Source organism: Blastococcus sp. SYSU D01042, from assembly GCF_054050515.1.
The window spans coordinates 1-57,671 of sequence record NZ_JBJGZM010000011.1 but is presented as its reverse complement, the minus strand read 5'-3'; the positions used below and the strand labels follow the sequence as shown (position 1 = coordinate 57,671).

Below are 57,671 nucleotides of genomic sequence, written 5' to 3'. Positions count from 1 at the left end.
ACCGGCGCGCGCAGCCGGCGGGCCAGCGGGGCGGCGGCGCGGACCTCGTGGGCCACCGGCGCGGTGCCGACGACGACCCGGGTGCGCATGCCCCGAATAGCACCACAGCCGCCGACGGGGGACGTCGGCGGCTGGGTGGGGTGCTGGATCCGGCCCGCTCACGGGTTCCGGCCGGGCGTGCGAGGCTCGGGGAGGAGGGGTCCTCCGTCAGACGGCGCGGCGGCGGAGGCGGCGGCGCTCACGCTCGGAGAGCCCGCCCCAGATGCCGAAGCGCTCGTCGTTGGACAGCGCGTACTCGAGGCACTCGGCCTTGACCTCGCAGCCGGTGCAGATCTTCTTGGCCTCGCGGGTGGAGCCGCCCTTCTCGGGGAAGAACGCCTCCGGGTCGGTCTCGGCGCACAGGGCGCGCTCCTGCCAGGACTGCCCCTCGGACTCCAGACCGATGCCCAGCAGCCCGCTGATGCCCGGACCGGCCGGAGCCCCGGGCGCCTGCCCGATGCCGGCGGTGAACCGGTCGGTCCCGTTGACGTAGTCGCTCAACCACGACACCTCAGCCATGACGATGCGTCCCCTCTCGCTCTCGTCCCGGTGCGCGGCTGTCGAGAGGATCCCGGACCGCTCAGCACTCGATGACAACGTCGGAATTACACGCGTGTCGTTGCCCAGCCGTCAACTTCGCCCGGTGTAAGCGACACGCCACACCGGCCACACCCGTCACAGCCCCTTCGTCACATCTCGTCTGCTACCCCGACACGCCCGTGGAACAGTGCACAACTGCCTATCGGGCACGATGTGTTTCGTGCAGATCGTGGTGCTGGCAGGTGGGACCGGAGGGGCTCGATTCCTCAGGGGGGTGCGGGCGGCCGCGCCCGACGCGGAGATCACCGCCGTGGTGAACACCGGCGACGACGTGACGCTGCACGGGCTGCGGATCTGCCCGGACCTCGACACCGTCGTCTACACCCTCGGCGGGGGCATCGACGAGGAGCGCGGCTGGGGCCGGGCCGGCGAGAGCTGGACGGTCAAGGAGGAGCTGGCCGCCTACGGGGCCGACCCCGACTGGTTCGGTCTCGGCGACCGCGACCTCGCCACCCACCTGATCCGCACCCGGATGCTGGACGCCGGCTACCCGCTCTCCGCCGTCACCGCCGCGCTGACCGACCGCTGGCAGCCCGGCGTCACCGTCCTGCCGATGAGCGACCAGCGGGTGGAGACCCACGTCGTCGTGACCGATCCGGAGACCGCCCGGCCGCGCGCCATCCACTTCCAGGAGTGGTGGGTGCGGCACCGCGCCGGGCTCGACCCGTCGGCCTTCGTGCAGGTCGGCGTGGACGCCGCCCGCCCCGCCCCCGGCGTGGCCGAGGCGTTCGCCACCGCAGACGCGGTCCTGCTGGCACCGTCCAACCCCGTGGTGTCCATCGGCACGATCCTCGGCGTCCCGGGGCTACGCGAGGCGCTGCTGGCCACCCCGGCCCGGATCGCCGGTGTCTCGCCGATCGTCGGCGGCGCGGTGGTGCGGGGCATGGCCGACCGCTGCCTGCCGGTGCTGGGCATCGAGGTGAGCGCCGAGGGCGTGGGCCGCCACTACGGCGCCCGGTCCGACGGCGGTCTGCTCGACGCCTGGCTGGTCCAGCCCGACGACACCGCCGACGTCCCCGGCGTCGACGTCCGGCAGGTGCCGCTGCTCATGTCCGACCCCGACGCCACGACGGCCCTGGCCCGCGCAGCCCTGGACGCCGCCGGTGCCTGACGTCCCGGAAGGGATCTCGGTCATCCCCGTCGCGGGGCTGCCGGAGTTCGCGCCCGGTGACGACCTGGCCGGGGCGATCGCCGCGCGGGCGCCCTGGCTGGCCGACGGCGACGTCGTCGTCGTGACCTCCAAGGTGGTCTCCAAGGTCGAGGGCGCGCTGGTCCGCGTGCCGCCCGGCGCCGACCGCGAGGCGGCCCGGCAGGCCGCGATCGACGGGCAGACCGTGCGCGTCGTCGCGCGCCGGGGCCCGCTGAAGATCGTGCAGACGCCGCATGGCTGGGTGGTGGCGGCCGCGGGCATCGACGCCTCGAACGTCGACCAGGGCTCACTGGTGCTGCTCCCCGAGGACGCCGACGCCTCGGCCCGCGCGCTCCGGGTGCGGCTGGCCGAGCTGCTGGGCGTGGACGTCGCGGTGGTGGTGAGCGACACCTTCGGCCGCACCTGGCGCGAGGGGCTCACCGACGTCGCCGTCGGCTCCGCGGGGATCACCGCGCTGGTCGACCACCGTGGCGCCGTCGACGCGCACGGCAACCGGCTGGAGACGACCCGCATCGCGGTGGTCGACGAGCTGGCCTCGGCCGCCGACCTGGTCAAGGGCAAGCTCGACGGCGTCCCGGTCGCGGTCGTCCGCGGGCTGCCGGTCGACCGCCCGGCGGCCGACGAGGGCACCCGCCCGCTGGTGCGGCTGCCGGCCGAGGACCTGTTCCCCTACGGTTCGCGCGACGTCGTCGCCTCCCGGCGGCCGGGCACCGACCTGGTGCCGCGGGCCGGTGAGCTGGACGCCGTGGCAGCCGCCTTCCGGACCGCCAGTGCCGCCCTCCCGGAGTTCCCGGTGGTGCTGCGCTACGGCGGCGAGGGGGACGGTGTGGTCGACGTCCACCTCACCGACGCGCTCACCACCACGACCGCCGTCAACCTCGGCGCGCTGCTGGGCGCGGCGGTCGTGCAGCTCCACGCGGAGGGCTGGGCCACCCGCTGGGAGCCGGTGGCGACGGCCGGGGGCACCTCACTCGTCGGGAGGCTGTGGCTGGGCACCCAGCCCGTCCGAGCCGCCTCCGGTCGGTAACGTGCCCGCCCATGCGCGGGATCATCCTGGCCGGTGGCACGGGGAGCAGGCTCTTCCCCATCACCCAGGCGGTGAGCAAGCAGCTCATGCCGGTCTACGACAAGCCGATGATCTACTACCCGCTCTCGACGCTCATGATGGCCGGCGTCCGCGAGGTGCTGGTCATCACCACCCCCGGTGACTCCGACGCGTTCCGGGCCCTGCTGGGCGACGGCACCCGGCTGGGCATGCGCATCGAGTACGCGGTGCAGCCTCGGCCCGAGGGGCTGGCGCAGGCGTTCCTCATCGGGGCGGAGTTCCTCGGCGGCGAGGCCGCGGCCCTGGTCCTGGGCGACAACATCTTCTACGGCGCGGGGCTGGGCACCGCGTTGGCGCGGCTGCCCGAGCCCGCCGGCGGGCACGTCTTCGCCTATCACGTCGCCAACCCGCAGGAGTACGGCGTCGTGGAGTTCGACGCCGCCGGCCGGGTGCTGTCCATCGAGGAGAAGCCGGCCCGGCCGAAGAGCTCCTACGCCGTGCCCGGCCTCTACTTCTACGCCGGGGACGTCGTCGAGGTGGCGCGCGGCATCACCCCCAGCGCGCGCGGCGAGCTGGAGATCACCGCGGTGAACGAGCACTACCTGCGCGAGGACCGGCTCACCGTCACCGCCCTGGACCGCGGCACCGCCTGGCTGGACACCGGCACCTTCGCCTCGCTGCGCCAGGCCACCGAGTTCGTCTCGGTGGTCGAGGAGCGGCAGGGCCTGAAGATCGGCTGCATCGAGGAGGTCGCCTGGCGCAACGGCTGGCTGGACGACGACGGCCTGGTCGCCGCCGCCGGCCCGCTCGGCAAGAGCGGCTACGGCGACTACCTGCTGGGGCTGCTCGAGGAGGCCGGGCCTCAGATCCGGCGGTAGTCGGTCGGGGCGAAGCGCGGCCCGCGCCGCGGGCGGCGGGGGCCGCCGGCCAGCAGCAGGCGCACCACCCGCTGGCGGTGCCCGCGCCACGGCTCGAGCAGCGCGAGCATGCCCTCGTCGTCGGTGGTGCGGCGCCCGGTCAGCGCGAACCCCACCTGGTTCTTCAGGTGGTAGTCGCCGACGCTGACGGTGTCCGGGCACCCCAGCGCCCGCTGCACCACCTCGGCCGCCGTCCAGACGCCGATGCCGGGCACCGAGCACAACCGGCGCCGCAGCTCCGCGGAGTCCCACGGCTCGCCGGGCTCCAGCCGGTCGGCGACGGTCGCGACGGCGCGCAGTGCCCGCCGCCGGGCGCCGTCGAGCCCGCACGCGTGCCACTGCCAGTCGGTGATCTCCAGGAGCCGCCGGGCCGAGGGCAGAACGCGCATGCCCTCGGGGGCGGGGCCGGGGGCCGGCTCACCGGCGAGCCGCAGCAGCTCCCGCCACACGCGGTTGGCCTCGACGGTGGTCACCTTCTGCTCCAGGACGGCCGGGACGAGCGCGTCCCACGTTCGCCCGGTGCCGCCCAGCCGCAGCCACGGCGTGCGGCGGTGCAGGTCGGCGACCAGCGCGTGGTCGCCGGGGTCGAAGTCGTCGACCGGGTCCTCGGCGCCCAGCGCGCGGGGCACGGCCGCGCCGGCCCGCTCCGCCCCGGGGCCCCACGCGGACACCGTCACCCGGCCGGCGGAGCAGCGGATGCGCACGGTGGCCGGCCCGTCGGGGGTGCTGGTGGTGCGCCAGATGCCCTCGGGCGTCACCCGCTGCGCCGGGTCGGCGGTGCCGCGGCCGTGCGGGGCCAGCGCGCGGCGGAGGTCCAGCGGCCAGTCCGGCTCCCACTGCGCCTCGTAGGCGGCGACGGCGATCGCGGCGCTCACCGGGTCTCGCCCACCGGGGCCGGCGCGGCCGGCTCGGGCGCCGTGTCGCCCCCGCCGTCCCGATCCCCGGCGGGCGCGGCGCGGCGCCGGCGGACCGCGGCGAGGGCAGCGCGGGCCCCCGCCTCGAGCAGGACCGCGAGCAGCAGTCCGGTGGCGAAGGCGGCGTGGACGTTGTGCTTGGCCAGCTCGTAGTAGCCGTCGCTGAGCGCCACCAGCGACTGGCTCACGGCGTAGCCGGTCAGCAGCACCAGCAGGACGCCGCGGGCGGCCCGTCCCGCCTCGCGCGACCGCGCCCAGCGGACGCCGAGGACGGCTGCGCCGAGCCAGAGGAACGCGATCGAGGGCACCGGCCACCCCGTGGGCAGCAGACCCAGCACCCAGAAGACCGGGCTCGGGCGCTCGGCGAGCTGCGGGTCCCCACCCGCCTCGCCGGGCAGGTTGGCCAGGTAGTCGACCCGCGCCTCGGTCACGGCGTCGAAGGAGCGCGGGACGAGCTCGAGGAACCGGTCGGGGTGGCCGGCGAAGAACTCGAGGTAGGTCTTCCAGGAGAAGACGGTCCAGGCGTTGTCCTCGATGCCCTGGTCGCCCCAGGGGGTGTCCTCCTGCCAGGCGTTCGTGCCGGCGTACTTGGCCAGCTCGGGCGGCAGCCCCATCTCGCGGAGGTCCGCGCGCGGGTCGTCGGACTCCGCGAGGATGGTGTGGAAGAGCAGGTTGTACTTGTTGCCGTTGCTGAACCCCTCGCCCTGGCCGCCGGCCACCAGCGCGCCGGCCACCCCAGCGACGGCGAGCACGAGCAGCACCGCGATGCCCGGCCGGGGCACCGCCCGGCGGGCGGGCGCCGGCCGGCGGGCCCAGTGCCGCCGGCTGAGCAGCAGCGCCAGCGCCACGGCGGGGACGACGGTGAGCAACGACGTCTTGGCCGTGGCCGTGAACACCACGGCCACCGCCAGCAGGAGGAGCCACGGCCAGGTCCGGTGGACGACGAGCCCTACGACGGCGGCGCACACCCAGAGCAGCCCGATGAAGCCGGCCTGGTCGGTGTAGCCCGAGTTGAGGTAGGTGACGAAGCCGATGTCGCTGACCGCCACCACGACCAGCGCGGTCAGCGGCCAGCGGGACCCCGCGCCGCCCGGCAGCGCCAGGAACAGCGCGGCCGCGCCGAGGCCCAGGAGCACCGCTCCGACGACGGCCAGGACCGCCACGTCGAAGGAGTCGGAGCCGGTCACGAGCCGCGTGGCCCAGTACGTGAGCCGCAGCACGGGTCGCCAGGAGGTGGCGTACCGCCAGTTGTCCTCCGTGCAGCGCTCGGCCGGCCGGTAGTCGCCCTCGAAGCCCTGCTGCGAGGAGTCCGGCCCGATGCCCAGGCCCAGGCGGCAGACCAGCCGGTCGGCGTCGCCGTTGTCCGCGAGCCCCACCGTCCCGCTCACGAAGAGCTGGGCGAGGACCACCGCCGTCGTGAGGGCGAGGACCGCCGCGGCCGCGGCGGCGCGCGCCCGCCCGGTCAGCCCTCCCGGCGACTGCTCGCCCGCCGGTCCACCGGTCGGGCGCCGGTCACGGAGAAGACGCACGGCCACCATCTTGCGCGAAGTCGTCCATCCGTGTCGGAGCGTCACCCCGGTGCTTCGTCACACGGCCCCCGCGGGGATGGCCCGGGCTCAGCTGAAGCGGGCGCCGTGCCGCGACTCGACCTCGGCGAGCAGCGCCTTGACCCGCTCGGCGTCGGCCACCGGGCAGACCACGGTCACGTCCGCGGTGTGCACGACGACGCTGTCGCGCACGCCGAGCAGCGCCACCAGGTGGTCGGGGTCGTCGGAGAGCACGACGTTGCCCGAGCTGTCGAGCAGCACCCGCAGCCCGCGGCCGGCGTTGCCCTGGTCGTCGGTCTCTAGGGTGTGGGCCAGCGCCGGCCAGGAGCCGATGTCGAGCCACTCGACGTCGAGGTCCACGACGGCGACCCGTCCGGGCTCGGCGGCCGCGGGCTCCAGGACGGCGTAGTCGACGCTGATCTTCGGCAGGGTCGGGAACACCTCCGCGAGGACGGCGTCCCGCTCGGGACCCGCGGGCGCGGCCACGATGCGGGCCAGGCCCTCGGCGGACTCCGGGAGGTGGTCGGCGAGGGCGTCGAGCACCGTCTGCGCCCGCCACACGAACATGCCGGAGTTCCAGACGTACTCCCCCGACGCCAGGTAGGCCTCCGCGGTCGCGCGGTCGGGCTTCTCCCGGAACGACGCCGCCTCCGCCGCACCGGGCACCTCGGTCGGCGCGCCCTTCTGCACGTACCCGAAGCCGGTCGCCGGGGAGGTCGGGGTGACGCCGAGGGTGACCAGCGCCGAGGGGCGGACGCCGAGCAGGTCGTAGGCGGTCGTCAGCGCGGTCACGAAGCGCTCGACCGGCCGGATCACGTGGTCGGCGCTGACGACGGCCAGCTCGGCGTCCGGGTCGACGTCGGCCACCAGCGCGGCGGTGAGCCCGACCGCGTTCGCGGTGTCCCGCGCGGTCGGCTCCAGGACCAGGCGGTCGGCGCGCAGCCGGGGCAGCGCCGCCCGCACCATGTCGGCGTAGCGGGCGGCCGTGCACACCCAGATCTGCTCGGCCGGCAGCACGGCCTCGAGGCGGGTGAACGCCTCCTCCAGCAGGCTGTGCGCGCCGCCGTCCTCGTCGGCCACGACGTCGAGCAGCTGCTTGGGGCGCTGGGCGCGGGACAGCGGCCACAGCCTCGTGCCGGAGCCGCCCGCCATGATCACGGCGTGTCGCATCGTCGTCCCTCTCGTCGGTCGGTCGTCCGGCCGGCTCAGGGGTGGCCGGTGGTGGGGTGGTCCGGGTGGTCGTGCGGCAGCTGGTCCACGGTCTGCTGCGGCTGGGCGCCGGCGTCGACCCGGCTGCTCACGTAGGAGACCAGCATCCGGGCGCCCAGGCCGGCGCGGAGGGCCGCCCGCAGCGGGGCGTGCCGGCGCCGGGGCCAGTCCGCGGAGAGGTACCGCAGGGCGCTGGTGTGGTGCACCCGCTGCATGCGGCGGGCCGAGCGCCGGGTGGCGTGCCCGCCCTCGTGGGTGACCACCGCCGTCGGGACGTAGACGTGCAGCCAGCCGCGCTGCCCGAGGCGGCGGGCGAGGTCGACGTCCTCGAAGTACATGAAGTAGCCGGGGTCGAAGCCGCCCACCGACGAGTAGGCGGCGAGGTCGACCAGCAGGCAGCTGCCCGACAGCCACCCGGCGGGGCGCTCGGTGATCTCGTCGCGCTCGCGGCGGTAGCGCGCCGTCCACGGGTTGGCCGGCCACACCCAGCCCAGCAGCGCGTGCCCGATCCCGGTCGACAGCGACGGGAGGTCGCGGGCGGAGGGGTAGATCGTGCCCTCGGGCGTGCGGATGGCCGGGCCCAGCGTCGCGGCCCGCGGCCAGCGCGCCACGGCGTCGAGCAGCTCGTCGACCGCGCCCGGCTCGAAGCGGACGTCGGGGTTGGCGACGATCGCGTACCCGGTGGTCGCACCGGCCAGCGCCGCGTTCGCGGCGGCCCCGTAGCCGACGTTGCCCCCGGTGGGCAGCAGCCGGACCTCGGCCCGCTCCCGCGCCGCCCGCTCCGGGACGCCGTCGGTGGACCCGTTGTCGGCGAGGACGACCTCGTAGGGCCGGCTGGTGGCCAGCGCGAGGGAGTCCAGGAAACCCTCCAGCGTGCCGCCCGGCGAGAAGGTCACCACCACCACCCGCAGCGGCGCGTCGACCGAGGCGCTTCCCACGGCGGTCACCCTACGGGGGGCCCGGACCGCCCCGAGGGGGGTCTCACGAGCCGGCGGCCGCGGCGGCGTAGGCGTGCAGGTGCCGCTCCGCGCAGGCAGTCCAGGTGAAGCCCGCCGCCCGCGTCACGGCCGCGGCGGACAGCCGGGACCGCTCGGCGGGTGCGTCGAGCAGGTGCCGGAGCCGGCCGGCGATCGCCGCGGCCTCGGTCTCGGTGTAGGCCACGGCGTCGCCGCCCACCTCGGGCAGCGCGAGCGACCGGGTGGTGAGCACCGGCGCCCCGCAGGCCATGGCCTCGAGCACCGGCAGGCCGAACCCCTCGGCCAGACTGGGGTAGGCGAGCACCTCCGCGCCGCCCAGGAACCCGGCTAGCAGCTCCAGCGGCAGGTAACCGGGGCGGAGCACCTCGAGGTGGTCCGGGACGCGGGCCAGCACCTCGTCGACCCGCTCGTCCCAGCCGCGGCCACCGGCGAGCACCAGCGCCGGGGGGTCGGCCAGCCCGGTCACCGCCTGCTGCCAGCCCTCGACGAGCGCGGGCACGTTCTTGCGCGGCTCGATGGTGCCGAGGAACCCGACGTACCGCGCCGACCGGAGCCCGAGGTGCGCGCGGACGGCCTCCACCTCGTCCGCGGCCGGCACGTGGAAGCGGGCGGCGTCCACCCCGTGGTGGGCGACCTCGACCTGGCCGTGCACGCCGCGCGTCACGCGGGCCAGCTCGTCCAGCGTGGCCTGCGAGGGCACCACGCAGCGGCGTGCGCGGCGCAGCGAGAGCGTCGTCCAGGCCCGGAAGAAGGTGCGCTTGACCCGCTGGTGGACCTCGGGGTGGGTGAAGAAGGTCGCGTCGTGCAGCGTGGTGACGACGGGCAGGCCCCCCGCCAGCGGCATCGTGTAGTGCGGGCAGTGCAGGACGTCGGCGCCCACCTGACGCGCCACCCGGGGCAGCCCGACCTGCTCCCAGGCCAGCCGGGCGGGCCGGCGCGCGATCCCCTCGGGCGCCGCCACCACACGCGCTCCCGGCACCAGCTCGCGGTAGAACGGCTCGTCGCGCCGCTGGCAGACGACCGCCAGGTCGGCGCCGAGCCCGGCGAGCGCCGGGAGCAGCTGGTCCACGTAGCGGCCGACACCGCCCCTGTCGGCGGGCACCGCGGTGGCGTCCACCAGGACGCGGGGCGGGACCGGTGACAAGCGAGGCCTTCCTCGAGCTCGGCGCAGCGGCTGGACGACCGGCCGAGGGTAGCGCGCGGCCGGGCCGCCCCCCGTGAGGTCGCTGCACCGGAAGTGACGGACGAGTCCTACGCCACGCCGGGAACACGCCGTGGCGCCCGAGCACACCCCGGCGTGCTGTCACGATGGGGTCACAGTCGGTTCGGACCCACCCGCGCGACGCTCCGGCGGAGCCGCGCACCCTCGGAGGACACGCGCATGCTGCAAGGGATGACCGGGGTCGAGCGGGCGCACGACGCGCTCGAGGACGCCGCACCGGCCACCGTCCCGCCCCCGGTCCACGACTCCACGGTGACCAGCAAGGGCCGGCTGGAGTTCCTGGACGCGCTCCGCGGCATCGCCGCCCTGGTCGTGGCGGTCCAGCACATCGGCGAGGGCTTCTGGGTCGAGCTGCTGGGCTGGTCCCACTACTGGTTCCGGTGGGGCGAGTTCGGCGTCCTGGTCTTCTTCCTCTGCAGCGGCTTCATCATCCCGGCGTCCATGGAGCGCCGGAACGACCTCGTCGAGTTCTGGATCGGCCGGTTCTTCCGGCTGTGGCCGCTGTACCTGTTCGTGATGGCGTCCATCCTGGCCGCCTGGTCGCTCACCGCCCGCCTGGCCCCGCCGGCCGGCTACCGCGTCGTCGAGGACTCGCTGCTCAACCTCACGATGCTGCAGGTCTTCTCCACCCGGCCCCTGGTCATCGGCGCCTCCTGGACGCTGGGGTACGAGCTCGTCTTCTACCTGCTCGTGTCCGTGCTGTTCCTGCTGAACCTGCACCGCAGCTCGGCCACGACGGCGGTGCTCCTGCTCGTGTCGGCCCTCGGGCTCGGGGGGACGACCACCCTGCTGATGGTCCAGCGCCAGCCGGACACGCACTGGTGGGCGGTCCCGGTCGCCGGTCTCCTGCTGCTCGTGGTCGCGGCCGGCCGGCTGCCCGACCTCCGCCGCCGGGCGGCGCTGGTCGCCATGGGCTCCGTGGTCGTCGTGGCGATGGCCAACCGCCCCCACGACATGTACTTCTCGCTCCTCCTGCTCGGGTCGATGTTCGTGGGCACCGTGCTCTACCGCTGGACGGCCGGCCAGACCAGCGGCCGGACCGCCGCGGCGGTCTACGCCCTCGGGCTCGTGGTCATCGTGCTGGCCCACCGCACCTGGCACATCGGCTACACGGAGCCGATCAGCGGGGAGACGCCGCAGTGGTGGACCGAGGTGGTGACCTTCCTCGGCGCCTACCTCGTCTTCGGTGCGGCGCTGCTGCTGCGCGGGCGCCGCTGGCCCCGGGCGCTGACCTACCTGGGCACCATCAGCTACTCGGTGTACCTGCTGCACGCGCTCGTGCTGGTGGTCTTCCCGGCGGTCCCCGGCGGGCCCTGGGTCGGCTTCACGGTGATGCTGGCGACGACCCTGGTGGGCGCGGCCCTCACGTACCGGTTCGTCGAGAAGCCCGCCATCGCGCTCGGCCGCCGCGTGGTCGAGGCGCGGCGGGCCCGGCTCGAGGCCCGGGCCACGGCAGCGGCCGGCGCCTGACGGGCTAGGGGCGCAGCTCCCGGTAGAGCTCCCACAGCCGGGCGGCGGCCCCGGTCCAGGTGAACTCGGCGGCCCTCGCCCGCCCTCGTCGCACCAGGTCGCGGCGCACGTCCTCCTCGGCCACCACGCGCGCCAGGGCGGTGGCCAGCGCCGCGGTGTCGCCGACCGGCGCCACCGCGGTCGCGCCGCCCCCGACCTCCACGAGCGCCGGGTCGTCGGAGGTGACCACCGGCACGCCCGCGGCCATGCCCTCGAGGGCGGGCAGCCCGAAGCCCTCCGCCCGGCTCGGCACGACCACCGCGGCCGCACCGTGCAGCAGCGCGGCCAGGTCCGCGTCGGGGACCCGCCCGAGCGCGCGCACCCGCCCGTCGGCCAGGCCCGCGCGGGCCGCCAGGGCCGCGAGGTCGACGCTCCCCCACCCGGGCTGGCCGGCCACCAGCAGCGGGAGGTCGGGTGCACCGGGCCGGCCCAGCGCCTCGACCAGGACGTCGAGGCCCTTGCGCGGCTCGAGGGTCGCCGTCGTCATGACGTAGCCACCCGGGACGGCGCCGAGCGCGGCGAGCCGGTCGGCGGAGTCGGCCGGCAGCGCCAGCCGCCCGGAGACGCCCTCCCCCACCACGACCACCGGGCAGCGGAGGTGGAGGTGCTCCGCCAGTGCGTGGGCGACCGCCTCCGTGGGGACGACAACCGCGGCCGCGGCCCGTGCCGCCCGCTCGCCCGTGCGGCGGTGCCAGTGCGCGCCGCGGGCGGTGAGGGTCTCCGGATGGGTCCACGGCACCGCGTCGTGCACGGTCACCACCACCGGCAGCCGGCTGCCCAGCGGGGCGAGCAGCGTGGGGGCGTGCAGCAGGTCGACCGCCCGGGGCCGCGGGCGCGCGGACCGCTCCCAGGCCGCGACCAGCGCCCGGCGCGGCAGCGGCAGGCGCGCCGGGCCCGCCACCCCGGGCACCCGGGCGGGTGCGGTGTCCCGGTGCCAGGCCGTCCAGCCGGCGACCGAGTCCCCGCTGCCCGCGGTCGCCGCCAGCGCCTCCGCGATCTCGCCGGCGTACCGGCCGGTCCCGCCCGGCACGGGGGCCAGCAGCTGCTCCACGACCACTCCGACCCGCACGCCCCGACCCTAGGTGCGGGACGATGCGGCCGTGCGCATAGGACTGGACGCGACCCCGCTGCTCGGCCCCCGCACCGGCGTCGGCCGGTACACCGGGGAGCTCGTGCGCGAGCTGGCCGGCGACGACGACGTCGTCGCCACCGCCTTCACCTTCCGCGGGACCGACCGGCTGCGGGACGCCGTCCCCGCGTCGGTCGAGGTGCGGGCGCGCCGGATGCCCGCCCGCCTGCTGCGCGAGCTGTGGCGGCGGACCGACGTCCCACCCGTGTCCTGGTCGACGGGCCGGGTCGACCTCTTCCACGCCACCAACTTCGTGCTGCCCCCGGTCGGCCGGGCGGCCGGGGTCGTGACCGTGCACGACCTCTCCTTCCTGCGGACCCGGGACGCGGTCGACGCCGCCTCGCGGGCCTACCGCGAGCTGGTGCCGCGCAGCATCGGGCGCGCCGCGGTGGTGCTGACCCCGAGCCAGGCGGTCGCCGACGAGGTGGTCGCCGAGTACGGGACCGACCCGGCGCGGGTCCTGGCCACCCCGCTCGGCGTCGGCGCGCACTGGCTCGGCGCGCGGCGACCGGACGACGCGTGGCTGACCGCACGGGGCCTGCCGGACGACTACGTCGTCGCCGTCGGCACGCTCGAGCCGCGCAAGGGGCTGCAGACCCTCGTCGACGCGTTCGACCGCCTGCTGCGCAGCGATCCCGCGGCGCCGCACCTCGTCCTCGTCGGTCCGCAGGGGTGGGGCACGGCGCTGGACCTCAGCCGGCTCCCCGAGGGGAAGGTGCACCTGACCGGCTTCCTCGACGACGAGGAGCTCCCCCAGGTGGTCGCCGGCAGCCGGGGCCTGGCCTTCCCGTCGCTGTACGAGGGGTTCGGCCTGCCGCCCCTGGAGGCGCTGGCCTGCGGGCGGCCCGTGGTGGTGAGCGACCTCCCGGTGATGCACGAGGTGCTCGGCGAGCACGGCCGCTTCGTGCCCGTCGGCGACGTGGACGCCCTCGCCGACGCGCTCGGCCGGCTGCCCCGCCACGAGGCCGGGGAGGCGGGCGACGCCCGCCGCCGCCACGCGTCGTCCTTCACCTGGACGAGGTGCGCCGAGCGCACCCGGGCCGCCTACGCGCTGGCGCTCCCTCCCGGGTGAGGTCCCGGACAGCGGTCGCCCGCGTGGCTAACCTCTGCGTGCTGCGGCTTCCCGCCGCAGGGGAGGAAGACGAGGGACACGCATGCCGACGGCCTTGATCACCGGCGTCACCGGCCAGGACGGGCTCTACCTGAGCGAACTGCTGCTCAGCAAGGGCTACGACGTCTACGGCCTGGTGCGCGGGCAGAACAACCCGAAGGTCGACATCGCCGAGCGGATCCCCGGGCTGCGGCTGCTCTTCGGCGACCTGACCGACCTGCCGAGCCTGCTGCGCGCCATGCGCACCGCGCAGCCCGACGAGATCTACAACCTCGGCGCGATCTCCTACGTCGCCTACTCCTGGGAGAACGCCCACCTGACCTCCGACGTCACCGGCATGGGCGTGCTCAACATGCTCGAGGCGACCCGCCTGTACTGCGGCGACGACCCCACCCGGGTGCGCTTCTACCAGGCGTCGAGCTCGGAGATGTTCGGCAAGGTGCAGCAGGTCCCGCAGACCGAGGCGACCCTGCTGTGGCCGCGCTCCCCCTACGGCGTGGCCAAGGTCTTCGGCCACTACATGACCATCAACTTCCGCGAGTCCTACGGGATGCACGCGTCCTCGGGGATCCTGTTCAACCACGAGTCGCCGCGCCGCGGGCCGGAGTTCGTCACCCGCAAGGTGACCCGGGCCGTGGCCCGCATCCACCTGGGGCTGCAGGAGACCGTGGAGCTGGGCAACCTCGACGCCCGCCGCGACTGGGGCTTCGCCGGCGACTACGTCGAGGCGATGTGGCTGATGCTCCAGCAGGACACGGCCGACGACTACGTCATCGCCACCGGGGAGACGCACTCCATCCGCGAGCTGCTCGACGTCGCCTTCCGGCACGTCGGCATCGAGGACTGGTCGGCCCACGTCGTGCAGAACCCGGCCTTCATCCGGCCGGCCGAGGTCGACCTGCTCATCGGGGACGCCGCCAAGGCGCGCACCACGCTCGGCTGGGAGCCGAAGGTCGGCTTCGAGCAGCTGGTCACCATGATGGTGGACGCCGACCTCGCAGAGCAGCGCAGTCTGGCCGCCTGACGTGGGGACGGCACTGGTGACCGGCCTGACCGGTCAGGACGGCGGCTACCTGGCCGAGCAGCTGGTCGCGGCCGGCGACGTCGTGCACGGCGTCGTCTCCCCCGCGCACGACCCCGACGGCGTGCCGGACCACCTGCGCGCGTTGGGCGACGCGCTGGTCGTCCACGAGGCCGACCTGCACGACCTGGACGCGCTCACCGCGCTGGTGGACGACGTCGAGCCCGATCGCCTGTTCAACCTCGCCGGCATGTCCAGCGTCGCCGCCAGCTGGGAGGACCCGGTCGGCGCCCTCGACGTCAACGCCCGCCCGGTCCTCGGGCTGCTCGAGCACCTCTTCCGGCGCAGCGAGCGGGGGGCGCCGCCGACCCGGTTCGTGCAGGCCTCCAGCGCCGAGGTCTTCGCCGGCTGCGGCCGGACGCCGATCGACGAGGCGTGCGCGGTGAGCCCGCTGAACCCCTACGGGGCGGCCAAGGCGCTGGCGCACCTGTCGGTCGGGATGTACCGGGCGCGTGGCCTGCACGCCAGCTCGCTGGTGCTGTTCAACCACGAGTCGCCCCGACGCCCGGCCCGGTTCGTCACGCGGAAGATCACCGCCGGCGTCGCCGCCATCGCGGCGGGCCGGGCCGACCGGCTCACGCTGGGCAACCTCGCGGTGCACCGGGACTGGGGCTGGGCGCCGGACTACACGCGGGCGATGGCGCTCGCCGCGGCGGCCGACGTCCCGGACGACTACGTCGTGGCGACCGGCGAGGCGCACAGCCTGTCCGACCTGGTGGCGACCGCCTTCGCCGAGGTCGGCATCCCGGACTGGGAGCCCTACGTCGTCTCGGACGCCGGGCTGGCCCGGCCCGCCGACGCGGCGGTGCTGGTGGGCGACCCCACCCGGTTGCGGACGCGGCTGGGCTGGACCCCGACGGTGGACTTCGCCGGCATGGTCGCGGCCATGGTGGCCGCCGACGTCGCGGCGCTCGACGGGGACTCCCCCACCTGACACCGCACGGTCCGGCCGTCTCCCGCGGGGGACGGCCGGACCGTGCGCGGCAGGGTCAGCCGCCGCTCGGGGGACGCCCGGCCGCCGAGCCGTCCTCCTGCGACGTGGTGCCGGCCCTCGTCCCCGCGGCCCGCGCCTCCAGCTCGAGCGCGACCACGGTCGCGTCCTGCAGCTCGTTGAGCCGGTGCAGGATCGGGTCCACCTGGAAGGCCGTCGCCTTGCGCAGCAGCCGCTTCACCACGCGCACCGACCGCCGGCCGTGGTTGGTGTCCGGCGGGCCGACGTGCGGCAGCCGGCGCAGGGGGGCCGACCGGCGGCTGATGTCCTCCACGGAAGCCGCCGTGCCCGCGCCCCGGGTCCCCGCCCCGCGGGCGGCCCGGGTGAGCGAGGAACGGCTCGAGGCCCGCTGGCGCACGCGCTCCTGGAGGCCGGCGCGCAGGTCGCCGTCCTCGGGCAGCTCGTCCTCCGACCAGCTGGTCGCGGGGGTGAGCGCGTGGGCAGGCAGGCGCTCGATCATCGCCTGCCGCAGCTCGTCGTCGTCCTCGACCAGCCGGACGTCGGCACGGGAGGCGGCCTGCTCGGCCAGCCCGCCGACCCGGGTGGCGATGACCGGCCGGTCGAACAGCGCGGCGCGCTCCATCACCCCGGAGGACCAGATGTTCCGGTAGGGCAGCACGACCACGTCCGCGGCGACGATCCACCGGTCGAAGAGCTCGTCGCTGACGTAGCCCAGGTGGACGGTGGCGCCGTCGACGGTCTCGGCGAGGTCGACCAGATCGCCGGCGTGCCGCACCGTGTCCGGGTCGTCGGTCCGGACCGAACCCACCACGTCGAGCCGGGCGCCCGCGACGGAGAGCCCGGCGAAGGCCTGCAGGGCGCGGTCGAAGCCCTTGGACGGCTGGACGAACCCGATGGCCAGGAAGACGAAGGCGTCCGGCTCGATGTCGAGGGACTTCCGGGCCGCCTCGCGGTCCATCTGGGTGTGCGGCCGGAAGTCCGCGCCGTGGGCGATGAGCTCGACGCGGGCCGGGTCCACCCCGAAGTCGGCGATGAACGCCGCCCGCTCGGACGCCGTGTGCACCTTGATCGACTCGGGCAGGTGCCACAACCGGCGCGCCACCTGGCCGTCGGGCCGTCGCGGGTTCCCGTGCCGGCCGTCGATCTCGTGGACGACGACCTCCAGCCGGCGGGCCAGGGCGAAGGGCAGTGCCAGCGCCGCGCTCTCGATCATCCGCGACCGCGGGTCCCCCGGGTCGGGGTAGAAGAAGTCGGGGTGGAACTGGACGATGACCCGGTCGTAGTCGCGGATCCGCTTGGCCAGCGCCAGCGCGCCCCGAGGCCCCCGGAGGTCCAGGTGGTGGTGGGCCGCGCTCGGCCCCGGCGAGAGCACCTCGACGTCGAGGCCCTCCCGGCGCAGCGCCCGGACCGTCTGCAGCGCGTAGGAGGCGATGCCGTCCCGGACCGGCGGGTACGGCGAGATCATCAGCACCCGCTCGCGGCGGTCGTCGGTCACGGCGTCGTCCACGTGGTCAGCCCCTTCTCCACCCCGTCCAGGACCCGGTCCCAGGTGTAGTTCTCGAGCACGTAGTCGCGCCCGCCCTCGGCCAGCCGGCGGGCGACGTCCGGCGCCTCGGCGACCAGGCGCAGGCACTCCACGAACTCGGCTTCGTCGTCGTAGACCAGGCCGGCACCGGAGCGCTCGCAGTGCCAGCGCACGACGTCGCTGCCGCCGTTCGCGATGACCGGGGTGCCGGCCAGCCAGGCCTCCATGACCGTGCGGGAGAAGGCCTCGTACCGGCTGGACTGGATGTAGGCCTCCGCGGCGGCGAACGCGTTGTCGCGCTCCTCGTCGGGGAGGAAGCCGAGGTCGAGCACCCGGCCCTCGAGGGACGGAGGCGGGTTCACCTCACCCGAGCCGAAGGTCACCAGCGACAGCGGCAGACCGCCCTCGACCGCCCGGCCGAACGCGGCCAGCATGTCCTCCCAGCCCTTGGCCCCCTCCCGGCGCCCGGCGTACAGCACGAACCGCTCGGGCAGGTCGTACCGCTCGCGGAAGCCCTGGGGGTCGTACTTCTCCGGGATCTCGACGCCGCAGCCGACGACGTCGTGCGGCGCGAGCTTGGGTGACACCCGGTGCGCGAGCTCGTGCTCGGGCTCGGTCTGGAAGAAGAGCCCCGCGATGCCGGAGAGCACCGGCCGGAAGACGTCGAGGTAGGCGGCCGGCTCGTCGTGCAGGCACGTCCACAGCACGCTCTTCTCGGGCAGCAGCTGGCTGCCGGCGTACGCGGGCCAGAAGACGTAGGGCCCGTAGATCAGCGCCCGGTAGTCCTCGGCGTGGTCGAGGAGGTGGTGGTACATCTCCGGGCTGCGCATGCCCGCGTTGATCCAGCGCTGCTGCTGCACCAGGCCCAGCGGCTGACCGGTGGCGACGGCGTGGTTGAGCCAGCCGCGCTCCGGGTCGTCCTCGAAGACGGCCGGGAAGCGGCGCACCCTGAGCCCCTGCTCCACCGACTCGCCGGCCGGCAGGACGTTCTCCCAGCCGAAGTGGTCCAGGGCGGCGGTGGTCAGGACCTCGACGTCCCAGCCGCGCGCGCTCAGCCGCCGGCCCATCTCGGCCAGCACGATCTCCGCGCCCCCGACCATGCCCTCACCGAACCGTGCGGGCACCACACCGATCCGGCCACGGCGGTCCGCCGGCCCGATCGAGCTCATCTCGTCTCCCTCTGTCGGTCGCCTGCAGCAGGCACGTCAGCGCTCACCGGCCGCGCTCTCGAGCGGCACGCCGCCCCGCGGCACTGCCAGGTCGGCGACCCGGTACCCGGGCCGCAGGTGCACCGCACCGTCCTCGTAGGCGTCGGTGACCACCCGGAACGTCGCCAGCCGGTTGACCCGGTGGTAGACGGTCCGGTTCCCCGTCGAGGCGACGGCGATGCTCACCTGGTAGACGCCCTCGGCCAGCGGGACCTCCGGGAACTCGACCGTGACCTGCTCCGGTGCACCGCCGAGCCCGGGGAGGGCGTAGCCCTGCATGTCGCTGTTGGAGCCCCAGACCACCTGGCCGCCGCTGTCCTCGATCGCGACGCCCACGATCCAGTCGTCCAGCGGGCTGCCCGGGTCGACCCGGAAGCGCACCTGCAGGCCGGCGCCGGAGGGCAGCGTGCGCACCGGCCGGCCGTCGGCGTCGGCCACGGAGACGTCGGAGATCGTCACCCGGCGGGTGCCCTGGGCGGCGAGGTCGACGTTCTTCTCCTCCTCCGCCTCCTCCGCGGCCTGGTTGAGGTCGCGGAACGCGCGGACCGCCTCGGTGGGCGTGCCGTCGACGAGCTGCCGCCCGTGGTCGAGGAGGACGGCGCGGTCGCACAGCTGCCGCACCTGGTCCAGCCCGTGGCTGACGAAGACGATGGTGCGGCCCTCGCGCTGGAAGCGCCGGATCCGGTCGAGGCACTTGCGCTGGAACGGCTCGTCACCGACCGAGAGCACCTCGTCGACCAGCAGGATCTCCGGGTCGACGTGCACCGCGACCGCGAAGGCCAGGCGCACGTACATGCCGCTGGAGTAGAACTTCACCTGGGTGTCGATGAAGCTCTCGATGCCCGAGAAGTCGACGATCTCGTCGAAGTACGCGTCGGTCTGCTTCCGCGTCAACCCCAGGATCGCGGCGTTGAGGTAGACGTTCTCGCGGCCGGTGAGGTCGCCGTGGAACCCGGCGCCGAGCTCGAGGAGCGCAGCCAGCCGGCCCCGCCGCTCGACGTACCCGCTGGTCGGCGTCAGGATGCCGCCGATGATCTTCAGCAGGGTGCTCTTGCCGGAGCCGTTGTGGCCGATCAGGCCGGTGGTGCTGCCGGAGGCGAAGGTGAGGTCGATGTCGCGCAGCGCCCAGAACGCCTCGGCGTTCTCGCGCGAGCGGCGGGCGTTGACCAGCCGCTCCTTGAGCGACTTGTCCTTGCGCAGCGCGAACTGCTTGGAGACGTCGCGGACGCGGATGACGTCGGTCATGGCGGTCAGAGCTCCTGGGCGAAGTTGCCCTGGGACCGGGCGAAGACCCGCTGGGCGAACCAGACGAAGACCGCACCGAAGGCGATGAGCACACCGAGGCGGAGGTACAGGTTCCCGTCGTAGTAGAACGCCGCGCCGGCCTCGGTCTGGCCGCCGGGCCACAGCGCCCGCTGGAAGGCGAGCACGATGTTGGCCATCGGGTTGGCGAGGTAGACCTGGAACAGCCACGCCAGGTCGTTGTCCACGGTGAGGGTCGTGCGGACCTTCGTCCAGTCGTAGACGATCGGCGTCATCCAGAACCAGAGCAGCAGGCCGACCTCGACGAGGTGCGTGACGTCGCGGAGGAAGACGTTGCTGGCCGCGAGGATCAGGCCCAGCCCGACGGCGAAGAGCACCAGGGCCACGACGGCCAGCGGCACCAGCGGCAGGTTCTCCGGCGAGGGGAAGCTCCAGGTCACCACGTAGGCGAGGACGAGGATGACCGCCTGGAGGAACACGTTCACCAGGGCTGCGCCGACGACCGACAGCGGGAACAGCTCGCGCGGGAAGTAGACCTTCTTCACCAGGCCGGCGTTGCCGACGATCGAACCCGTGCAGCCGCCGATGATGTCGGTGAACAGCGTCCACGCCAGCAGCCCGGTGAACAGGTAGATGCCGAACTCGGGGATGACCCTCCCCGACCCCAGGAAGACGCCGATCGCCACCGCGTAGACCAGCAGGTAGAGCAGCGGGCGCAGCAGGGTCCAGAGGAAGCCCAGGACGCTGTCCTTGTACTTGACCTTCAGCTCTTTGCGGATCAGCTGACCGAGGAGCTCGCGGTAGGCCCAGACGTCGCGGACGGTCGGCCCGAAGCCCCGCCAGAACGAGACGGGCTGGTTCACGCGCTCCAGCGGCTGGTCCTCGAGGGGCACCTCGCCGGCTCCGGCTGCGGGCCCCGCGGTCCGCGTCACCGTGAGCGCGGCAGCGCCCCGTTCCTGTCCAGGCATGGGAAGGATCGTACGTACCGGTCCGCCTCGTTCCCCGCGCCGACGGGAGCAGCGTGTCCGGTTGAGGGATGCGCCACGGAACAGCCCGCTCAGGACCCCCGCACGTCCCGCGAGCCCCACGCTCCAGCGGTTAGGGTTCTCGGTCGAGACAGGAAGCGGGGGACGCCCCGGTGCGGAGGGCGGTCACGTGGACATCGTCGTGTGCGGGGCGCAGAAGCCCTTCGTCCGGGGCGGCGCCGAGCAGCACCAGGAGAACCTGGTGGCGGCGCTCGAGGCCGCCGGCCACCGGGTCGACCTCGTCCGCCTGCCCGTGGCGTGGGAGAAGGGCCGGCTCTTCGACTCCCCGCTGGCCTGGCGCATGGTCCCGATCGACGCCGACCTCGTCATCGCGACCAACTTCCCGTCCTACTTCGTGCAGCACCCGAACAAGGTCGTGTGGCTGCTGCACCAGCACCGCGGCGCCTACGACGGCTTCGAGGCAGGCGCCTCGTGGTCGGACTTCGCCTGGGACGACGTCAGCCTCGAGGAGCAGCGGCTGATGACGGAGTGGGACGTCGCCGCGCTGTCCGAGGCACGGAAGGTGTTCAGCAACTCGCGCGTGGTCAGCCGGCGGCTGGCCCGCTTCAACGGGCTGGACAGCACCCCCCTGGCCCACCCCCCACCGTTCCACGACGTCCTGCACCCCGGGGACTTCGGCGACTACGTGCTCTCCGTGCAGCGGCAGGAGGCCAACAAGCGGCCGCACCTGCTGGTCGACGCGATGGCGCACGTCCCCACACCGCTGCGGGCCGTGATGGCCGGCCGGGGCGAGCTCCTCGACGAGGTCCGCGCACACGTCGGCGACGCCGGCCTGACCGGGCGGGTGGAGCTGCCGGGCTTCGTGCCCGACGACGACCTGGTCGAGCTGTACGCCGGCGCGCTCGCCGTCGTCTACGTGCCGGAGGACGAGGACTACGGCTACACCACCCTGCAGGCCTTCTACGCGGCCAAGCCGGTGATCTGCGCGTCCGACTCGGGCGCGGTCCTGGACTGGGTCGAGGACGGCGTGACCGGACTGGTCTGCGACGGGACGCCCGAGGGCCTGGCCGCCGCGATCCGCACGCTGGCCGACGACCCCGACCTCGCGCGGCGGCTCGGCGCCGCCGGCCGTGAGCGCATCGCCGGCCTGTCGTGGGCCGACGTCGTGGCGCGGCTCACGGCACCGTGACCGCCCCCGTCCGCCTGGCCGTGCACATCGGCCGGGACGTCCCCGAGGGGCTCACCGCGGTGCTGTCCGCGCTGCCCCCGGACGTGCAGCCGGTGGCCGCCTCGGCGCGCGAGCCGCTGCCCGAGGGCACGGTGGCCCACCTGTACTGCAGCGACGTCCTCCCCCGCCGCCCGCTGACCCCCTACGCCGTGTGGCGCATGGCCGGGGACGACGCCGGTGAGCTCGGCGACGTCCCCGTGCTGGCCGACGCCGGGGGCGAGCACGTGCGCCCCGGCGACCTGCAGCTGTCCCTGCGCGCCTGGCCCGCCGCCGCCCGGCCGGTGCTGCCCTTCACCCGGGCCGGGCTGCGCCGCGTGCGCGACCTGCCCGAGCGCCTCGTCAGCGAGGCGCGCCCGGACGGCGTCTCCTGGGGCTCGCCCGGCGAGCCGCCGGCCACCGCCCCGCGGGACACCTGGCCGACCCTGGCGGCGCTGTCCTCGGCCGTGGTCGCCACCGGTGAGGACCTGTGGACCGCTCTGGCCTGGGCGGCGCCCGCGGTGACCGACGCCGACGGCGCCCGGCTGCTCGGGCTGACCCCGGACGTGGACGTGCTGGTCGGCGCCGACCCGGCCGACCGCCTGCGGCTGGCCGCCGAACTGGCCGCCGATGACGTCCGCGCCGCCCGGCTGGCGCGCAGCGGCTGGCAGACCGCCCGGTCCCACCGGCCGCCCGGGGTGGCCGCCGAGCTGTGCCGCCGCCTGGGCGTCGAGCCTCCCGCGCACAGCTCCGTGTCAGGCTTGACCGCGGCCCTGGACGCCCTGGGCGCCCCGCAGCACAGCCTCGTCCGCCGCCGGGCGCGGGCGGCCACCGCCGGGCTCCCGGGCGCCGTCACCTCCGGCTGGCGACCGGACCGAGAGGAGCACCCGTGAGCACCCCCGACCCGACCAGCGCCGAGGCCGTCGCACTGCTCCGCAGCCGGAGCGCGGAGGAGGCGCCGCAGCCCGGGCCATCGACGGAGCCGGGCCGGATGCGGAGCGTCGCCGGGCGCGTGGCCGGCCGTGGCCGCCGGCTCGCCGGGGGTCTCGCCCGGCGCGGCATGGCTCCCCTCCTCGTCCGTGCGGAGGCAGCCGTCGGCTCCAGGGTGCAGCGCATGGTCGACGCCCGGATGGAGCGGATGGTGACCGAGGCGCTGGACGCGGACCCTGCCCTCGACCACGTGCGCGCCGTGGCCGAGCGGGGCGAGCTGGATCCCGAGCGGGTGCGCGAGCGCAACGAGGCCGTGCACAGCGCCCACGTGAACCTGGAGCTGCTCAAGGGCGAGCTGCGGCACGTGCAGACCACCCTCGACGAGCTGGGCATGGCGTTCGCCCCGGGGACCGGGCTGGCCGGGGCGGGCGCGCGGTACGCCGAGCTGCGGGAGTCGGTGTACGCGCTCGAGCGGCGGCTGCGCACCGCAGGCACCGCCCCCGCGGCGCCCGCGGACGCCCCCGCCACGGCTCCGGCGCGGCCGGCACCGCCGGCGGACGGGCAGGTGCTCTCCTCGACGCTGTTCGACTACGTGGGCTTCGAGCGGCGGTTCCGGGGCGATCCGGACGCCATCCTGACCACCCTGGTCGACCGCTACGGCGAACTGCTGTCCGACCACCAGCCGGTCGTGGACGTCGGCTGCGGTCGCGGTGAGCTGCTGGGGATGCTGGCCGAGCGCGGCATCGAGGTCATCGGCGTCGAGCCCGACCCCGGGATGGCCGCCGAGGCGCGGGCCCGCGGGATCACCGTGCACGAGGAGCTGGCCGGCGACTGGCTGCGCTCGGTCCCGGACGGGTCGCTCGGGGCGATCATCACCACGCACGTCCTCGAGCACCTCGAGCTGGACGACATGATCGAGCTGCTGGAGCTGGCGGCGGTGAAGCTCGGGCCGGACTCGGTCTTCATCAGCGAGACCCCCAACCCCGCCTCGCTGATCGTGCTGGGCAACTCCTACCTGCTCGACCCGACGCACGTCCGCCCGCTTCATCCCAGCCTGCTGGCGTTCCTGTGCGAGAAGGCCGGGTTCCGGGACGTCCGGCTGCGCTTCTACAGCCCCGCCGAGGACTACCACCTGCCGATGACCGAGCTGGGCGAGGACGCCCCGGCCTGGGCCCGGGAGCTGGCCGGCTCGGTCAACCGTGGATTCAGCACGCTGAACGAGGTGCTCTTCGGCCCGCAGGACTACGCGGTCGTCGCCCGCACCCCGCCGGCGCCCGAGTCCTGATCGGCCGCACCGTGGCCACCCGCAGCACGACGGCGGTCGGCGTCCCGCCCTCGCCGGAGGCGCCGACGCCCGCGCGACCGTCGCGGCACGGGACGTGGGCCGCCGTGGTGGCCGCCCTGGCCGTCGCGGCCGCCTTCGGCGTCGCCGTCGTCCAGGTCCTGCGCGGGGTCGACGAGTCGTTCCGCTTCGGTGGCGATCAGGCGATGACCGGCTTGTCGGTGCACGAGGCGAGCACGTTCGACCGGGACCTCGGGCCGTACTCCCGCTACGGCTGGTCGCACCCGGGACCGGTCTGGTTCTACCTGCTGGCCCCGCCCACCCGGCTCCTCGGCGGCGACGATCCGGCGCTCATGGCGGCCAACGTGCTCGTCAACGGGGTGCTCGCGGTCGCCGTCGTGCTCGCCGTCCGACGCGCGGGCCGGCCCCTGCTCACCCTGGGCGTCGCGGCGGCGGTGCTCGTCTTCGTCCTGCGCATGCCGGCCCGGATGTTCGTGGACGTGTGGAGCCCGTACGCGCTGCTGATGGGGACCCTGCTGTTCCTCGTGCTGGCCGCGCGCGTCCACTCGGGCAGCTGGCCGGCCCTGCTGGCCATGCTGATCAGCGGGAGCTTCCTCGCCCAGACCCACGTCGGCACCGCACCGCTGGTCGCGCTCGTCGGCCTGACCGGCGGCGTCTCCTTCGTCCTGGCCCGCCGCGCCCTCCGGCGCACCGGGGAGCCCGGTGCCGACGGCGGCGAGGCACCGCGGTCACGGCGGACCGGCTCGACCGTCGCGCTGAGCGCCGTGCTCGTGGCGGTGTGGATCCCCCCGGTCGTCGAGCAGCTGTCCTCGCCGGTGCGGGAGGGCAACCTGGTCCGCCTGCTCAGCTTCTTCCTGAGCCACGAGGACCCCGGAGGGCGCCCGACGCCTCCCCAGGCCCTGGTCGCCGTCGGCCGGCTGCTCGCCATGACGCCCTACGACCGCGGCCCCGGTCCGTGGGAGATGGACGTCTCGACCCTGCCCGCGTCGGTGGCCCTGGTCCTGGCCGTGCAGGCGCTGGCCGCGCTCGCCCTGGTGGTCCTCGGCCGGCGGTGGGGGTCCGCCGCGGGCACGTGGTGGGGTGCCGTGGTGGGCGCGGCCCTGGTCGCCGCGGTGCTCTCCGGCGCCACGGTCACCGGCGTCCTCTACTGGTACCTGCTCATCTGGGTGGCGGCGCTGCCGGTGGCCACGGTCATCGGCGTCCTCCACCTCGTCCTCGACCGGCGGACGACGGGCCGTGACCGGGCAGCCGGGCACCGGTCGGCGGTCGACCGCGCACCCGTGCTGGTCCCCGTCGCGGCGGTCGTGGTGGCCGGCTCGGTGCTGGCGGCGGCGTCGCTCGGCGAGGCGGCCGAGGAGCTGCCGTCCTCCTACGGGGTCACCGCGGTGTCCGCCCTGGTCGGCGACGCCCTCGAGGGGGTCGACGACCGCGCGGTGCACGTGGACATCGCGACGCCCGAGCTGTGGCCGGTCGCCGCCGGCATCGTCGACGAGCTCGTCGACGAGGGCTACCGGGTCACCGTGGACCGCGGCTCCGAGGAGCTCTTCGGCGACGACCGCGTCGGCCCCGGCGACGAACCGGTGGACCTGGTGTTCGTGGCCACCGGCTCGCCGAAGCACGACCGGCTCCTCCGGCAGGCCGGCGTGACCGACCTCGGCTCGGCGCGCACGGAGTGGGGTCCCACCAGCGTCCTGCTCCGCCTGGACGGCTGACGCGCCGCGCCACAGCTCCGGGACGGCTGTGACGGAACGGTCAGGTGGTCCCCGACGAGCGGTGACGCACGGCGTCCTTCCCCGGTTCGCCGCCCCCGCGGTCCTACCCTGGGAGGGACTTCGCCGCGGGACCCTGGCTCCCGGACGCTCCACCGAGCCGGCCCGCCCGACGTGAGGACGTGCATGACGGACAACGCCGACCGCTCCGGGTCCGGACGCCCTCTCCCCGCCCGGCTGGACCCGCGCGCCGGCGCGCCGTCGCGGCGGGAGCGCCGCGCCGACGCCCGGGCGGGGCGCAGCGGGAACGGGCGCCGGCGCGCGGTCGTCGCCGGCCGCGCCGTCACGGCCCTGGCCTCGGCCGCGCTGCTGGCCGGGAGCGGCTGGGGCTGGTACCTCGGTCAGGTCGCCGACGCCAGCATGAACCGCACGGACGCCATCCCCGACAGCGGCAACGAGGGCATCGGCGACGCGATGAACCTGCTGCTGGTCGGCAGCGACAGCCGGGCGAGCGCGAGCGAGGAGGAGCTCGCCCAGCTGAACACCGAGGCCAACGACGGCGTCAACACCGACACGATGATCCTCGTGCACGTGCCGGCCGACGGGTCCGAGGCCTCGTTCGTCTCCTTCCCGCGGGACTCCTTCGTGGAGATCCCCGGCTACGGGGACCACAAGCTGAACTCCGCGTACGCCTACGGCTACTACGAGGAGGCCGGCGAGGACGCGACGGACGCGCAGCGCCAGGCCGCCGGCGCCCAGCTGCTCATCCAGACGATCAGCGGGCTGACCGGGCTGTCGATCGACCACTACGCCGAGGTCGACCTGCTCGGCTTCTTCAAGCTGTCCGAGGTCGTCGGCGGCGTCGAGGTCAACCTCTGCGCCCCCGTCAAGGAGGCCAACTCCGGCGTCGACCTGCCCGCCGGCGTGCAGACCATCCAGGGCGAGCAGGCGCTGTCCTTCGTCCGGCAGCGCTACGACCTGCCCCGGGGCGACCTGGACCGGATCGTCCGGCAGCAGACCTTCATGGCCGGGATGATCCGCAAGATGCTGTCGGACAACGTGCTGCTCGACCTCGGCAAGCAGCGCCGGCTGGTGGAGGCCGCGGCCGACTCGCTGACCGTCGACGAGGACCTCAAGCTGCTCGACCTGGCCGCGCAGATGCAGTCGGTGACGCCCGACAGCATCCGCTTCCAGACGGTGCCGAACCTCGGCACCGACCGCGACGAGTCCGCCGGGTCCATCGTGCGGCTCGAGGACGAGAAGACGCTGCGCGCCTTCTTCGCCGACCTCTCCGCCGAGCCCGAGCCGGCACCGGGCACCACTCCCCCGCCCGCGGCCGACGCACCCGAGCCCGCCCCGGCGGGCGACGTCACCGTGGCCGTGTACAACGGGTCGGGCACCTCCGGCCTGGCCGCCACGACCGCCACGGAGCTCGAGGAGCAGGGCTTCCCGGTCGCCACCACGGGCAACGCCGACAGCGGCGGGTACGAGGTCACCGAGATCCGCTACGCCGCCGGCGACGAGACGCTCGCGGCCACGCTGGCGGCGGCCATCCCCGGCGCCGTGTCCGTGGAGTCGACCGAGCCGACCAGCGGCACCGTCCACCTGGTGCTGGGCTCGGACTTCAACGGAGTGGGCGTGCCCGTGACCGCACCCGAGCCGGCCGAGGTCGTGCAGGCCGAGGACCAGCGCACCGCGGCCGACACCGGCTGCATCAACTAGAAGGGCAGGCGGCGGAACAACGCTCGCGGGGTGTGCCGCAGGCCGCTCATGACGAAGCGCATGGCACCGGGCACCCAGACGGTGTGCCGGCCCTTGCGGACGCCGGTGACGATCGCCTCGGCCACGGCCTCCGGCGTCGTCGACAGGGGCGCCTCCGGCAGTCCCTCGGTCATCTTCGACCGCACGAAGCCCGGCCGGACGACGAGCACGGACACCCCGGTGCCCACGAGCGAGTCGGCCAGGCCGGAGTAGAAGGCGTCCACGCCTGCCTTCGTCGAGCCGTACACGTAGTTGGACCGCCGGGCCCGCTCTCCGGCCACCGAGGACAGCGCCACGATCGCGCCGTGGCCCTGCTCGCGCATCCGGTTGGCCAGCACCGTGCCGACGACGACGGGGGCGACGTAGTTGACCTGACCGAGCGCTCCGGCGGCCCCGGGGTCGGCGGCGAGCTGCTCCTGGTCACCGAGCTGGCCGAAGGCGACGACCGCGACGTCGATGTCGCCACCGGCCGCGGCCGCGGCGACCACGCGCTCGGGCGAGGCCGGGTCCTCCGCGTCGAAGTCCACGACCTCCACCTCCCCGCCCGCGGTGCGCAGCTCGTCGGCGACGGCCGCCCGCCGCGGGGTGTCCCGCGCCGCGACGACGACGCGCAGCGGCCGCTCCTGCAGGTAGCGCCGGGCCGTGGCGACGGCGATGTCCGAGGTGCCGCCGACGAGCAGCAGCGAGCCGGGGGAACCGAGGGCGTCGATCACAGCGAGAGCCTCCTGGCCAGGTCGGAGGTGAAGACACCGTCCGGGTCGACGCGCTTGCGGACGGCGCGGAACTCCTCGAGCCGGGGGTACATGGTCGCGAAGGTCTCCGGCCGGACCCGCGAGTCCTTGGCGAGGTAGGTCCGCCCCTCCGCGGCGACGACCACCTCGTCGAGGGAGTCGAGCAGGCCGGCCAGCCCCTTCATCACCGGGATGTCCAGCGCCAGCGTCCAGCCCGGGGAGGGGTAGGACAGCATGCCGGGGTTGCCGGGGCCGAACCGCTTGAGGACGGCGAGGAAGGACGCCGTCCCGAAGGAACTCAGCCGGTCCAGCACCTCGCGCATGGCCTCCTCCTGCCCGAAGGGCACGGTGACCTGGTACTGCACGAACCCGCGCGGGCCGTAGATGCGGTTCCAGCCGCCCACGGCGTCCAGCGGGTGGAAGAACGTGGGGATGCTCTGCAGCTGGTCCCGCTTGCGCTTGGGCGCCTTGCGGTACCAGAGCTCGTTGAAGGCGGCGACGGTCGCCAGGTTGAGCAGGCCGGGCGGGAAGACGTCGGGCACCGAGACCTTGATCGAGCCGTGGTACTTCAGCGGGTCGGCCTGCCGCTTCGCGGGGAGCTCGTCGCGCTTCGCGAACCGGCCGCGGGTGACCACCGAGCGGCCCATGCGCTTGCCCTTGGCGAGGGTGTCGATCCAGGCCACCGAGTACTCGTAGAGGTGGTCGGTCTCGCTGAGCAGCGTCATGAGCGAGTCGAGGTCGGGCGTGCGGTCGGTGTCGACGAGGCAGCGCGAGGACTCGATCGGCTTCATCTGCACCTGCGCGCGCAGGATGACGCCGGTCAGCCCCATGCCGCCCGCGGTCGCCCAGAAGAGGTCGGGATCCTGCTCGGGGCTGACCCGGTGCACCTCGCCGTCGGCGGTGAGCAGGTCCAGCCACCGCACGTGCTGGGAGAAGCTGCCGGCGACGTGGTGGTTCTTGCCGTGGATGTCGGCGCCGATCGCGCCGCCGACGGTCACCAGCCGCGTCCCGGGGGTCACCGGGACGAAGAAGCCCTGCGGGACGAAGCGGTTCATGAGCTCGTCCAGCGAGACCCCGGCCTCGACCTCGACCAGGCCGGTCGCCGGGTCGAAGGAGAGCACCCGGTCGGCGGCGGTCATGTCCAGCACGTGCCCGCCGGCGTTCTGCGCCGCGTCGCCGTAGCTGCGGGCCAGGCCCCGGGCCACCACCCCGCGCCCGCCCGCAGCGGCGAGCACCGCACGGACCTCGGCGTCGTCGTGGACGGGCGTGAGCACCGCCGGGGTCGGGGCGGTCCGCCCCCAGCCGTTGAGCAGGACGGGTTCAGGCACTGAAGACTCCCAACGCCATGGTGGCCACCCACAGCACACCGAGGCAGAGCAGGACGCGGTCGCGCAGGACGATCTCCTCGGGCGCGCCGGCGGCGCCCTTGTCGACGTCCACGGCGTACCTGAGGATCGCCATGACGAATGGCGCGATGGAGATCGTGGACCAGGGGATGCCGTCCTGCGTCTCCCCCATCTCGAACGCCCACAGGCTGTAGGCGGTGACGGCGACGCCGGCCGACAGGCTCCACACGAAACGCAGGTAGCTGGCGGAGTACTCCTTGAGCGTCTTGCGGGTCGCGGCGGCGTCGCCGACCAGCACGAGCTCGGAGTACCGCTTGCCGGCGACCATGAACAGCGAGCCGAAGGCGGCGACGAGCAGGAACCACTGCGAGAGCAGCAGCCCGGCGGCGACACCGCCGGCGATGCCGCGCAGCAGGAAGCCCGAGGCCACCACGGCCAGGTCGATCACCGGCTGGTTCTTGAGGAAGACGCAGTAGGCCAGCTGGATGACCGTGTAGCTGGCCAGCACCAGCGCCAGCTCCGGCCGGGTCAGCAGCACCGCGGCGACGAGCGCGACGGTGAAGAGCACCGCCGCCAGGGCCAGGGCCAGCCAGCGCGGCACGATGCCGGCGGCGATGGGCCGGAACCGCTTGCGCGGGTGCCGGCGGTCCTCCTCGACGTCGATGGTGTCGTTCACCAGGTAGACGGCGGAGGCGGAGAGGCAGAACAGCACGAAGGCGACGGCGGTGGGCCGCATGATCGCGGCGTTGAAGATCTCGCCGGCGGCCAGCGGCGCGGCCAGCACGAGGACGTTCTTGACCCACTGGCGCGGCCGCAGCGCGCGGACCAGTCCCCACGCGAAGCTGCCGCGGAAACCGGGCAGGCGGGGGGCGGGCGGCAGGGGGACGATCTCCCCGTCGACCTCGGGGTCGGCGGCCGGCGAGGTCGCGGGGCCCGCTGCGGGGCTCGGCTGGGGGTGCACGGTCACGCCTTCCTGCCTGGGGCTCGGGACATGCGGCGCCGCACGACCGCGGCCACACCGGCACCGAGGGCGGCGCCGGACACCACGTCCGTCGGGTAGTGGACCCCGAGGAGCACGCGCGAGACCAGCATGACGCCGGTCACCGCGACCATCGGGCGGTGGCCGACCATGGGCCCGAACCCGACGGCGGCCGCGGCGGTGGAGCAGCTGTGCGCGCTCGGGAAGGACAGCCGGCTCGGCGTCCCGACCAGCGGCGGGACGTCCTCGAGCGAGGGCCGCACCCGGCGCACGACGCGCTTGACCACGACGCCGGCCCCGTGCGCGGCCACGACCCCGGCCGCGCCGGCCAGCCACTCGTCGCGCCGGCGCCCGGAGAGCCACCCGGCGGCCCCGAGGGCCAGCCAGCCCAGCGCGTGCTCGCCGAAGTGCGACAGCCCCTGCGCGACGGGCACGGCCGGCGTCCCGCCCAGCGCGCGGCGCGTCGAGCGGAGCAGGGCGTGGTCCATGCGGATCAGGGCAGCGCTCGGTGCGGTCATCGAGTGACGACTGTAGACGGGAGGACCCGTCGTCGCCGGGACGACGCGGGGCGGACCGATCCGTCGCACAGCCTCCCTGCCACTCTTGTCCCGTGTCCACCACCCCGCCCGCCGCTCTGCCGGCAGACCTGCTGGCCGCCGCCCTGCGCCGGTCGGCGGCCACGCCGCTGCTCACCTCCTACGACGACGCCACCGACGAGCGGGTCGAGCTGTCGGCGGCGACGCTCGCCAACTGGGTGGCCAAGACCGCCAACCTGCTCCAGGACGAGTGCGACGTCGGGCCGGGGAGCACCGTCGCCCTGGCGCTGCCGGTCCACTGGCAGACGGCGGCGGTGCTGCTCGGCGCCTGGAGCTGCGGCGCGGCGGTGCTCGACACCGCGCTGGAGGACGAGGGCCGGGCGGCCGGGGCCGATGTGGTCCTCGCCGCGCAGGAGCGGCTCCCCGCGCTGGCGGAGGCGGTGGGCGACGCCTCCGCGACCGAGCTGTGGGGCCTGTCGCTGCACCCGCTGGGCCTGGGCATGACCGGCTACGCGGGACCGGCCCGCGACTTCGCGGTCGAGGTGCGCGTCCACGGCGACGTCTTCTTCCCGCACCAGGACCCCGACCCCGCCGGTCCCGGCCTCGTGGTCGGCGGGGCGTCGCTGAGCCTGGGCAGCCTCGGCGCGGCCGCCGCCGAGCTCGCGGACCGGCTCGGCCTGACCGACGGCGACCGCGTGCTGGTCGACGAGCGGACGGCGGAGGAGGCGGGCCCGGTGGCCTGGCTGCTCGCCCCCCTGGCGGCCGGCGCCTCGATCGTGCTGTGCCGCAACGCCGCGCCGGACCGGCTCGCGGCCAGGGTGGCGTCGGAGCGGGTGACGGCGACCTTCGGCGTGCGCGTCGACGGCGTCCGCACGCTGGGCGCTCCCGGCTGACGCGGCGCCCGCTGCTCGCGGAGCGTCACACCTACACTCGCCGCGTGACGAAGCACGCGGCCACGCGATCCCTGCGCGGCGCATGAGCGCCGCGGCCGCCCCCACCGTCACCCCTCCCCCGTCCACCGCGGGCGGCGACGCCCCCCGGGGCGGCGGCCGGGACCGGCTGCGGCTGCTCGCCTGGCTGCTCGCCGGCGTGACCCTGGTGCTCGCCGTCGCGCTGCCGCTGGCGCCGGTGCGGGTGGACACCCCCGAGGTGCAGTGGCCGCTCGACCCGTCCGACCCGCAGTCGACGGTCGCCCTGTTCATGCCCTACCGGCCGATCGACCTGCGGGCGGAGATCCCCTGCGCGGCGGTGGCCGCACTGGCGGCCCGGCAGGAGCCCGGCGCGGCACCGGGCGTGCTCCTGGCCACCGCCCCCGCCGAATCGGACCGGGGCAGCGCGCGCGGGCTGCGCGCGACGGTGACGCAGGAGAACGTGCGCATCCTCTCCTCGGGCCAGGAGCTCTACAGCGGCGGCCTCCCGTCCTCGGCGGACTGCACGATCGTGGTCGACGCCCGGCAGTCGGGCACGACCGTCGAGCTCACCGAGCCCGACTCCGAGGCGCAGGTCCTGGCCGACGCCGCGGGGCTCCGCGTCCCTGAGGTCACCGCGTTCGTCACCGACCTCACCGCGGCCGACGGGACGTCGCCGACCGTCGTCGCGCACCCCGACGCACGCTTCCAGACCTCGCCCACGGCGCTGAAGACGGCGCTCGTCGTCGCGCACGTCGCCGCCCTCGCCGGCTGCCTGTGGCTGCTCCGGCGCGCCGGCCCCGCGGTGGCGGCCCGCCGCCGTCCCGAACCCCTGCCGCCGCTGGAGGAGCCACCGAGCGGCCGCGGTCCGCGGCTGTGGACGGTGCTGGCCGACGTCGGCGTGGTGGTCACCCTCGTGGTGTGGACCTTCATCGGGTTCATCAACACCGACGACTACTACTACAGCGCCGAGGCCCGGACGCTGGACTCCGCGGGCTACGTCGGCAACCAGTTCCGCTTCTTCAACGTCCCCGAGATCCCCTTCGTCCTGCACCAGACGCTGCTCGCCCCGCTGACGGCGCTGTCCAGCCAGCCGCTCGTGCTGCGGCTGCCCTCCCTGGCGGCCGGGCTGGCCGTGTGGTGGCTGCTCAGCCGCCAGCTGGTGCCCCTGCTGGTCGAGCGGCCGCACCGGGCGCTGCGGGTCGTGGCGGGGCTGGCCCTGCTGGCCTGGTGGCTGCCCTGGAACATCGGCGCCCGGCCGGAGTTCCTCATCACCCTCGCCTGGGCGGCGACGCTCGCCCTGGCGCTGCAGGCGGTCCGCCGGCAGCGGGTGTGGCTGCTCGGCGTGGCCGCGCTGATCGCCGGCACCGCGGTGACCATCACGGCCTCGGGGCTGTCGTGCGCGGCCACCCTCCTCGTCCTGCTCCCCCGGCTGTGGCCGCTGCTGCGCCGCTCGGCACTGGGGCTGTGGGCGACGCTCGGCCTGCTGGTGGCCTCGGCCAGCGCGGCCTCCACGATCGTCTTCTCCGACGCGACCCTGGCCACCGCGACCACCGCTCTCCGCGTGCACCGCGAGGTGGGGCCGGTCGAGCCCTGGTACAAGGAGGTGCTCCGCTACTACTACCTGACCATGGGCCCCGAACTGGCCCAGCGGACGTTCACCCGACAGCTGGTCGTCCTGCTCACGCTCGCCCTCCTGGTCGGTGTCACGGCGGTGCTCACGCGGGTCACCCGCCACTCCGGGGGACGCGTCACGTGGGCGGTGCCGGCGCTGGCGTACGTCGCGGCCAACCTGACGTTCTTCCTCTCGCCCACCAAGTGGACCCACCACTTCGGGGCGCTGGCCGCGCCGGGCGCGCTGCTGGTCACCGTCGCCGTCGCGGTGCTGGTGCGGCGCCGCCCCGACCTCTGGGCGTCGGTGGCGCTCGCCGTCGGCCTCGCCCTCACGGTCGGGCTCGCGTTCCACGCGGGCAACCACCCGGTGGAGTACTCCGGCTACCGGGTCGTGCGCGACCTCCCGTCGGCGCTCGGCAACCCGGCGGCGTGGCTGCTCGGCGCCTCCGCCGTCCTCGGCGCGATCTGGTGGTACCGGCGCCGGTCGGCCCCGACCCGACCCGTCGACCGGCCGTGGCCCGAGGCGCCGATCAGCCTCGTCGTGGCGGCGCTCGCCGCCTCCGTCATGGTGCTCGTGGCCAGTGCCGCGGCCGCGAACATCCTCCTGCGCGACACCTGGTCGATGGCCGGGGACACCACCTCGGCGCTGACCGGGAACGCCGGGTGCGGGCTGGCCGACGACGCCGTGGCCCTGACCGGGACGGGACCGCTGCCGGCGACCGACGTGGGCGGCCCGGCCTCGGCCCCGTCCGACGACGACCCCCCGGGCGGCGGCTCCGGCGTCCCGCAGGACGTCGAGCGCTGGACCACCGGTAGCGACGAGACGGTCAACCAGGCCACCGAGGTGCTGACGCCGTGGTTCGACCTCAGCGGGCTGACCGAGCAGGAGGTGCTCGCGATGGGCCTGGCCGGGCGGCCCGACGACGGCACGACCGCGGTCGCCCAGTACGGGGACGCGGACGCGCGCGTCCTCGAGGAGGTCGAGGTCGAGCTCGGCGACGAGGACGACGAGGACGACGAGGACACCAGCGTCGGAGAGGGCGGCTGGACCCGCAGGCTCGTCGGCGCCTCGCGGGAGTTCCCGGAGGGGGCCGCGCTGGTCCGCTTCCGGCTGACCGACCAGAACCTGACCCCCGAGGGCTACCTGACCGTGACGGCGCCCTACCGGGCGACCGGCGAGCCGCTGACCCGGCTGTTCGAGGGGAACTCGGTGGCGCTGGACTGGCCCATCGGCTTCAACATGCCCTGCGTGGAGCCGCCCCGGGTGGCCGACGGGATGGTCGAACCGGTCGACCAGCTGGTCCTCGGCGACACGTTCTCCGACGACCCCGGCCTGCTGATCGTCGACAACGGGGGCGGGGCCTACGGCACGGTCGACGAGGTCGCCCGGGTGACGCGGTACCGCGGCTTCCTCCCCGACACCTCCGCCGACGTGACGTGGGGGACCCTGCTCGAGCTGGAGTACGACCTGCCCACCGACGCCTTCCGCGTCGAGGAGGGCAGCCGCACCATCGCCGGGTGGGGCTGGTGGCCCGAGGCGGGCCCGGGCCCCTCCCCGGAGGACTAGGCGCTCAGCGGAGCAGGCTGCGGGCGACGACCATGCGCTGGACCTGGTTGGTGCCCTCGTAGATCTGGGTGATCTTGGCGTCGCGCATCATGCGCTCGACCGGGAAGTCCTGGGTGTACCCCGCGCCGCCGAAGAGCTGGACGGCGTCGGTGGTCACCTGCATCGCGACGTCGGAGGCGAACGCCTTGGCCGAGGCCGAGAGCCGGGTGACGTCGGGGCGGCCGGCCTCGCCGGCGGCGGCCGCGACGTAGACCAGGTGTCGGGCGGCCTCGATCTTCATCTCCATGTCGGCGAGCATGAACTGCACGCCCTGGAAGCTGCCGATGCTGGCGCCGAACTGCCTGCGCTCCTTGACGTAGGCGATCGAGGCGTCCAGCGCCCCCTGCGCCACGCCGACGGCCTGGGCACCGATGGTCGGCCGGGTGAAGTCCAGGGTGCGCAGCGCGGTCTTGAAGCCGGTGCCCGGCGCCCCGATGATCCGGTCGGCCGGGATGGTGCAGTCGGTGAAGTACAGCTCGCAGGTGGGCGAGCCCTTGATGCCCATCTTGCGTTCCTTCGGCCCGACGGCGAAGCCCGGGTCGTCGCGGTGGACGGCGAACGCGGAGATGCCGTTGGCGCCCTTCTCCGCATCGGTGACGGCCATGACCGTGTACCAGTCGGAGATCCCCGCGTTGGTGATCCAGGCCTTGGTGCCGTTGAGCACCCAGGTGCCGCCCTCGAGGCGGGCGCGGGTCCGCATCGCGGCGGCGTCCGAGCCGGCCTCGCGCTCGGACAGCCCGTAGCTGATCATCGACTCCCCCGAGGCGATGGAGGGCAGCACCGCCCGCTTCACCTCGTCCGACGCGGACAGGATGATCGGCATCGACCCGAGCTTGTTCACCGCCGGGATGAGCGAGGCGCTGACGTCGACCCGCGCCACCTCCTCGATGACGATGCAGGTGGCGATCGCGTCGGCGCCCTCGCCGCCGTACTCCTCGGGGACGTGCGTCGCGTGGAAGCCGGCCGCGGTCAGGGCCTTGCGCGCCTCGGCCGGGAAGCGGGAGTCCGCGTCCACCTCGGCGGCGTACGGGGCGATCTCCCGCTCCGCGATGTCCCGCACCGCCTCGCGGATCGCCTCGTGCTCCTCGGTCAGCGCGTACAGCCCGGCGGCGTTGTTACCCACGGGTAAAGGGTAGGACGCCCGACTACTGCCCCGTACCGAGCCGTTCCTGCAGGGCGTGGTCGCGGGCGACGACGGACTCGGCGAGGTCCGCCTGGAAGCTGCTCACCGCGGTGAGCAGCGCGGGGTCGCCGGCGGCCAGGATCCGGACGGCGAGCAGCCCGGCGTTGCGCCCGCCGCCGATGCCCACCGTCGCCACGGGCACCCCGGCCGGCATCTGCACGATGGACAGCAGGCTGTCCAGGCCGTCGAGCCGGTCCAGCGGACGAGGGACGCCGATCACCGGCAGCGGGGTCGCCGCGGCGACCATCCCGGGCAGGTGGGCCGCGCCGCCCGCTCCGGCGATGACCACCCGGAGCCCCCGGCCGGCCGCGGCCTCCGCGTAGTCCAGCATCCGGCGCGGCGTCCGGTGGGCGGACAGGACGTGCGCCTCCCAGGCGACGTCGAACTCGTCGAGCGCCTCGGCGGCGGGCTGCATGGTCGGCCAGTCGGAGTCGCTGCCCATGACGATGCCGACCAGGGGGTCGTCCATGCCCGCTCCTCAGTGCTCGTGGTCGAAGGCGAAGGCCGGGTCGACGACGCCGTCGGCCAGGTACCGGGCCGCGGCCACCGCCCGGGCCCGCACCTCGGCCACGTCCTCGCCCAGGGCGGTGAGGTGGCCGAGCTTGCGGCCGGGCCGCTGGCCCTTGCCGTACCAGTGCAGCTTCACGTCGGGCCAGTGCGCCATGAGGTGGTGGACGCGCTCGTCCAGGCCGGGGCCGGTCCAGTCCGGTGCTGCCGCAGCGCCGCCCAGCACGTTGGCCATGACCACGACGGGCGCGGTCATGGCGGTGGAGCCCAGCGGGTAGTCGAGCACCGCGCGCAGGTGCTGCTCGAACTGGCTGGTGCGCGCGCCCTCGATGGTCCAGTGGCCGGAGTTGTGCGGGCGCATGGCCAGCTCGTTGACCAGGACGCCGTCGGCGGTCTCGAACAGCTCGACGGCCAGCATCCCGACCACGCCGAGCCGGTCGGCGATGCGCACGGCGAGCTCCTGGGCCGCGACCGCCCGCTCCTCGTCGAGGCCGGGCGCGGGCGCCAGCACCTCGGCGCAGACGCCGTCGCGCTGCACGGTCTCCACCACCGGCCAGACGGCGACCTGCCCGAACGGCGACCGCGCGACCTGGGCGGAGAGCTCGCGGACCATGGGCACCCGCTGCTCGGCCAGCAGCGTGCCGTACCGCTCGACCAGCTCGGCGGCCGCGGCGGCGTCCTCGACCACGAAGACGCCCTTGCCGTCGTAGCCGCCCCGCGGGGTCTTGAGGACCACGGGCCAGCCGGTGCGGGCGGCGAACGTCTCGACGTCGCCGACGCTCTCGACCCGCGCCCACGCCGGCTGCGGCTCCCCCGCCGCCTCGAGTTCCGCCCGCAGGACCAGCTTGTCCTGGGCGTGCACGAGGGCCGCCGGCCCCGGGGCGACCCGGTGCCCGGCCCGCTCCAGGGCGTGCAGGTGCTCGGTCGGGACGTGCTCGTGGTCGAAGGTCAGCACCGTGGCGCCGTCCACGAGGTCGCGCAGCGCGTCCAGGTCGCCGTGGTCGCCGATCCGCACGTCGGCGGCGACCAGCGCGGCGGACTCCTCGGGGCCGGCGGAGAGCACCCGCAGCGACTGGCCGAGCGTGATCGCGGCCTGGTGGGTCATGCGCGCCAGCTGCCCGCCGCCGACCATGGCGACCACGGGCAGGCCGGTGACGGCGGAGAGGGGCGCGGGTCCGGGCATGGCCGGACGAGCGTAGCGGGCCGCCTCCTCACGGACCGGGCTGCCTAGAATCCCCCGGGTGACTTCCCCTCGCCGCCGCCCGGCCCTGTCCGGCGGCCGCGTCCGCCGGAGGCTCAAGGAGCTCGGCGCGTTCGGGGTCGTGGGCGGCGTGGCCTTCGTGGTGGACGTCGGGCTGTTCCAGCTGCTGTACGGCCACCTCGGGGTCGGCGCCGTCACGTCCAAGACGCTGGCGACCCTGGTCTCGATGACCGTGGCGTTCCTGGGGCACCGCAACTGGGCGTTCGCGCACCGGGACAAGACGACCGTGCGCCGCTCGTTCGCCCTGTTCACGCTGGTCAACCTGGGCGCGCTGCTCCTCGGCGCCGCCATCATCTGGTTCGTGCGGTACCCGCTGGACCAGGAGAGCCTGCTGATCATCCAGCTCGCCAACATCGGGTCGATCGGGCTGAACAGCGTGCTGCGGTACCTCAGCTACCGGCGCTGGGTGTTCCCCGCGCTCACCGCCACCGACCCCGCGCCGGCCGGCGCCGCGGGTCCGGGCACCGTGCCGACGGGGACCCGCGGCACGGCCTGATCAGCCGGCCAGCCGCGACCCGCTCCGCCCCGGGAGGACCTCCAGCCGGCTGGTGATGCGGTTCCGGAGCTCCTCGACGTGGCTGATCACGCCCACCGTGCGCCCGCCGCGGCGGAGCTCGTCGAGCACGTCCATGACCGCGTCCAGCGCGAGCGGGTCGAGCGTCCCGAAGCCCTCGTCGACGAACAGGCTGTCGATCTGCACGCCACCGCTCTCCGCGGTGACGACGTCGGCCAGCCCGAGTGCGAGGGCCAGCGAGGCCATGAAGCTCTCGCCGCCCGACAGCGTCTTGGTGGGCCGACGGGTGCCGGTGTACTCGTCGAGCACCTCCAGGCCCAGGCCGCCGCGGGCGCCGTGCCGGCCCTGCGCATCGCTGTGCAGGAAGGTGTACCGCCCGCCGGACATGTCCTGCAGCCGGCGGCTGGCCACCTCCGAGACCTGCTCCAGCCGGGCGGCGAGCACGAAGGACTGCAGCCGCATCCTCAGCCGGTTGGCACCGCGCCCGGTGGCGAGGTCGGCCAGCGCGGTGACCTGCTCGGTGAGGGCGCGCTGCTCGTCGAGCTCGACCTCGACGGCGGTGAGCTCGCCGGACAGCTCGTCGAGCCGGGCGACCCGGCGGCGGGCGTGCTCGAGCGCGGCCACGGCCGCCTCCCGCTCCGCCGTCGCCGACCGGCAGGCGCCGGTGCGGGCCTCGACGTCGGGGCGGGGGCCCAGCCCGGCCAGCTGCGGCTCGGCGAGGACGGCGGTGACCACCGACCGGGAGCGGTCGTGCTCCTGCACCCGGCGGGCCAGCTCCTCGGCCCGGCCGGGCGGGAGCAGCGCCTGCGCGGCGTCGTCCAGGTCGGCGAAGCCGGCGGCCGCGACGCGCGCCCGGGCCACCGCCAGGGCGGCCTCCTCCGCCAGCCGGGCCCGGGTGTCGTCGGCGGCCGCCGCCACCTGCGCCTCGCACCGTTCGGCCTCGGCGGTGAGCCGGGCGATGCGCGCCGGCAGGTCCGCGTCGTCACCGCACGCCGCGGCGAGCTGCGCGGTCAGGTCGGCCAGGGTCGAGCGGGTCGCGGCCGCCGTCGTCTCCTGGCGGCCCAGCTCCTCGCGGTCGCCGGCGAGCGCGGCGGCCTCGGTCTCCTGCTGCGCCCGCGCCCGGTCGAGCGCCGCGCGGGCGTCCGCCGACCCCTCGGCCAGCGACCGGGTGGCGCGCTGCTCGGCGACGAGCGCGGCCAGCTCCGCCTCCTGGTCGGCGACCGGCTCGGCACCTGCCTGGGCCCGGCGGGCGGCGAGCTCGCGCTCGGTCGTCGCGCAGACCTCGCGGGCGGCCGACCAGCGCGCCTCGGACCGCTCGGCCGCGACGCGGGCGGCGTCCTCCTGGTCGCGGGTGACCACCGGGCCGCCGGGCCGGGCCGGCTCGGGGTGCTCGACCGAGCCGCAGACCGGGCAGCCGTCGCCGTCGGTCAGACCGGCCGCCAGCTCGGCGGCCATGCCGTCGAGCCGCTGGGTGCGCAGGTCGTTCCAGTGCTCGCGGGCGTCCAGCCACGCGGCGCGCGCGTCGTCGGCCGCGGCCCTCTCCGACACCAGCGCCGACTCGAGCGCGGCGGCGGCGCGGCCGGCCTCGAGCGCGGCCCGGCGGTGCGTGACGGCGGCGTCGAGGCCGGGTAGCCGGGCGGCGGCCGCGGCCGCCGCATCGGCGGCGGCCTGGTGCTCCCGCAGGCGCAGCGGCCAGCCGGCCATGGCCGCCTCGGCCGCGGCGCAGCGGGTGCGCAGCTCCCGGATGGTGCGCTCACCGGCGGTCAGCTCGCGGGTCAGCCGGCGTGCGCGCTCGACCTCGGGCAGCAGCACCCGCAGGGCGGCGGCCTCGTCGCGCATCGCCCGGGCGAGCCCGGCGTCGGCCCCGCGCGCCCCGGCGACCGCGGCCCAGGCCGCGTCCGCGGCACGGAGGGCGGACGCGGCCCGCTCCGCATCGAGCGCGGCGCGACCGGCCGCCTCGAGGACGTCGCGCACCGGCTCGGCGCGGCGGGCGGCGTCCAGGGCGTCGCGCACCGGCTCGAGCTCCGGCGCCGCGGCGTCGAGGCGGGCGAGCTCGGCGTGCGCGCGGTCGCGGCGGGCATGGCACTCCTCGGCCGCGCGGGCCTCGGCCAGGGCGGCCTCCTCCGCGCGCGCCCGCTCACCGGCGGCGTCCGCCGCCGTGCCCGCTCGGGACGCGGCGCCGGCGGCCTCGGCGCGGACGCGGCGCACCCACGCGGTCACCGGCGACCCGGGGGCTGCGCCGACGAGCTCGGGGGCGAACTCCTCGGGCACGGTGACGTCGGCGGCCTGCGCCACGAGCGAGACCAGCGTGCCGGTGCGGGCGCGGATGCGGTCGAGCCGCTCGCGCGCCGCCGCGCGCTCACCGGCCAGCCAGTCCTCGACCCGCGCGAAGCGGCCCACGTCGAAGAGGGTGCGCAGCAGGCGGGCGCGGTCCTCCGGCTCGGCGCGCAGGAAACGGGCGAAGTCGCCCTGCGGCAGCAGGACCACCTGGCAGAACTGCTCGGCGGAGAGCCCCAGGCGGGTGCGCAGGTACTCGGAGCCCTCGTCGATGCGGGTGCTGACCGGCTCCCAGGTGCCGCCGGACCAGCGCTGCAGGGTCAGCCGGGCCTGCTCGGTCGTGAACCCCTCCCCCCGCCGCTTGGGCCGCTGCTGCTCGGGCCGGCGGGTGATCCGGAGGCGCTCGCCGCCGAGGGTCAGCTCGAGCTCCACCTCGGTGAGGACGCCGGCCGCGGCGTGGTCGCTGCGCAGCCGCCTCTCCTCGCCGCGGGCGCCGGGGACGGTGCCGTACAGCGCGAACACCACCGCGTCGAGCAGCGTGGTCTTCCCGGCTCCGGTCGGCCCCCAGAGCAGGAAGAGCCCGTCGCGGCCCACGTCGTCGAGGTCGACGTCGACCCGGGTGGCGAACGGCCCGAACGCGGTCAGGGCGAGCTGGTGCACCCTCACGCGGCGTCCTCCCGCGCCGCGGCGGTCAGCGCGCGGGCCAGCAGCTCGCGCTCCGCGTCACCGGCGGCGGCCCCGCGCACGTGCTGGACGAACTCCTCGGCGACCTCCAGGTCGCCGCGGCCGCGCAGCCGCTCCTGGTAGCTGCGCCCGTCGGCCTGCGCCCCTGCGCCGGTCCACTCCAGGTGCACGCAGTGCGGGAAGCGCTCGCGGAGCTGCCGCATCGGGTCGGTGGGGCGGACCGCGTCGGTGAGCCGGGCGGACACGAAGTGGTCCTCGACGCCCGCGTGCTCGGGAGCGGCCAGCAGGTCGGCCAGCTCGCCGGTGAGCACGGACAGCTGCCGGGGCGCGGGCAGCGGCACAGGCGTGACCTCGCCGAGGCCCTCGGCGCCGAGCTCGACCAGCCACGCCTGCTTCTGCTGACCGGCCTCCCCGAAGGAGTAGGCCAGCGGGGAGCCGCTGTACCGCAGCCGCGGGCTGAGCGTCTGCGGCCGGTGCAGGTGCCCCAGTGCCACGTAGTCGACGCCGTCGAAGACCCCCGCCGGCACGAGGTCCACCCCGCCGACGCAGATGTCGCGCTCGCTCTCCGTCGGGACGCCACCGCCGACGAACGCGTGCGCGAGCACCACCGACCGGGCGCCGGGGCGCAGGAACAGGTCGCCCCGGATGCGCTCCATGGCGGCGGTGAGCACCCCCTCGTGCCCGCGGACGGCCGGCTCGGCGCCGGCCAGGCCCAGCTCGTGCCGCGCCACCTCCGGCTCCAGGTACGGGATGCCGTAGACGGCCACCTCGCCGTGCTCGTCGTACAGCAGCACCGGCTCGTCGAGCGCCGGGGTGGCGGCCCGCACGTGCAGGCCGGCGGTGGCCAGCAGCCCGGAGAAGGTGCCCAGCCGGCGGGCGGAGTCGTGGTTGCCCGGCGTCAGGACGACCTGCGCACCGGCCGCCAGCAGCCGCCCGACCACGCGGTCGAGCACCGCCGTCGCGTCCGCGGAGGGCACCGCGCGGTCGTAGACGTCACCGGCGACGACCACCAGGTCGACCCGCTCGGCGGCCACCACCGCGGCCAGCCCGCCCAGCACGGCCTCCTGCTCGGCGAGCAGGTCGGTGCCGTGCAGCGTCCGGCCGATGTGCCAGTCGGAGGTGTGCAGCAACCGCATGGCCCGACGGTAGGCGGCGGCTCCGACAGTTCTCGACCAGCACGCCGCTGGCGCCCCGGCCGGCACTCGCGCCTCAGCGGCCGCCGGACCGGTCCCGCCACCGGCGGCCGGGCGGGGCGACGTCCTCGTCGCCGTACCCCTCGTCGTAGCCGGCGTCGTCGGGCCAGGAGCCGGGGTCGTCGCGGATGTAGCTCGCGCTCTCCTGCGCCCGGCGGTCGGCGTCCTCCTCGATCATGTGGTTGACCAGCTGCTGCACGCCGTCGCTGTCGGGGATGTGCCGCAGGACTGTCGCACCGCTGTCGCCGGCCGTCTCGATGGTGAGCGTGCCGGAGTTCAGCAGCCGCTCCCCCAGCGTCTGGGTGTACGAGACGTCGGTGATCCGCGACAGCCCCAGGTCACGCCCCCGCCGGGCGAGGATCCCCTCGCGGAAGAGCAGCCGGTGCGTGGTGACGACGTAGTGCGTCGTGCGCCAGCGCAGCAGCGGGACCACGACGGAGACGACGAGCAGCACCACGGCGACGGCGAGCAGGACCATCCGGTAGATCCCCTGCTGGCGGCCGGCCGGGATCAGCGCCGCACCGAACGAGGTCGCGCCCACGATCAGCAGGAACCGCACGACCGGCCAGAACACCGTCCCCCAGTGGGGGTGCAGGTGCCGCACGACCTCTTCGTCGTGCGCGAGGAGCTTGTCCGGGTAGGGCACGACCCCAGGATGACCGAGCGGACCGCCCGGATCACGTCCCCGCGGGGCGTGTTCTCACGTGCTGGACGTCGCCGCTGGCCAGCTCCACGGTGCCGGCGGGGGTACGGACGACGAGCCGGCCGTCCCAGTCGACGGCCTCGGCGACGCCGTCGAGCAGCGAGCCGTCGGGCAGGTGCACCTGGACGGTGCTGCCGACGGTGGAGGACCAGCGCAGGTAGTCGGTGGCCAGGCCCGAGGACACCGGGTCGCCGAGGTGCTCGACCCAGCGCAGGTAGCGCCGCTCCAGGGCCCGCAGGAAGGCGAGCAGCACAGGTGCCCGGTCGACCGTCCCGCCGGTGACCGCGGCCAGCGAGGTGCCGGTCTCCGGCAGCTCCGCCGCCGTCGTGGAGACGTTGAGGCCCGTGCCGACGACGACGGCGGTCGGGCGGGTGGAGGAAGACGCCGTCTCCGCCAGGATCCCAGCGAGCTTGCGGCCGTCGCGGGCCAGCAGGTCGTTGGGCCACTTGACCGAGGCGAGCACGCCGGTCGACTCCCCCACCGCCTCGGCCAGCGCGACGCCGGTGAGCAGCGGCAGCCACCCCTTGCGCGCCGCCGGGACGTCGGGGCGCAGCAGCACCGAGACGGTCAGCCCCGCCCGGGGCGGGGAGGTCCAGACCCGGTCCAGCCGCCCCCGGCCGGAGACCTGGTGCTCGGCGAGCAGCACCGTCCCCTCGGGGGCGTCCTGCTGCGCGGCGGCGACCAGGTCGGCGTTGGTGGACCCCGCCTCGGGCACCACCGAGAGCGCCCGCCAGAGGGCGCTGTCCCGGGTCAGGGCCGCCTCCAGGGCCGCGCCGTCGAGCGGCGGGCGCTCCAGATCGGACCATCGGGGTGAGGAGTCGCCGGGCACTCCCCTACGCTACGGAACCCGTGACCGGGCGTGCGCGGTCAGGACGAGCACGGCGGCCCCGCCACCGCGGCCGAGGTGCGTGTGCGAGGAGGAAACGTGAGCGCGGCTGAACTCGAGAACGCCGGGGAGCAGGTCCCCGGCGACATCGACATCCACACCACCGCCGGGAAGCTGGCCGACTTCGAGCGCCGGGTCCAGGAGGCCCAGCACGCCGGGTCCGAGCGCGCGGTGGAGAAGCAGCACGCCGCCGGCAAGATGACCGCCCGCGAGCGGATCGAGGCGCTGCTGGACCCGGGCTCGTTCACCGAGTTCGACGAGTTCGCCCGCCACCGCTCCACGAACTTCGGCATGGACGCCAAGCGCCCCTTCGGCGACGGCGTCGTCACCGGCTACGGCACGGTCGACGGCCGGCCCGTCGCGATCTTCTCCCAGGACGTGACCGTCTTCGGCGGCGCGCTCGGCGAGGTCTACGGCGAGAAGATCGTCAAGGTCCAGGACTTCGCGATCAAGAACGGCTGCCCCGTCGTCGGCATCAACGAGGGCGGTGGCGCCCGCATCCAGGAGGGCGTGGTCTCCCTCGGCCTCTACGGCGAGATCTTCCAGCGCAACGTGCACGCCTCCGGTGTCATCCCGCAGATCTCGTTGATCATGGGCCCGGCCGCCGGCGGTCACGTCTACTCCCCCGCGCTCACCGACTTCATCGTGATGGTCGACAAGACCAGCCAGATGTTCATCACCGGGCCCGACGTGGTGAAGACCGTGACCGGCGAGGAGGTCACGCTCGAGGAGCTGGGCGGCGCCCGCACGCACAACACCAAGTCCGGTGTCGCGCACTACCTGGCGGAGGACGAGGCCGACGCCCTCGACTACGTCAAGGCGCTGCTGTCCTACCTGCCGAGCAACAACCTCGACCCGCTGCCGGCGCTGGACGTCCCCCCGGTCGAGACGGTGCTGCCCGAGGCGCTGACCGACGAGGACCTCGAGCTCGACACGTTCATCCCCGACTCGGCCAACACCCCCTACGACATGCACCAGGTCATCGAGCACGTGCTCGACGACGGCGAGTTCCTCGAGGTGCAGCCGCTGTTCGCGCCCAACCTGCTGATCGGCTTCGGTCGCGTCGAGGGCCGGCCGGTCGGCGTCGTCGCGAACCAGCCCACCCAGTTCGCCGGCACGCTGGACATCGACGCCAGCGAGAAGGCCGCCCGCTTCGTGCGCACCTGCGACGCCTTCAACATCCCGGTGCTCACCTTCGTCGACGTCCCGGGCTTCCTGCCGGGGACGTCGCAGGAGTGGGAGGGCATCATCCGCCGCGGCGCGAAGCTGATCTACGCCTACGCCGAGGCCACGGTCCCCAAGGTCACCGTCATCACGCGCAAGGCCTACGGCGGCGCCTACGACGTCATGGGCTCCAAGCACCTCGGCGCCGACGTCAACCTGGCCTGGCCCACCGCGCAGATCGCCGTCGTCGGCGCGCAGGGCGCGGTCGGCATCCTGTACCGCAAGGAGCTCGCGCAGGCCGAGGACCCCGACAGCCGCCGCGCGGAGCTGATCGCGGAGTACGAGGACACGCTGGCCAACCCCTACATCGCCGCCGACCGCGGGTACGTGGACGCGGTGATCCCGCCCTCGCACACCCGCGTGCAGGTGACCAAGGCGCTGCGGGTGCTGGCCAACAAGCGGCAGACCCTGCCGCCCAAGAAGCACGGCAACATCCCGCTGTGAGCCAGGACCAGCCCGCGATGCTGCGGGTCGTCAAGGGTGAGCCGTCGGCCGAGGAGCTCGCCGCGCTGACCGTCGTCGTGGCCGCCCTCTCGCAGCGGCGGGTGCGCCGTCGGCCGATCCCGGTCGGCGCCTGGGCGTCCTACGGCGACGCCCACCGCCGCCCCCAGGCCGCCGGCCACGGGGGCTGGCGCGCGGCCGGACGGTTCGCGTGACCGTCGACCGCCGGCTGGTCCTCGCCTCGGCCTCCCCGGCCCGCCTGTCGCTGCTGCGCCAGGCCGGGCTCGCGCCCGAGGTCGTGGTCAGCGACGTCGACGAGTCGGCGTACTCCGCGCCCCGCGTCGCCGAGGAGGTCGCGCTGCTGGCCGCGGCGAAGGCCGCCGCCGTCGCGAAGCAGGAGACCGACGCGCTCGTCATCGGCGCCGACTCGCTGCTCGAGTTCGCCGGCAAGCCGCTGGGCAAGCCGGCCGACGCCGCCGACGCCCGGGACCGCTGGCGCCGCATGTCCGGCCGCTCCGGCGTGCTGCACACCGGCCAGGCCCTGTTCGACGTCCGGGACGGCGTCGTCGCCAGCCGGGACATCGCCGTCGCCTCGACCGTCGTGTACTTCGCCGAGCCGACGCAGCCGGAGATCGAGGCCTACCTCGCGACCGGTGAGCCGCTCGCGGTCGCCGGCGCGTTCACCCTCGACGGCCTCGGGGCACCCTTCGTCCGCCGGGTCGAGGGCGACCCGGCCGCCGTCGTCGGGCTCTCGCTCACCGTGCTGCGGACGCAGCTGGCCAAGCGCGGCCTGGCGATCACCGACCTGTGGCGGCGCTGACCGCCGTCCTCGCAGCGACCTGGCCCGGGAGGGCCGGCGAGCCCTCACTACAGTCCGACCGGTCCACGGAAGAAGGAGAGCCCGGTGCAGAAGGTCCTGATCGCCAACCGCGGTGAGATCGCGGTGCGAGTCGCCCGCGCGTGCAAGGACGCCGGGCTGACCAGCGTGGCCGTCTACGCCGAGCCCGACCGGGACGCGCTGCACGTGCGCGTCGCGGACGAGGCCTTCGCGCTGGGCGGCACCACCCCGGGCGACTCCTACCTCGTGATCGACAAGATCCTCGACGCGGCGAAGCAGTCCGGCGCCGACGCGATCCACCCCGGCTACGGGTTCCTCTCCGAGAACGCCGACTTCGCCCAGGCCGTCATCGACGCCGGGCTGACCTGGATCGGCCCCTCGCCGCAGGCGATCATCGACCTCGGGGACAAGGTCGCCGCCCGGCACATCGCCACCAAGGCCGGCGCCCCGCTGGTGCCCGGCACCAAGGACCCGGTCGGCGGCGCCGACGAGGTCATCGCCTTCGCCGAGGAGCACGGCCTCCCGATCGCCATCAAGGCGGCGTTCGGTGGCGGCGGCCGCGGGCTCAAGGTGGTCCGCGAGAAGAGCGAGATCGCCGAGCTGTTCGACTCCGCCGTACGCGAGGCGGTCTCCGCCTTCGGCCGCGGGGAGTGCTTCGTGGAGAAGTTCCTCGACAAGCCGCGGCACGTCGAGGCGCAGGTCCTCGCCGACACCCACGGCAACGTGATCGTCGTCGGCACCCGCGACTGCTCGCTGCAGCGGCGCAACCAGAAGCTGGTCGAGGAGGCGCCCGCGCCGTTCCTCACCGACGAGCAGCGGGCCCGCATCCACTCCTCGGCCAAGGCGATCTGCAAGGAGGCCGGCTACCACGGCGCCGGCACCGTCGAGTACCTCGTGGGCGTCGACGGCTCGATCTCCTTCCTCGAGGTCAACACCCGCCTGCAGGTCGAGCACCCCGTCTCCGAGGAGACCAGCGGCATCGACCTGGTCCGCCAGCAGTTCCGCATCGCCGACGGCCTGCCGCTGGAGATCACCGAGGACCCCGAGCCGCGCGGCCACAGCATCGAGTTCCGCATCAACGCCGAGGACGCCGGCCGGAACTTCATGCCCGCCCCCGGCCCGGTGGACCGGCTGGAGATCCCGCAGGGCCCCGGCGTGCGCTGGGACTCCGGTGTCGAGACCGGTGGCGAGGTGGCCGGCGCGTTCGACTCGATGCTGGCCAAGCTGATCGTCACCGGCGCCACCCGCGAGGAGGCCCTGCAGCGGGCCGCCCGCGCGCTGGACGAGCTGGTCGTCGAGGGCATGCCCACGGTCATCCCGTTCCACCGCGCCGTCGTCCGCGACGAGGCGTTCACCAGCGAGCCGTTCTCCGTGCACACCCGCTGGATCGAGACCGAGTGGGACAACCAGGTCGAGCCCTACGGCGCCGCTCCGGCCGACGCCGAGGAGCAGGCCCCCCGCCAGACCGTCGTGGTCGAGGTGGGCGGGCGCCGGCTCGAGGTGTCGCTGCCCGCGGGCCTGGCGGCCGGTGGCGGGGGTGCCGCGGCCGGTGCCCCGGCCAAGCCCCGCAAGCGCGGGGGCGGGGGCGGCGGCTCGGCCGCGTCGGGCGACTCCCTCACCTCGCCGATGCAGGGCACCATCGTCAAGGTCGCCGTCGAGGACGGCGCGACCGTGGCCGCCGGCGACCTCGTGGTCGTCCTCGAGGCGATGAAGATGGAGCAGCCCATCACCGCGCACAAGGCCGGCACCGTAACCGGCCTGGCGGCCGAGGTCGGCGCCTCGGTCACCAGCGGCGCGGTCATCTGCACCATCGCCGACGCCGGGTAGCACCCCGGACGCACCGGAGGCCGGATCCGCCCGCGGGCGGGTCCGGCCTCCGTCGTCCGTGGGGACGGTGCCCGCGGGTCAGCGGCCCCGGAGCCGGCGCGCGCGGCGCACGACGAGGGTGGTCGCACCGGCCAGCGCCGCGCCGGCCACCGCCAGGAGCAGCCCGCCGGTCGGCAGCGACCCGGCTGCGGGCTCCAGCGAGGCGCCGGCGGCCACGACGTCGCCCGCGGGCGGCGTCCACGGCAGCGCGGCGGGCGGCTGCTCGGTGCCCGCGGCGTCCAGGGCCTCCGCGGTGCCCGCGACGGTGGCGTCCCGGCCGGAGCCCGCGCGCGTGCCGGGGAGGAGGCGGCCCGTGCCGGGGTCCCGGGGTGACTGCGGAGCGGCGGACCCGGCGGGCACCGGCGCCGTCGGCACCACGGACAGCGCCGCGCCGCCGTCGGCCAGCGAGGTGACCGTCACGGTGAAGTCCCCGCCGGAGAGCGCCAGCGGCACGCCGACGGGCAGCGCCGCCTGCAGGTCGGTGTCCCACCCGGCCGCCGCCGACGGCGTGCCGTCGAGCAGCACCGAGGTGTCGGGGAAGGAGGCGGCACGGCGCAGCAGGACGCCGGGCTCCAGCCGGTAGCGGTTCTCGGCGGGGCGGCCCAGCCACGCGTCACGGCCCGTGGGCGAGCGGTACTCCAGCCAGTAGGCGGTGCCCTCGGCGTCCACCAGCCGCAGCGCCCGGGTGCCGGTGCGCGCACCCAGCGGTCCCAGGACGACCTCGGTGGGGGCGTCGTGCACGCCCAGGTCCAGGGTCGCCCCGGCCGGCAGCACGCCCAGCAGCGCCGCCTGCGGCGCGCTCAGCGAGCCGAGCTGGCGCCAGGAGGCGCCCATGACGTCGTAGAGGTCGCGGTAGCCCGACGTCCGGCACTCCCCAGCCTCCAGGGTGCCGTCGCACTGCAGCCCCGAGGAGTGGGCGAGCCCGAGGTTGTGCCCCAGCTCGTGGGCGATGATCGACGGCAGCGCGTCGCGCACGTAGAGGCGGCCGCCCGACGAGGGTCCGGCACCGACCTCCGCCAGGGCGTAGGAGCAGCCGGCCTGCGCGGCGGTGCCGCTGCTCAGGTACAGCAGGAGGTGGCGGCCGGGTCCGGCCTCGAAGCCGACGGCCGCGGCCGCCTCGTCCCAGAGCGCGGTCGGGTCGGCGCAGCCGGCGGTGGTGCGGATCCAGTCGTGCGTGCCGGCCACGCCGAAGCGCACCGCCCCGCCGGTCTGCTCGGACCAGAAGTCCGAGACGGCGCCGGCGAGCGGGGTCACCACGTCCTGCACCGCGACGCCGGCGTCGGGCTGCGTGCCGGCCGGGGCCACGAGCACGACCGTCACCTGGTTGGTCACCGGGGCGCGCACCGGCGCCACCGCCGCGGGCGGGGTGACCGATCCGGTGGCCAGCACCTCCTGCGCGGGGGCCAGGCCGTGCTCGACGGCGCCCTCGTCGCGCACGTCGCCGCCGACGGTGAGCTCGACGGTGGCGCCGACGGGCACCCCGGAGAGGTCCTCGGTGGGCACGCGGACGGCGCCGTCCTCGGTCTCCACCCAGCTCAGCGGGGCGGCGGCCTCGTGGTCGTGGTCGTGCTCGTCGGGGCCCCTCTCCGCCCACGCCTGCACCAGCCGGCCGACGACGGGCGTGCCGCCCGGTTCGTCGGCGGCCGCGGCCGCCGTGACCGGGACGGTCGTGGACACGGCGACGGCGCCGGCCACGAGGACCGCGCGCAGCAGCGCGGTGGGACGGCGGGGAGCACGGTCGGGAGACATCCCCCCTTCCATCGGCGGTCCGCGCGCGCGTCGGCACCGACGGCCGCGGATCCAGCCGAATACGTGACCGCAGCAGTCACACGGCCACCGGCACCCTCCCGGGCACCGTGCGCCCCGCTACGCCAGGTGGTCGGCGCCCATGAGCCGCCGGCCGGCCTCGGTGATCGAGCCGGACAGCGACGGGTAGATCGCGAAGGTCTGCGCGAGGTCGGCCACCGTCAGCCCCTTGGTGACCGCCAGCGCGATCGGCAGGACCAGCTCCGACGCCCCGGGGGCCACGACCACGCCGCCCACGATGACGCCGGTCGAGCGGCGGGCGAACAGCTTCACGAAGCCGTCGCGCAGGTCGCTCATCTTGGCGCGCGCGTTGGTCGCCAGCGGCAGCCGCACGACCTCGATGTCATCGCCCTCGGTGACCGCGGCCTGCTGCACGCCGACGGTGGCGATCTCGGGGTGGGTGAAGACGTTGGCGGCCACCGTCTTGAGCTTGATCGGCGCGACGGCCTCGCCGAGGGCGTGCCACATCGCGATCCGCCCCTGCATGGCCGCCACCGACGCCAGCTGGAACACCCCGGTGACGTCGCCGGCGGCGTAGACGCCGGCCAGCGAGGTCCGGGAGACCCGGTCGACGACGACGTGCCCGGCCTCGCTGAGCGCGACGCCGCACTCCTCCAGGTTGAGCCCGCCGGTGTTGGGCACCGTGCCGACGGTCATCAGCGCGTGCGACCCCTCGACGGCGCGGCCGTCGGTCAGCTCGACGACGACGCCCTTGTCGGTCCGCCGCACGGCCGCGGCCCGGCCGCGCTCGAGCCGTCCGCCGCGGGACTGGAAGACCTCCTCGAGCACCTCGGCGGCGTCGGAGTCCTCGCCCGGAAGCACCCTGTCGCGGGAGGAGACGAGGGTGACCGGCACGCCCGCCTCGAGGTAGCCGGAGGCGAACTCCGCGCCGGTGACGCCCGAGCCGACGACGACGAGGTGCTCGGGCATCTCCTCGAGGTCGTACACGTCCCGCCAGTCGAGGATGCGCTCGTGGTCGGGCTCGGCCCCGGGCAGCACGCGCGGGTCGGCGCCGGTCGCGATGAGGACGACGTCGGCCTCGAGCTCCTCGGTCACCTCGCCGGCGGCGTCGACGACCTGCACCCGGTGGGCGGCCAGGCCGCGCAGCTCGTCGGAGAGCCGCCCCTGGCCCGCCAGGATGCGCACGCCCTCGGCCTCCAGGCGGGAGTGGATGTCGGCGGACTGGGCCACCGCCAGGCCGCGGACCCGCTGGTTGACGGCGGCGAGGTCCAGCCCCACCGAGGCCGGCTCCGCGCCGTGCACGCCCAGGACGGCCGAGTCGTGGACGGAGGTCATGGCGCCGGCCGCGGCGATGAGGGTCTTGGACGGGACGCAGTCGGTCAGGACGCTGGCGCCGCCGATGCCGTCGCGCTCGATCACGGTGACCTGGGCACCGAGCTGTGCGGCGACCAGGGCGGCCTCGTAGCCGGCCGGTCCGCCGCCGATGATGACGATGCGGGTCATGGGTCCTTCTCCACGTGCGGTCGGGGTTCGGGGACCATCATCCCCGCTCCGGTCCGCTGTGGCGTCAGCGCCGCCCGGCGGCGTCGTCCCCGCGGCGGCCGGAGGCGGCCGGCCGCGCCGAGGGGGCGGGGTGGCGCCGGATGCGCCACACCGCCGAGACGGCCTCGACCGCGATGCCGGTGTTCATCTTCGACTCGCCGAACTCGCGGTCCCGGAAGGTGATGGGCACCTCGACGACCCGCGCCCCCGATTGCAGCGCCCGGTAGGTGGTCTCGATCTGGTAGCCGTAGCCGTTGGCCTCGAAGGAGTCGACGTCCAGCCGGGTGAGCAGGTCGGTGCGCCAGGCCTTGAAGCCGCCGGTCAGGTCGCGCACCGGTGCCCGCAGCACGGTGCGCGCGTACAGGTTGCCCACCCAGGACACGGTGCGCCGGCTCCACGGCCAGTCGGCCACCTCGCCGCCGGGCACGTAGCGCGAGCCGAGCACGAGGTCGGCGTCCTCGATCGCGGCGAGCAGGGCGTCGATCGCGCGCGGGTCGTGCGAGCCGTCGACGTCCATCTGGACGACGACGTCCCAGCGGCCCTCGGCCAGCGCCCGCTTGAAGCCGGCGACGTAGGCGGTGCCCAGGCCCTGCTTGCCCGAGCGCTCCAGCAGCTCGACCCGGCCGGGGTGCTCGGCGGCGAGGTCCCGCACGATGCCCGCCGTGCCGTCGGGCGACCCGTCGTCGACGATGAGGACGTCGGGTGCGGCCGGTCGGGCGAGCACCGCCTCGACGTGCTGGCGCACGTTGTCCGCCTCGTTGTAGGTGGGCGTGACGACCAGGACGCGCACGGTTGTCCTCTTCTCTCCCGGAGCGGGGGCGGATGTCATCGGGCGGCCTCGGCGAGCGGGCGCCGCCGGAGCCGGCGCACGGCGACGTGGACCAGCCCGCCCGCGACGGCCACCCCGAGGACCCACAGGACCAGCTGGTCGGGACCCGGCCGCTCGTACAGGGCCAGCACCGGGTGCCCACCGGGCAGCACGGTGAACAGCAGCGCCACCGACCACAGCACCACGACCAGGCGCTCGGCCGCCACCCCGGCCGCCGCGAAGAGCATCGTCGACCAGACGAGGTACCAGGGCCAGACCACCGAGCCGGTCAGGATGACCGTCAGGGCGATCCAGGAGGTGACGCGGACCAGCCCCCAGCGCCGCAGCCGGGTCAGGAAGAGCAGGCTCAGCACGACCGCGACGACGATCCCGGCCTGCCGGGCACCGTCGACCGGCGGGTCCTGGGAGTCGAGCACGTAGGCCAGCGCCGTCGTCGGCGTCAGGGCCTCCAGCGCCTTGCCCGGGGTGTCCAGGTTCTCCAGGAAGGTCCAGCCGTAGCCGGAGAGCTGGACCGTCAGCGCGAAGGCCCCGGCCCCCAGTCCGCCGGCGAGCGCCAGGGCCCGCAGCCGGGCCGGCCAGGTCGTCTGGCGCCGGGCCCAGTCGACCCCGATGACCAGGACGACGATCAGCGCGGTGGCCTTGACCCCGGCCGCGGCCACGCACAGGAGGATGCCGAGCAGCGGGCGGCCCTTGAGCGCGAGCAGCAGCCCGGGCAGCAGCAGCCCGAGCATCAGGGCGTCGTTGTGGGCCCCCGAGACCAGGTGCAGCAGGACCAGCGGGTTGACCGCCCCCAGCCACATGGCCGCGGCCGGGCTGCCGCCCAGGTGCCGGGCGATGCGGCAGACCACGACCGCGCACACCGCCCAGGCGGCGACGCAGAGCGCCCGGATCGCGACCAGCTGGGCCAGCACGTCCTGGCCGAACAGCCAGGACAGGCCGCTGAGCAGCGCGACGAAGGGCGGGCTGTAGGGGGTGGGGCTGAACCGCCAGAACTCCTCCGCGCCCCGCACCGCCTCGATGTCGCCGAGGACGCCGGGACCCTCCTCGAAGGGGTCGACGCCGAGCTGCACCCCGTTGCCGATCGCGGTGTAGAACCACGGGTCGGCGGTGAACAGCGGCGGCCCGATGACCAGGGGCACCGACCAGACCAGGCCGAGGAGCAGGAGCCAGCGGGCCCGGACGCCCCGGCGCAGGGCCAGGCCGGCCAGCAGCCAGGCCGCCGCCCAGAGCCCGAGCGCCGCCGAGCTCCACCCGCGGGCGGTGTCGAACCCCAGCTCCTCCGGGCTCAGCTCGGGGTTGTCCTCGAAGAACCAGAGGTCCGGGGCCGTCAGGTGCAGCCCCAGCCCGTGGCCGGCCACGGCGAGGTAGGTGGTGGCGGCCAGGCCGAGCAGCCCGCTGAGCACCAGGAGGACGACGGTCCCCACTCCCGCGCGGGGAGGACCCGCGGGAGCGACGGCGGCCGCTCCGGTCGACGGCGCACCGGCCACGCTCGTGCTGACGGCCATCTCCCGACTGCTCCCGTTGGACCGGCTCTGCCCCGACACGTCGTCGGCCCGCCGACGGAAGGGCAGGAGCGCTGAGACTAACGCGCGGCCGGGGAGGCCTGTCATCCGAAGCCCGCTGAGGCCCTGGTCCGGCGGGCGCCACGAGCGTGTCGTCCCTCCCTTGCGTCACAGTGCGTGAGACCCTGCCTGCTGACCGTGGTCGCGAGTGGCTCGCCACCTGACTCCGGCGCCGCGTACGCACAGGTCGGCGTCACGATCTGACAGAGGGATACCGCTTCATGCACACCAGTCGACGCGCTGGCCGCCTCGCCGTCTGCGCCTCCGTCGCGCTCCTGGCCGCGTGCTCCTCCTCCACCGACGAGGCCTCCCAGGCGTCGTCGCTCTCGACGGTGCCGCCCGGCACCTACGGGCAGCCGCTGGACCCCTCGGCGCCCGATCCGACCGACGTCGCCATCGACCCGGCACCGAGCGCCGCCCCGACCACCGTGGCCCGCGGGGACGCCGCCGTCCAGATCACCTACTACGGCTGGAACCCCGGCAGCAGCGTGGTGGAGATCAACGGCTTCGTCCCCACCCTGGTCGAGGAGGGCGGGACCTGCACGGTGACTCTCACTCAGGCCGGCGCCAGCGTTACTGCGACGCGGGAGGCCACGCCGAACGTCACGAACACCGCCTGCGGCGAGCTGACCGTGCCCGGGGAACAGCTGGGGGCCGGCGCCTGGAGCGCCGTGCTCTCCTACGAGTCCGACGGCTCGTCGGGCGCCTCGGCGCCGGTCGAGGTGCAGGTCCCGTGACCGCCGCGCTGTCCCGCCTGCTGGTCGCCCTGGGGCTGATCGGCGCGGCCGTCGTCGCCCTCGTCGTCGCCCCGGTGGCCACGAGCACGCCCGCCGCGCCCGCGCAGGCCGCCGACCTCCGCTACTTCGACCCAGGCAACATCATCAGCGACGCGGTGTTCTTCGACGGCCTGGCCATGGACGCCGGCGCCATCCAGGACTTCCTGAACGCTCGCGGGGCCTCCTGCAGTGGCGGGACGGATGGCAGCGCGTGCATCAAGAACTACCGGCTCACCACCACCGACCGCGCGCCCGACGGCCTGTGCGCCGGTTACCAGGGTGCGGCCAATGAAAGCGCCGCGACGGTCATCGCCAAGGTGGCTGCCAGTTGCCGGATCAACCCGCGCGTGCTGCTGGTCCTGCTTCAGAAGGAGGTGGGTCTCGTCACCACGAAGAACCCCACCGCCAAGATGTACATGCGCGCCGCGGGCTACGGCTGCCCAGATTTCGCGAACGGCGCCTGCGACCCGGCCCAGGCAGGTCTGCAGAACCAGCTGTACCGCTCGTCCTGGAACTACCAGTACTACGCCGCCAACCCCAACCGGTACCAGTACAAGGCCGGCCGCAACAACACCATCCAGTGGCACCCGAACACCGGCTGCGGCAGCTCGACGGTCTACATCGCCAACCAGGCGACCGCCGGCCTGTACATCTACACGCCGTACCGCCCGAACCAGGCGGCGCTCAACGCCGGCTACGGCACCGGCGACGGTTGCTCCTCGTACGGCAACCGCAACTTCTGGAACTACTTCGTCGACTGGTTCGGCTCCACGCAGTCGCCCGGCGGGTCGGCCATCGACGCGAAGTACAAGCAGCTCGGCGGTGCGACGGGGCAGATGGGTGCCCCGACGTCGCCGTTCATCTGCGGCCTCACCAACGGTGGCTGCTTCCAGATGTTCACCCACGGCAGGATCTACTGGTCGCCGGCCACCGGTGCCTGGACGCAGTGGGGCGCGATCTTCGAGAAGTGGTTCAGCGCGGGCACCGAGTGGGGGGCGCTGGGCTACCCGGTCATGGACGTCGGCTGCGGGCTGATCGGCGGCGGCTGCTTCCAGCACTTCGAGCGCGGCTCGATCTACACCTCGCCCGCCACCGGCACCACCATGGTGCTCGGCGCCGTGCGGGACAAGTGGGCATCCGTGGGCTGGGAGAACTCGAAGCAGCTCGGCTACCCGACGCAGGACGTCGTGTGCGGACTCGTGGGCGGAGGCTGCTACCAGATGTTCGAGCGGGGCAACATCTACTCCTCCCCCGCGACGGGCACCCACTTCGTCAGCGACCCGGTCCGCCAGAAGTGGTACACCACCGGCACCGAGTGGGGATCGCTGGGCTACCCGGTCTCGAGCACGGCCTGCGGGCTCGCCGACGGAGGCTGCTACCAGCACTTCGAGCGCGGCTCGATCTACTCCTCGCCCTCCACCGGCACGCACCAGGTGCTCGGCGTCATGAAGGAGACGTGGGCGTCCGTCGGCTGGGAGAACTCGAAGCAGCTCGGCTACCCGACGCAGGACGTCGCGTGCGGACTCGTGGGCGGAGGCTGCTACCAGCTGTTCCAGCGGGGCAACATCTACTCCTCCCCCGCGACGGGCACCCACTTCGTCAGCGACCCGATCCGCCAGAAGTGGTACACCACCGGCACCGAGTGGGGGACGCTGGGCTACCCGGTCTCCAGCACCGCCTGCGGGCTCACCGGCGGAGGCTGCTACCAGCACTTCGAGCGCGGCTCGATCTACACCTCCCCCGCCACCGGCACGCACGTCGTGCGCGGCGTCATGAAGGACAAGTGGGCGTCCGTCGGCTGGGAGTTCTCCGCGCAGCTGGGCTACCCGGTCTCCGATGAGGTCTGCGGCCTCCGCGACGGAGGCTGCTACCAGTCCTTCGAGCGCGGATCGATCTACTGGACGAAGGCCCTGGGTGCCCGGCTGGTCACCGGACCCGTCCGGGCGCACTGGGCGGCACTCGGCAACGAGAACGGATTCCTCGGCTACCCGCTCCTCGACACGATGTGCGGACTCGTCGAGGACGGCTGCTGGCAGTCCTTCGAGGGCGGCTCCGTGTACTGGACCGCCGGCACGGGGACGCACGCGGTGCGGGGGCAGATCCGGACCGCGTGGCAGGTCACGGGCGCGGAGTGGGGCGCGCTCGGGTACCCGGTGATGGGCGAGATGTGCGGGCTGGTCAACGGCGGCTGCGGGCAGCACTTCCAGCGCGGCTCGGTGTTCTGGTCGCCCGCCACCGGGGCGCACCCGCTCACCGGGGCGATCCGGAACGCCTGGTGGGCCCAGGGGTCCGAGTTCGGCCCGTGGGGCTACCCGACGTCGGCGCCGCGGGACGTCCCGGGAGGCGTGGAGCAACGCTTCGCCGGCGGCACGGCCAGGCTGACCACCGCGACCGGCGCAGTCACGTTCGGCTGAGCCGTCCGACCGGATCCACCGACGGCGCCCCGCGACGACCCACGGTCGTCGCGCAGACCTCGCGGGCGGCCGACCAGCGCGCCTCGGACCGCTCGGCCGCGACGTGGGCGGCGTCCTCCTGGTCGCGGGTGACCACCGGGCCGCCGGGCCGGGCCGGCTCGGGGTGCTCGACCGAGCCGCAGACCGGGCAGCC

Annotated in this window: 49 protein-coding genes (1 of these 49 running past the window's edge); 21 read left to right on the top strand and 28 right to left on the bottom strand. The window is 75.0% G+C overall.

What is annotated here, in order from left to right; all coding sequences use genetic code 11:
* Together ACI79H_RS17635 and ACI79H_RS17630 are read right to left on the bottom strand one after the other, a co-directional pair.
* Positions 1-89, bottom strand: partial view of a hypothetical protein gene (locus ACI79H_RS17635; RefSeq protein ID WP_456555719.1) — the 5' end (the start) only. 757 nt of this gene lie to the left of the window's left edge; only the first 89 of its 846 coding nucleotides appear in the window; it begins with the start codon at positions 87-89; the stop codon falls past the left edge of the window.
* 118 nt (positions 90-207) lie between these two features.
* Complete coding sequence (locus ACI79H_RS17630) at positions 208-462, bottom strand: WhiB family transcriptional regulator (RefSeq protein ID WP_200493374.1); 255 nt, start codon at positions 460-462, stop codon at positions 208-210.
* Positions 463-799: 337 nt separating this feature from the next.
* On the opposite strand from ACI79H_RS17630, the gene cofD reads away from it, so the two are divergent.
* The 3 genes from cofD to rfbA are packed head-to-tail and all read left to right on the top strand — an operon-like array spanning position 800 to position 3,712.
* A complete protein-coding gene (gene cofD / locus ACI79H_RS17625; RefSeq protein WP_456555718.1) occupies positions 800-1,750 on the top strand; it encodes a 2-phospho-L-lactate transferase in 951 nt (316 codons plus the stop codon).
* On the top strand, positions 1,743-2,816 hold the full coding sequence (locus ACI79H_RS17620; RefSeq protein ID WP_456555717.1) for a coenzyme F420-0:L-glutamate ligase: 1,074 nt from the start codon (positions 1,743-1,745) through the stop codon (positions 2,814-2,816). The genes cofD and ACI79H_RS17620 overlap by 8 nt, the downstream gene beginning before the upstream one ends.
* A gap of 11 nt (positions 2,817-2,827) precedes the next feature.
* The gene (gene rfbA, locus ACI79H_RS17615; protein ID WP_456555716.1) at positions 2,828-3,712 is read left to right on the top strand and encodes a glucose-1-phosphate thymidylyltransferase RfbA; all 885 of its coding nucleotides are present in this window, start codon (positions 2,828-2,830) and stop codon (positions 3,710-3,712) included.
* On the opposite strand, the gene ACI79H_RS17610 is transcribed toward rfbA, so the two are convergent.
* From ACI79H_RS17610 to ACI79H_RS17590, 5 genes are all read right to left on the bottom strand, one after another.
* Positions 3,697-4,626, bottom strand: a complete 930-nt coding sequence (locus ACI79H_RS17610; RefSeq protein WP_456555715.1) for a DNA-3-methyladenine glycosylase family protein — start codon at positions 4,624-4,626, stop codon at positions 3,697-3,699. The two genes, rfbA and ACI79H_RS17610, sit on opposite strands and share 16 nt — an antisense overlap.
* On the bottom strand, positions 4,623-6,194 hold the full coding sequence (gene wsfD / locus ACI79H_RS17605) for a glycan biosynthesis hexose transferase WsfD (protein WP_456555714.1): 1,572 nt from the start codon (positions 6,192-6,194) through the stop codon (positions 4,623-4,625). Before wsfD ends, ACI79H_RS17610 begins: the two co-directional genes overlap by 4 nt.
* Positions 6,195-6,281: 87 nt before the next feature.
* Positions 6,282-7,382: a mannose-1-phosphate guanylyltransferase gene (locus ACI79H_RS17600; RefSeq protein WP_456555713.1), complete on the bottom strand. Its 1,101-nt coding sequence runs from the start codon at positions 7,380-7,382 to the stop codon at positions 6,282-6,284.
* Between the two features lie 35 nt (positions 7,383-7,417).
* The gene (locus ACI79H_RS17595) at positions 7,418-8,359 is read right to left on the bottom strand and encodes a glycosyltransferase family 2 protein (RefSeq protein WP_456555712.1); all 942 of its coding nucleotides are present in this window, start codon (positions 8,357-8,359) and stop codon (positions 7,418-7,420) included.
* Positions 8,360-8,402: 43 nt separating this feature from the next.
* Positions 8,403-9,542, bottom strand: a complete 1,140-nt coding sequence (locus tag ACI79H_RS17590; RefSeq protein WP_456555711.1) for a glycosyltransferase family 4 protein — start codon at positions 9,540-9,542, stop codon at positions 8,403-8,405.
* A 237-nt stretch (positions 9,543-9,779) separates the two neighbouring features.
* Here ACI79H_RS17590 and ACI79H_RS17585 point away from each other — a divergent pair, with 237 nt between their 5' ends.
* On the top strand, positions 9,780-11,090 hold the full coding sequence (locus ACI79H_RS17585; RefSeq protein ID WP_456555710.1) for an acyltransferase family protein: 1,311 nt from the start codon (positions 9,780-9,782) through the stop codon (positions 11,088-11,090).
* Between the two features lie 4 nt (positions 11,091-11,094).
* On the opposite strand, the gene ACI79H_RS17580 is transcribed toward ACI79H_RS17585, so the two are convergent.
* Entirely contained in the window at positions 11,095-12,198 is a 1,104-nt protein-coding gene (locus tag ACI79H_RS17580; protein WP_456555709.1) for a glycosyltransferase, read from the bottom strand.
* A gap of 31 nt (positions 12,199-12,229) precedes the next feature.
* Between ACI79H_RS17580 and ACI79H_RS17575 the strand changes: the two genes are divergently transcribed.
* The 3 genes from ACI79H_RS17575 (at position 12,230) to ACI79H_RS17565 (ending at position 15,384) form a co-directional block, all read left to right on the top strand.
* The gene (locus tag ACI79H_RS17575; protein WP_456555708.1) at positions 12,230-13,330 is read left to right on the top strand and encodes a glycosyltransferase family 4 protein; all 1,101 of its coding nucleotides are present in this window, start codon (positions 12,230-12,232) and stop codon (positions 13,328-13,330) included.
* Positions 13,331-13,412: 82 nt separating this feature from the next.
* A complete protein-coding gene (locus tag ACI79H_RS17570) occupies positions 13,413-14,393 on the top strand; it encodes a GDP-mannose 4,6-dehydratase (protein ID WP_456555707.1) in 981 nt (326 codons plus the stop codon).
* Between the two features lie 16 nt (positions 14,394-14,409).
* Entirely contained in the window at positions 14,410-15,384 is a 975-nt protein-coding gene (locus ACI79H_RS17565) for a GDP-mannose 4,6-dehydratase (RefSeq protein ID WP_456555706.1), read from the top strand.
* Between the two features lie 55 nt (positions 15,385-15,439).
* Here the strand turns inward: ACI79H_RS17565 and ACI79H_RS17560 are convergent, their stop codons facing one another.
* Genes ACI79H_RS17560 through ACI79H_RS17545 form a run of 4 tightly spaced genes read right to left on the bottom strand, consistent with a single transcriptional unit; the run spans position 15,440 to position 20,366 of the window.
* Complete coding sequence (locus ACI79H_RS17560; protein ID WP_456555705.1) at positions 15,440-16,909, bottom strand: glycosyltransferase; 1,470 nt, start codon at positions 16,907-16,909, stop codon at positions 15,440-15,442.
* On the bottom strand, positions 16,894-18,096 hold the full coding sequence (locus tag ACI79H_RS17555; protein WP_456555704.1) for a glycosyltransferase family 4 protein: 1,203 nt from the start codon (positions 18,094-18,096) through the stop codon (positions 16,894-16,896). Before ACI79H_RS17555 ends, ACI79H_RS17560 begins: the two co-directional genes overlap by 16 nt.
* A gap of 36 nt (positions 18,097-18,132) precedes the next feature.
* Entirely contained in the window at positions 18,133-19,380 is a 1,248-nt protein-coding gene (locus ACI79H_RS17550) for an ABC transporter ATP-binding protein (RefSeq protein WP_456555703.1), read from the bottom strand.
* Positions 19,381-19,385: 5 nt separating this feature from the next.
* A complete protein-coding gene (locus ACI79H_RS17545; RefSeq protein WP_456555702.1) occupies positions 19,386-20,366 on the bottom strand; it encodes an ABC transporter permease in 981 nt (326 codons plus the stop codon).
* Between the two features lie 187 nt (positions 20,367-20,553).
* On the opposite strand from ACI79H_RS17545, the gene ACI79H_RS17540 reads away from it, so the two are divergent.
* The 5 genes from ACI79H_RS17540 to ACI79H_RS17520 all read left to right on the top strand — a co-directional run bounded on the left by ACI79H_RS17540 (position 20,554) and on the right by ACI79H_RS17520 (position 27,252).
* Complete coding sequence (locus ACI79H_RS17540; RefSeq protein ID WP_456555701.1) at positions 20,554-21,573, top strand: glycosyltransferase family 4 protein; 1,020 nt, start codon at positions 20,554-20,556, stop codon at positions 21,571-21,573.
* The gene (locus ACI79H_RS17535; protein ID WP_456555700.1) at positions 21,570-22,481 is read left to right on the top strand and encodes a hypothetical protein; all 912 of its coding nucleotides are present in this window, start codon (positions 21,570-21,572) and stop codon (positions 22,479-22,481) included. The genes ACI79H_RS17540 and ACI79H_RS17535 overlap by 4 nt, the downstream gene beginning before the upstream one ends.
* Positions 22,478-23,803: a class I SAM-dependent methyltransferase gene (locus tag ACI79H_RS17530; RefSeq protein ID WP_456555699.1), complete on the top strand. Its 1,326-nt coding sequence runs from the start codon at positions 22,478-22,480 to the stop codon at positions 23,801-23,803. The genes ACI79H_RS17535 and ACI79H_RS17530 overlap by 4 nt, the downstream gene beginning before the upstream one ends.
* An 11-nt stretch (positions 23,804-23,814) precedes the next feature.
* Entirely contained in the window at positions 23,815-25,533 is a 1,719-nt protein-coding gene (locus tag ACI79H_RS17525; RefSeq protein WP_456555698.1) for a hypothetical protein, read from the top strand.
* 183 nt (positions 25,534-25,716) lie between these two features.
* On the top strand, positions 25,717-27,252 hold the full coding sequence (locus tag ACI79H_RS17520) for an LCP family protein (RefSeq protein ID WP_456555697.1): 1,536 nt from the start codon (positions 25,717-25,719) through the stop codon (positions 27,250-27,252).
* Here the strand turns inward: ACI79H_RS17520 and ACI79H_RS17515 are convergent.
* Genes ACI79H_RS17515 through ACI79H_RS17500 form a run of 4 tightly spaced genes read right to left on the bottom strand, consistent with a single transcriptional unit; the run spans position 27,249 to position 30,865 of the window.
* Positions 27,249-28,004, bottom strand: a complete 756-nt coding sequence (locus tag ACI79H_RS17515) for a decaprenylphospho-beta-D-erythro-pentofuranosid-2-ulose 2-reductase (RefSeq protein WP_456555696.1) — start codon at positions 28,002-28,004, stop codon at positions 27,249-27,251. The two genes, ACI79H_RS17520 and ACI79H_RS17515, sit on opposite strands and share 4 nt — an antisense overlap.
* Complete coding sequence (locus tag ACI79H_RS17510; protein WP_456555695.1) at positions 28,001-29,350, bottom strand: FAD-binding protein; 1,350 nt, start codon at positions 29,348-29,350, stop codon at positions 28,001-28,003. Before ACI79H_RS17510 ends, ACI79H_RS17515 begins: the two co-directional genes overlap by 4 nt.
* On the bottom strand, positions 29,343-30,335 hold the full coding sequence (locus tag ACI79H_RS17505) for a decaprenyl-phosphate phosphoribosyltransferase (RefSeq protein ID WP_456555694.1): 993 nt from the start codon (positions 30,333-30,335) through the stop codon (positions 29,343-29,345). Before ACI79H_RS17505 ends, ACI79H_RS17510 begins: the two co-directional genes overlap by 8 nt.
* Positions 30,332-30,865 (bottom strand): phosphatase PAP2 family protein, encoded by a 534-nt coding sequence (locus ACI79H_RS17500; protein WP_456555693.1) that lies wholly within the window; start codon positions 30,863-30,865, stop codon positions 30,332-30,334. The genes ACI79H_RS17505 and ACI79H_RS17500 overlap by 4 nt, the downstream gene beginning before the upstream one ends.
* A gap of 92 nt (positions 30,866-30,957) precedes the next feature.
* On the opposite strand from ACI79H_RS17500, the gene ACI79H_RS17495 reads away from it, so the two are divergent.
* Positions 30,958-31,776, top strand: a complete 819-nt coding sequence (locus ACI79H_RS17495; protein ID WP_456555692.1) for a TIGR03089 family protein — start codon at positions 30,958-30,960, stop codon at positions 31,774-31,776.
* Between the two features lie 82 nt (positions 31,777-31,858).
* Entirely contained in the window at positions 31,859-34,972 is a 3,114-nt protein-coding gene (locus ACI79H_RS17490; protein ID WP_456555691.1) for an arabinosyltransferase domain-containing protein, read from the top strand.
* A gap of 4 nt (positions 34,973-34,976) precedes the next feature.
* Here the strand turns inward: ACI79H_RS17490 and ACI79H_RS17485 are convergent, their stop codons facing one another.
* The 3 genes from ACI79H_RS17485 to ACI79H_RS17475 are packed head-to-tail and all read right to left on the bottom strand — an operon-like array spanning position 34,977 to position 37,884.
* Positions 34,977-36,134 carry an acyl-CoA dehydrogenase family protein gene (locus ACI79H_RS17485; RefSeq protein ID WP_456555690.1) on the bottom strand — a complete coding sequence of 386 codons (1,158 nt, stop codon included), beginning with the start codon at positions 36,132-36,134 and terminating at the stop codon, positions 34,977-34,979.
* A gap of 22 nt (positions 36,135-36,156) precedes the next feature.
* A complete protein-coding gene (purE, locus tag ACI79H_RS17480; RefSeq protein WP_456555689.1) occupies positions 36,157-36,663 on the bottom strand; it encodes a 5-(carboxyamino)imidazole ribonucleotide mutase in 507 nt (168 codons plus the stop codon).
* 9 nt (positions 36,664-36,672) lie between these two features.
* Complete coding sequence (locus tag ACI79H_RS17475; RefSeq protein ID WP_456555688.1) at positions 36,673-37,884, bottom strand: 5-(carboxyamino)imidazole ribonucleotide synthase; 1,212 nt, start codon at positions 37,882-37,884, stop codon at positions 36,673-36,675.
* Positions 37,885-37,942: 58 nt separating this feature from the next.
* Between ACI79H_RS17475 and ACI79H_RS17470 the strand changes: the two genes are divergently transcribed.
* Entirely contained in the window at positions 37,943-38,458 is a 516-nt protein-coding gene (locus ACI79H_RS17470) for a GtrA family protein (RefSeq protein WP_456555687.1), read from the top strand.
* Here the strand turns inward: ACI79H_RS17470 and ACI79H_RS17465 are convergent, their stop codons facing one another.
* From ACI79H_RS17465 to ACI79H_RS17450, 4 genes are all read right to left on the bottom strand, one after another.
* Positions 38,459-41,419, bottom strand: a complete 2,961-nt coding sequence (locus ACI79H_RS17465; protein ID WP_456555686.1) for an AAA family ATPase — start codon at positions 41,417-41,419, stop codon at positions 38,459-38,461.
* Entirely contained in the window at positions 41,416-42,573 is a 1,158-nt protein-coding gene (locus ACI79H_RS17460; RefSeq protein WP_456555685.1) for an exonuclease SbcCD subunit D, read from the bottom strand. The genes ACI79H_RS17465 and ACI79H_RS17460 overlap by 4 nt, the downstream gene beginning before the upstream one ends.
* Before the next feature lie 73 nt (positions 42,574-42,646).
* Complete coding sequence (locus tag ACI79H_RS17455) at positions 42,647-43,276, bottom strand: PH domain-containing protein (protein WP_456555684.1); 630 nt, start codon at positions 43,274-43,276, stop codon at positions 42,647-42,649.
* Positions 43,277-43,307: 31 nt separating this feature from the next.
* Entirely contained in the window at positions 43,308-44,162 is an 855-nt protein-coding gene (locus ACI79H_RS17450) for a biotin--[acetyl-CoA-carboxylase] ligase (RefSeq protein WP_456555683.1), read from the bottom strand.
* A 96-nt stretch (positions 44,163-44,258) separates the two neighbouring features.
* Here ACI79H_RS17450 and ACI79H_RS17445 point away from each other — a divergent pair, with 96 nt between their 5' ends.
* From ACI79H_RS17445 to ACI79H_RS17430, 4 genes are all read left to right on the top strand, one after another.
* Positions 44,259-45,887: an acyl-CoA carboxylase subunit beta gene (locus ACI79H_RS17445; RefSeq protein ID WP_456555682.1), complete on the top strand. Its 1,629-nt coding sequence runs from the start codon at positions 44,259-44,261 to the stop codon at positions 45,885-45,887.
* Entirely contained in the window at positions 45,884-46,099 is a 216-nt protein-coding gene (locus ACI79H_RS17440; RefSeq protein WP_456555681.1) for an acyl-CoA carboxylase subunit epsilon, read from the top strand. Before ACI79H_RS17445 ends, ACI79H_RS17440 begins: the two co-directional genes overlap by 4 nt.
* Positions 46,096-46,704: a Maf family protein gene (locus ACI79H_RS17435; RefSeq protein WP_456555680.1), complete on the top strand. Its 609-nt coding sequence runs from the start codon at positions 46,096-46,098 to the stop codon at positions 46,702-46,704. The genes ACI79H_RS17440 and ACI79H_RS17435 overlap by 4 nt, the downstream gene beginning before the upstream one ends.
* Positions 46,705-46,788: 84 nt before the next feature.
* Positions 46,789-48,549, top strand: coding sequence for an acetyl/propionyl/methylcrotonyl-CoA carboxylase subunit alpha (locus ACI79H_RS17430; RefSeq protein WP_456555679.1), 1,761 nt, complete (start codon positions 46,789-46,791; stop codon positions 48,547-48,549).
* 78 nt (positions 48,550-48,627) lie between these two features.
* Here the strand turns inward: ACI79H_RS17430 and ACI79H_RS17425 are convergent, their stop codons facing one another.
* From ACI79H_RS17425 to mptB, 4 genes are all read right to left on the bottom strand, one after another.
* Positions 48,628-50,337 (bottom strand): reprolysin-like metallopeptidase, encoded by a 1,710-nt coding sequence (locus ACI79H_RS17425; protein ID WP_456555678.1) that lies wholly within the window; start codon positions 50,335-50,337, stop codon positions 48,628-48,630.
* Between the two features lie 117 nt (positions 50,338-50,454).
* Positions 50,455-51,858 (bottom strand): NAD(P)H-quinone dehydrogenase, encoded by a 1,404-nt coding sequence (locus tag ACI79H_RS17420; RefSeq protein WP_456555677.1) that lies wholly within the window; start codon positions 51,856-51,858, stop codon positions 50,455-50,457.
* Between the two features lie 64 nt (positions 51,859-51,922).
* Positions 51,923-52,687 carry a polyprenol monophosphomannose synthase gene (locus tag ACI79H_RS17415; RefSeq protein WP_456555676.1) on the bottom strand — a complete coding sequence of 255 codons (765 nt, stop codon included), beginning with the start codon at positions 52,685-52,687 and terminating at the stop codon, positions 51,923-51,925.
* A 35-nt stretch (positions 52,688-52,722) separates the two neighbouring features.
* A complete protein-coding gene (gene mptB, locus ACI79H_RS17410) occupies positions 52,723-54,231 on the bottom strand; it encodes a polyprenol phosphomannose-dependent alpha 1,6 mannosyltransferase MptB (protein ID WP_456555675.1) in 1,509 nt (502 codons plus the stop codon).
* Between the two features lie 278 nt (positions 54,232-54,509).
* Between mptB and ACI79H_RS17405 the strand changes: the two genes are divergently transcribed.
* Complete coding sequence (locus ACI79H_RS17405; protein WP_456555674.1) at positions 54,510-55,025, top strand: hypothetical protein; 516 nt, start codon at positions 54,510-54,512, stop codon at positions 55,023-55,025.
* Positions 55,022-57,478, top strand: a complete 2,457-nt coding sequence (locus ACI79H_RS17400) for an LGFP repeat-containing protein (protein ID WP_456555673.1) — start codon at positions 55,022-55,024, stop codon at positions 57,476-57,478. The genes ACI79H_RS17405 and ACI79H_RS17400 overlap by 4 nt, the downstream gene beginning before the upstream one ends.
* On the opposite strand, the gene ACI79H_RS17395 is transcribed toward ACI79H_RS17400, so the two are convergent.
* Positions 57,465-57,671 (bottom strand): hypothetical protein (locus tag ACI79H_RS17395; RefSeq protein ID WP_456555672.1); only part of this gene is annotated, 207 nt, incomplete at its 5' end. The two genes, ACI79H_RS17400 and ACI79H_RS17395, sit on opposite strands and share 14 nt — an antisense overlap.

Excerpts from the sequence above, each read along its gene's own strand:
- ACI79H_RS17600 (WP_456555713.1), bottom strand. The coding sequence starts at position 7,382 with ATGCGACACGCCGTGATCATGGCGGGCGGCTCCGGCACGAGGCTGTGG.
- ACI79H_RS17405 (WP_456555674.1), top strand. The coding sequence starts at position 54,510 with ATGCACACCAGTCGACGCGCTGGCCGCCTCGCCGTCTGCGCCTCCGTC.
- mptB (WP_456555675.1), bottom strand. The coding sequence starts at position 54,231 with ATGGCCGTCAGCACGAGCGTGGCCGGTGCGCCGTCGACCGGAGCGGCC.
- ACI79H_RS17425 (WP_456555678.1), bottom strand. The coding sequence starts at position 50,337 with ATGTCTCCCGACCGTGCTCCCCGCCGTCCCACCGCGCTGCTGCGCGCG.
- ACI79H_RS17585 (WP_456555710.1), top strand. The coding sequence starts at position 9,780 with ATGCTGCAAGGGATGACCGGGGTCGAGCGGGCGCACGACGCGCTCGAG.
- ACI79H_RS17500 (WP_456555693.1), bottom strand. The coding sequence starts at position 30,865 with ATGACCGCACCGAGCGCTGCCCTGATCCGCATGGACCACGCCCTGCTC.
- ACI79H_RS17555 (WP_456555704.1), bottom strand. The coding sequence starts at position 18,096 with ATGAGCTCGATCGGGCCGGCGGACCGCCGTGGCCGGATCGGTGTGGTG.
- ACI79H_RS17490 (WP_456555691.1), top strand. The coding sequence starts at position 31,859 with ATGAGCGCCGCGGCCGCCCCCACCGTCACCCCTCCCCCGTCCACCGCG.
- rfbA (WP_456555716.1), top strand. The coding sequence starts at position 2,828 with ATGCGCGGGATCATCCTGGCCGGTGGCACGGGGAGCAGGCTCTTCCCC.
- ACI79H_RS17460 (WP_456555685.1), bottom strand. The coding sequence starts at position 42,573 with ATGCGGTTGCTGCACACCTCCGACTGGCACATCGGCCGGACGCTGCAC.
- purE (WP_456555689.1), bottom strand. The coding sequence starts at position 36,663 with ATGGACGACCCCCTGGTCGGCATCGTCATGGGCAGCGACTCCGACTGG.
- ACI79H_RS17475 (WP_456555688.1), bottom strand. The coding sequence starts at position 37,884 with ATGCCCGGACCCGCGCCCCTCTCCGCCGTCACCGGCCTGCCCGTGGTC.
- ACI79H_RS17545 (WP_456555702.1), bottom strand. The coding sequence starts at position 20,366 with ATGCCTGGACAGGAACGGGGCGCTGCCGCGCTCACGGTGACGCGGACC.
- ACI79H_RS17520 (WP_456555697.1), top strand. The coding sequence starts at position 25,717 with ATGACGGACAACGCCGACCGCTCCGGGTCCGGACGCCCTCTCCCCGCC.
- ACI79H_RS17570 (WP_456555707.1), top strand. The coding sequence starts at position 13,413 with ATGCCGACGGCCTTGATCACCGGCGTCACCGGCCAGGACGGGCTCTAC.
- ACI79H_RS17550 (WP_456555703.1), bottom strand. The coding sequence starts at position 19,380 with ATGACCGACGTCATCCGCGTCCGCGACGTCTCCAAGCAGTTCGCGCTG.
- ACI79H_RS17420 (WP_456555677.1), bottom strand. The coding sequence starts at position 51,858 with ATGACCCGCATCGTCATCATCGGCGGCGGACCGGCCGGCTACGAGGCC.